Annotated in this window: 55 protein-coding genes and 1 pseudogene (2 of these 56 running past the window's edge); 35 read left to right on the top strand and 21 right to left on the bottom strand. The window is 63.4% G+C overall.

The window, feature by feature from the left end:
* The 17 genes from AC1DLO_RS09845 to AC1DLO_RS09925 form a co-directional block, all read left to right on the top strand.
* A protein-coding gene (locus AC1DLO_RS09845; protein WP_476889844.1) for a trans-aconitate 2-methyltransferase crosses the window boundary here: on the top strand, positions 1-462 show its 3' portion. The gene continues 318 nt to the left of window position 1, outside the view; 462 of the gene's 780 nt are visible here — the last part of the coding sequence; its start codon lies off the left edge, out of view; its stop codon occupies positions 460-462.
* Between the two features lie 139 nt (positions 463-601).
* The gene (locus AC1DLO_RS09850; protein ID WP_476889843.1) at positions 602-2,347 is read left to right on the top strand and encodes an ABC transporter ATP-binding protein; all 1,746 of its coding nucleotides are present in this window, start codon (positions 602-604) and stop codon (positions 2,345-2,347) included.
* Positions 2,344-4,269, top strand: coding sequence for an ABC transporter ATP-binding protein (locus tag AC1DLO_RS09855; protein ID WP_476889842.1), 1,926 nt, complete (start codon positions 2,344-2,346; stop codon positions 4,267-4,269). The genes AC1DLO_RS09850 and AC1DLO_RS09855 overlap by 4 nt, the downstream gene beginning before the upstream one ends.
* The gene (locus tag AC1DLO_RS09860; RefSeq protein WP_184735381.1) at positions 4,266-4,646 is read left to right on the top strand and encodes a GntR family transcriptional regulator; all 381 of its coding nucleotides are present in this window, start codon (positions 4,266-4,268) and stop codon (positions 4,644-4,646) included. Before AC1DLO_RS09855 ends, AC1DLO_RS09860 begins: the two co-directional genes overlap by 4 nt.
* Before the next feature lie 65 nt (positions 4,647-4,711).
* Positions 4,712-7,639: an excinuclease ABC subunit UvrA gene (uvrA, locus tag AC1DLO_RS09865; RefSeq protein ID WP_476889841.1), complete on the top strand. Its 2,928-nt coding sequence runs from the start codon at positions 4,712-4,714 to the stop codon at positions 7,637-7,639.
* Positions 7,640-7,740: 101 nt separating this feature from the next.
* Positions 7,741-8,457: an HAD hydrolase-like protein gene (locus AC1DLO_RS09870; protein WP_311770466.1), complete on the top strand. Its 717-nt coding sequence runs from the start codon at positions 7,741-7,743 to the stop codon at positions 8,455-8,457.
* Positions 8,444-9,112: a lysophospholipid acyltransferase family protein gene (locus AC1DLO_RS09875; protein WP_184735377.1), complete on the top strand. Its 669-nt coding sequence runs from the start codon at positions 8,444-8,446 to the stop codon at positions 9,110-9,112. The genes AC1DLO_RS09870 and AC1DLO_RS09875 overlap by 14 nt, the downstream gene beginning before the upstream one ends.
* A 58-nt stretch (positions 9,113-9,170) precedes the next feature.
* On the top strand, positions 9,171-11,171 hold the full coding sequence (uvrC, locus tag AC1DLO_RS09880) for an excinuclease ABC subunit UvrC (protein WP_476914470.1): 2,001 nt from the start codon (positions 9,171-9,173) through the stop codon (positions 11,169-11,171).
* An 84-nt stretch (positions 11,172-11,255) separates the two neighbouring features.
* The gene (gene rapZ / locus AC1DLO_RS09885; RefSeq protein ID WP_184735373.1) at positions 11,256-12,179 is read left to right on the top strand and encodes an RNase adapter RapZ; all 924 of its coding nucleotides are present in this window, start codon (positions 11,256-11,258) and stop codon (positions 12,177-12,179) included.
* Complete coding sequence (locus AC1DLO_RS09890) at positions 12,179-13,195, top strand: gluconeogenesis factor YvcK family protein (RefSeq protein WP_184735371.1); 1,017 nt, start codon at positions 12,179-12,181, stop codon at positions 13,193-13,195. The genes rapZ and AC1DLO_RS09890 overlap by 1 nt, the downstream gene beginning before the upstream one ends.
* Positions 13,196-13,204: 9 nt before the next feature.
* Positions 13,205-14,185 (top strand): DNA-binding protein WhiA, encoded by a 981-nt coding sequence (gene whiA, locus AC1DLO_RS09895; RefSeq protein WP_133202987.1) that lies wholly within the window; start codon positions 13,205-13,207, stop codon positions 14,183-14,185.
* 122 nt (positions 14,186-14,307) lie between these two features.
* Positions 14,308-14,931 (top strand): superoxide dismutase, encoded by a 624-nt coding sequence (locus AC1DLO_RS09900; RefSeq protein WP_184735369.1) that lies wholly within the window; start codon positions 14,308-14,310, stop codon positions 14,929-14,931.
* 287 nt (positions 14,932-15,218) lie between these two features.
* The gene (gene gap, locus AC1DLO_RS09905; protein ID WP_184735367.1) at positions 15,219-16,229 is read left to right on the top strand and encodes a type I glyceraldehyde-3-phosphate dehydrogenase; all 1,011 of its coding nucleotides are present in this window, start codon (positions 15,219-15,221) and stop codon (positions 16,227-16,229) included.
* A gap of 9 nt (positions 16,230-16,238) precedes the next feature.
* Positions 16,239-17,465 (top strand): phosphoglycerate kinase, encoded by a 1,227-nt coding sequence (locus tag AC1DLO_RS09910; RefSeq protein ID WP_476889839.1) that lies wholly within the window; start codon positions 16,239-16,241, stop codon positions 17,463-17,465.
* 82 nt (positions 17,466-17,547) lie between these two features.
* The gene (gene tpiA / locus AC1DLO_RS09915) at positions 17,548-18,363 is read left to right on the top strand and encodes a triose-phosphate isomerase (protein ID WP_476889838.1); all 816 of its coding nucleotides are present in this window, start codon (positions 17,548-17,550) and stop codon (positions 18,361-18,363) included.
* Positions 18,364-18,411: 48 nt separating this feature from the next.
* Entirely contained in the window at positions 18,412-18,669 is a 258-nt protein-coding gene (secG, locus tag AC1DLO_RS09920) for a preprotein translocase subunit SecG (protein WP_074589634.1), read from the top strand.
* Between the two features lie 130 nt (positions 18,670-18,799).
* Complete coding sequence (locus tag AC1DLO_RS09925) at positions 18,800-19,195, top strand: RNA polymerase-binding protein RbpA (protein WP_184735361.1); 396 nt, start codon at positions 18,800-18,802, stop codon at positions 19,193-19,195.
* Here AC1DLO_RS09925 and pgl read toward each other — a convergent pair.
* Genes pgl through tkt form a run of 6 tightly spaced genes read right to left on the bottom strand, consistent with a single transcriptional unit; the run spans position 19,148 to position 27,405 of the window.
* Positions 19,148-19,966 (bottom strand): 6-phosphogluconolactonase, encoded by an 819-nt coding sequence (pgl, locus tag AC1DLO_RS09930; RefSeq protein ID WP_476889837.1) that lies wholly within the window; start codon positions 19,964-19,966, stop codon positions 19,148-19,150. The genes AC1DLO_RS09925 and pgl overlap by 48 nt on opposite strands.
* Positions 19,967-19,974: 8 nt before the next feature.
* Positions 19,975-20,898, bottom strand: coding sequence for a glucose-6-phosphate dehydrogenase assembly protein OpcA (locus AC1DLO_RS09935; protein ID WP_184735350.1), 924 nt, complete (start codon positions 20,896-20,898; stop codon positions 19,975-19,977).
* Positions 20,895-22,460 (bottom strand): glucose-6-phosphate dehydrogenase, encoded by a 1,566-nt coding sequence (gene zwf / locus AC1DLO_RS09940; RefSeq protein ID WP_476889836.1) that lies wholly within the window; start codon positions 22,458-22,460, stop codon positions 20,895-20,897. The genes AC1DLO_RS09935 and zwf overlap by 4 nt, the downstream gene beginning before the upstream one ends.
* Before the next feature lie 15 nt (positions 22,461-22,475).
* Positions 22,476-24,107 (bottom strand): glucose-6-phosphate isomerase, encoded by a 1,632-nt coding sequence (locus AC1DLO_RS09945; protein ID WP_476889835.1) that lies wholly within the window; start codon positions 24,105-24,107, stop codon positions 22,476-22,478.
* Positions 24,108-24,112: 5 nt separating this feature from the next.
* Complete coding sequence (gene tal, locus AC1DLO_RS09950; protein WP_476889834.1) at positions 24,113-25,231, bottom strand: transaldolase; 1,119 nt, start codon at positions 25,229-25,231, stop codon at positions 24,113-24,115.
* Positions 25,232-25,287: 56 nt separating this feature from the next.
* The gene (tkt, locus tag AC1DLO_RS09955; protein WP_476889975.1) at positions 25,288-27,405 is read right to left on the bottom strand and encodes a transketolase; all 2,118 of its coding nucleotides are present in this window, start codon (positions 27,403-27,405) and stop codon (positions 25,288-25,290) included.
* A 494-nt stretch (positions 27,406-27,899) separates the two neighbouring features.
* Here tkt and AC1DLO_RS09960 point away from each other — a divergent pair, with 494 nt between their 5' ends.
* The gene (locus AC1DLO_RS09960) at positions 27,900-28,862 is read left to right on the top strand and encodes a heme o synthase (protein WP_476889833.1); all 963 of its coding nucleotides are present in this window, start codon (positions 27,900-27,902) and stop codon (positions 28,860-28,862) included.
* 290 nt (positions 28,863-29,152) lie between these two features.
* Here AC1DLO_RS09960 and AC1DLO_RS09965 read toward each other — a convergent pair whose 3' ends face one another.
* The 3 genes from AC1DLO_RS09965 to AC1DLO_RS09975 are packed head-to-tail and all read right to left on the bottom strand — an operon-like array spanning position 29,153 to position 31,889.
* Entirely contained in the window at positions 29,153-30,097 is a 945-nt protein-coding gene (locus AC1DLO_RS09965) for a COX15/CtaA family protein (protein ID WP_476889832.1), read from the bottom strand.
* Between the two features lie 53 nt (positions 30,098-30,150).
* Positions 30,151-30,927 carry an ABC transporter permease gene (locus tag AC1DLO_RS09970; protein WP_476889831.1) on the bottom strand — a complete coding sequence of 259 codons (777 nt, stop codon included), beginning with the start codon at positions 30,925-30,927 and terminating at the stop codon, positions 30,151-30,153.
* Positions 30,924-31,889: an ABC transporter ATP-binding protein gene (locus AC1DLO_RS09975; protein ID WP_476889830.1), complete on the bottom strand. Its 966-nt coding sequence runs from the start codon at positions 31,887-31,889 to the stop codon at positions 30,924-30,926. Before AC1DLO_RS09975 ends, AC1DLO_RS09970 begins: the two co-directional genes overlap by 4 nt.
* 109 nt (positions 31,890-31,998) lie before the next feature.
* Between AC1DLO_RS09975 and AC1DLO_RS09980 the strand changes: the two genes are divergently transcribed.
* Genes AC1DLO_RS09980 through AC1DLO_RS10005 form a run of 6 tightly spaced genes read left to right on the top strand, consistent with a single transcriptional unit; the run spans position 31,999 to position 37,180 of the window.
* On the top strand, positions 31,999-32,811 hold the full coding sequence (locus AC1DLO_RS09980) for a helix-turn-helix transcriptional regulator (RefSeq protein WP_476889829.1): 813 nt from the start codon (positions 31,999-32,001) through the stop codon (positions 32,809-32,811).
* An 11-nt stretch (positions 32,812-32,822) separates the two neighbouring features.
* Positions 32,823-34,298 (top strand): Fe-S cluster assembly protein SufB, encoded by a 1,476-nt coding sequence (gene sufB / locus AC1DLO_RS09985; protein ID WP_476889828.1) that lies wholly within the window; start codon positions 32,823-32,825, stop codon positions 34,296-34,298.
* A gap of 2 nt (positions 34,299-34,300) precedes the next feature.
* Positions 34,301-35,617 carry a Fe-S cluster assembly protein SufD gene (gene sufD, locus AC1DLO_RS09990; RefSeq protein WP_476889827.1) on the top strand — a complete coding sequence of 439 codons (1,317 nt, stop codon included), beginning with the start codon at positions 34,301-34,303 and terminating at the stop codon, positions 35,615-35,617.
* A gap of 26 nt (positions 35,618-35,643) precedes the next feature.
* Positions 35,644-36,000 (top strand): non-heme iron oxygenase ferredoxin subunit, encoded by a 357-nt coding sequence (locus AC1DLO_RS09995; RefSeq protein WP_184735328.1) that lies wholly within the window; start codon positions 35,644-35,646, stop codon positions 35,998-36,000.
* Positions 36,001-36,038: 38 nt separating this feature from the next.
* The gene (gene sufC, locus AC1DLO_RS10000; protein WP_184735326.1) at positions 36,039-36,833 is read left to right on the top strand and encodes a Fe-S cluster assembly ATPase SufC; all 795 of its coding nucleotides are present in this window, start codon (positions 36,039-36,041) and stop codon (positions 36,831-36,833) included.
* 14 nt (positions 36,834-36,847) lie between these two features.
* A complete protein-coding gene (locus tag AC1DLO_RS10005) occupies positions 36,848-37,180 on the top strand; it encodes a metal-sulfur cluster assembly factor (RefSeq protein WP_059389266.1) in 333 nt (110 codons plus the stop codon).
* A gap of 48 nt (positions 37,181-37,228) precedes the next feature.
* Here the strand turns inward: AC1DLO_RS10005 and ypfJ are convergent.
* Positions 37,229-38,053 (bottom strand): annotated as a pseudogene (gene ypfJ, locus AC1DLO_RS10010) (KPN_02809 family neutral zinc metallopeptidase); the annotation flags it as partial.
* A gap of 61 nt (positions 38,054-38,114) precedes the next feature.
* Between ypfJ and AC1DLO_RS10015 the strand changes: the two are divergent.
* A complete protein-coding gene (locus AC1DLO_RS10015; RefSeq protein WP_476889626.1) occupies positions 38,115-39,524 on the top strand; it encodes a class I adenylate-forming enzyme family protein in 1,410 nt (469 codons plus the stop codon).
* Positions 39,517-40,734 (top strand): thiolase family protein, encoded by a 1,218-nt coding sequence (locus tag AC1DLO_RS10020; RefSeq protein ID WP_476889627.1) that lies wholly within the window; start codon positions 39,517-39,519, stop codon positions 40,732-40,734. The genes AC1DLO_RS10015 and AC1DLO_RS10020 overlap by 8 nt, the downstream gene beginning before the upstream one ends.
* Here AC1DLO_RS10020 and AC1DLO_RS10025 read toward each other — a convergent pair.
* The 3 genes from AC1DLO_RS10025 to AC1DLO_RS10035 are packed head-to-tail and all read right to left on the bottom strand — an operon-like array spanning position 40,731 to position 42,761.
* Positions 40,731-41,354: an energy-coupling factor transporter transmembrane component T family protein gene (locus AC1DLO_RS10025; protein ID WP_476889628.1), complete on the bottom strand. Its 624-nt coding sequence runs from the start codon at positions 41,352-41,354 to the stop codon at positions 40,731-40,733. The genes AC1DLO_RS10020 and AC1DLO_RS10025 overlap by 4 nt on opposite strands.
* Positions 41,351-42,118, bottom strand: a complete 768-nt coding sequence (locus AC1DLO_RS10030; protein WP_476889629.1) for an energy-coupling factor ABC transporter ATP-binding protein — start codon at positions 42,116-42,118, stop codon at positions 41,351-41,353. The genes AC1DLO_RS10025 and AC1DLO_RS10030 overlap by 4 nt, the downstream gene beginning before the upstream one ends.
* A gap of 34 nt (positions 42,119-42,152) precedes the next feature.
* Positions 42,153-42,761 (bottom strand): biotin transporter BioY, encoded by a 609-nt coding sequence (locus AC1DLO_RS10035; RefSeq protein WP_476889817.1) that lies wholly within the window; start codon positions 42,759-42,761, stop codon positions 42,153-42,155.
* Between the two features lie 580 nt (positions 42,762-43,341).
* On the opposite strand from AC1DLO_RS10035, the gene AC1DLO_RS10040 reads away from it, so the two are divergent.
* Positions 43,342-44,940, top strand: a complete 1,599-nt coding sequence (locus AC1DLO_RS10040; protein ID WP_184735294.1) for an ABC-F family ATP-binding cassette domain-containing protein — start codon at positions 43,342-43,344, stop codon at positions 44,938-44,940.
* Positions 44,941-44,949: 9 nt separating this feature from the next.
* Here AC1DLO_RS10040 and AC1DLO_RS10045 read toward each other — a convergent pair whose 3' ends face one another.
* The 5 genes from AC1DLO_RS10045 to AC1DLO_RS10065 form a co-directional block, all read right to left on the bottom strand.
* Positions 44,950-45,393 carry an SRPBCC domain-containing protein gene (locus AC1DLO_RS10045; protein WP_184735292.1) on the bottom strand — a complete coding sequence of 148 codons (444 nt, stop codon included), beginning with the start codon at positions 45,391-45,393 and terminating at the stop codon, positions 44,950-44,952.
* A gap of 85 nt (positions 45,394-45,478) precedes the next feature.
* A complete protein-coding gene (locus tag AC1DLO_RS10050; protein WP_476889630.1) occupies positions 45,479-45,964 on the bottom strand; it encodes a YbaK/EbsC family protein in 486 nt (161 codons plus the stop codon).
* Positions 45,948-46,802: an SURF1 family cytochrome oxidase biogenesis protein gene (locus AC1DLO_RS10055; protein ID WP_184735288.1), complete on the bottom strand. Its 855-nt coding sequence runs from the start codon at positions 46,800-46,802 to the stop codon at positions 45,948-45,950. Before AC1DLO_RS10055 ends, AC1DLO_RS10050 begins: the two co-directional genes overlap by 17 nt.
* Positions 46,803-47,081, bottom strand: a complete 279-nt coding sequence (locus tag AC1DLO_RS10060) for a hypothetical protein (protein ID WP_476889631.1) — start codon at positions 47,079-47,081, stop codon at positions 46,803-46,805.
* Positions 47,078-47,590, bottom strand: coding sequence for a DUF3099 domain-containing protein (locus AC1DLO_RS10065; RefSeq protein ID WP_476889632.1), 513 nt, complete (start codon positions 47,588-47,590; stop codon positions 47,078-47,080). Before AC1DLO_RS10065 ends, AC1DLO_RS10060 begins: the two co-directional genes overlap by 4 nt.
* A gap of 153 nt (positions 47,591-47,743) precedes the next feature.
* Here AC1DLO_RS10065 and AC1DLO_RS10070 point away from each other — a divergent pair, with 153 nt between their 5' ends.
* Complete coding sequence (locus AC1DLO_RS10070; protein WP_476889633.1) at positions 47,744-48,469, top strand: beta-ketoacyl-ACP reductase; 726 nt, start codon at positions 47,744-47,746, stop codon at positions 48,467-48,469.
* Positions 48,470-48,639: 170 nt separating this feature from the next.
* On the top strand, positions 48,640-49,389 hold the full coding sequence (locus AC1DLO_RS10075; RefSeq protein WP_476889634.1) for an SDR family oxidoreductase: 750 nt from the start codon (positions 48,640-48,642) through the stop codon (positions 49,387-49,389).
* Positions 49,390-49,479: 90 nt separating this feature from the next.
* Here the strand turns inward: AC1DLO_RS10075 and serB are convergent, their stop codons facing one another.
* The gene (gene serB / locus AC1DLO_RS10080; protein ID WP_476889635.1) at positions 49,480-50,373 is read right to left on the bottom strand and encodes a phosphoserine phosphatase SerB; all 894 of its coding nucleotides are present in this window, start codon (positions 50,371-50,373) and stop codon (positions 49,480-49,482) included.
* Between the two features lie 125 nt (positions 50,374-50,498).
* Between serB and AC1DLO_RS10085 the strand changes: the two genes are divergently transcribed.
* From AC1DLO_RS10085 to AC1DLO_RS10095, 3 genes are read left to right on the top strand one after another with little or no spacing between them, the layout of a single operon-like run.
* A complete protein-coding gene (locus AC1DLO_RS10085) occupies positions 50,499-51,284 on the top strand; it encodes an ABC transporter ATP-binding protein (RefSeq protein ID WP_184735276.1) in 786 nt (261 codons plus the stop codon).
* A 19-nt stretch (positions 51,285-51,303) separates the two neighbouring features.
* On the top strand, positions 51,304-52,089 hold the full coding sequence (locus AC1DLO_RS10090) for a sulfite exporter TauE/SafE family protein (protein WP_476889636.1): 786 nt from the start codon (positions 51,304-51,306) through the stop codon (positions 52,087-52,089).
* A gap of 6 nt (positions 52,090-52,095) precedes the next feature.
* Positions 52,096-52,965: a TrmH family RNA methyltransferase gene (locus tag AC1DLO_RS10095; RefSeq protein WP_476889637.1), complete on the top strand. Its 870-nt coding sequence runs from the start codon at positions 52,096-52,098 to the stop codon at positions 52,963-52,965.
* Positions 52,966-53,344: 379 nt separating this feature from the next.
* On the opposite strand, the gene AC1DLO_RS10100 is transcribed toward AC1DLO_RS10095, so the two are convergent.
* Both AC1DLO_RS10100 and AC1DLO_RS10105 read right to left on the bottom strand, forming a co-directional pair.
* A complete protein-coding gene (locus AC1DLO_RS10100; RefSeq protein WP_476889638.1) occupies positions 53,345-54,214 on the bottom strand; it encodes an MBL fold metallo-hydrolase in 870 nt (289 codons plus the stop codon).
* A gap of 156 nt (positions 54,215-54,370) precedes the next feature.
* The gene (locus AC1DLO_RS10105; protein WP_476889639.1) at positions 54,371-54,709 is read right to left on the bottom strand and encodes a carboxymuconolactone decarboxylase family protein; all 339 of its coding nucleotides are present in this window, start codon (positions 54,707-54,709) and stop codon (positions 54,371-54,373) included.
* Between the two features lie 129 nt (positions 54,710-54,838).
* Between AC1DLO_RS10105 and AC1DLO_RS10110 the strand changes: the two genes are divergently transcribed.
* The 3 genes in view from AC1DLO_RS10110 to AC1DLO_RS10120 are tightly spaced (at most 22 nt apart) and all read left to right on the top strand, a layout consistent with a single transcriptional unit that may run on beyond the window.
* Positions 54,839-55,735: a helix-turn-helix transcriptional regulator gene (locus AC1DLO_RS10110; RefSeq protein ID WP_476889640.1), complete on the top strand. Its 897-nt coding sequence runs from the start codon at positions 54,839-54,841 to the stop codon at positions 55,733-55,735.
* Positions 55,736-55,737: 2 nt separating this feature from the next.
* Positions 55,738-56,724, top strand: a complete 987-nt coding sequence (locus tag AC1DLO_RS10115) for an aldo/keto reductase (RefSeq protein ID WP_476889641.1) — start codon at positions 55,738-55,740, stop codon at positions 56,722-56,724.
* 22 nt (positions 56,725-56,746) lie between these two features.
* A protein-coding gene (locus AC1DLO_RS10120) for a cupin domain-containing protein (RefSeq protein ID WP_476889642.1) crosses the window boundary here: on the top strand, positions 56,747-56,877 show its 5' portion. Its footprint extends 304 nt past the window's final position; the window shows 131 of its 435 coding nt (coding positions 1-131); the start codon lies at positions 56,747-56,749; its stop codon lies beyond the right edge, outside the window.

The raw sequence follows: 56,877 nt of genomic DNA on the forward strand, positions 1-56,877 counted from the left end.
TGGGTGCCCGGGCACCTGGCAATGCTCGCCGGGTGGCTGGAAGCGCTGAAACCCGGCGCATGGTTCGCGCTCCAGGCCCCAGGAAACTTCGCCGCGCCGTCCCACGCGCTCATGCGGGAGCTAGCCGGTTCGCCTGAGTGGTCCGGGAGGTTGTCCGGCGTGCTGCGCCACGACGACGCCGTCGGGGAACCGGCCGACTACCTGCGGGTCATGCTCGACGACGTTTGCGACGCCGACGCCTGGGAAACCACCTACCAGCAACTTCTGCCAGGGCCCGACCCCGTGCTGCACTGGGTACGAGGGACCGGCCTCCGTCCCGTCCTCGCGGCCCTTCCCGACGACGAAGCGGCCGTTTTTGAAAGCCAGTACGCAGCCATGCTGCGCGAGGCCTACCCGACAGACCGGCACGGGACCGTGTTTCCGTTCCGCAGGATTTTCGCGGTGGCCCGAAAACGTGGCTGAGCAGGCCCGATTCCTGCGGACTCCGGAAGTGCTGGAATTGCAACGATTCCCAGTGTGATCTGAACTACAATGGCAAGGCGATCGTGGGGCGGCATCCGGTGGAATCCGCCGCTCTTTGAGACCAACGATTGGAGGGGACGTGCTGGCATCCTTGCTGCTGCAGCGCCTAGCCCCCTACAAGGTCCACGTCGTGGCGATAGTTCTCCTGCAGCTGGTCCAGACCGGAGCCACCCTTCTCCTTCCCACGTTCAACGCCAAGATCGTCGACGACGGCCTTGTCGCCGGGAACAGCGAAGTCATCCTTCGCCTCGGTGCCTGGATGCTGGTGCTCACCGTCGTCCAGGTGCTTGCCGCCGTGCTGGCTGGCTACTTTGGTGCCATCGTCGCCATGAAGATCGGCAGAGGGCTGAGGGAAGACCTTTTCGACAAGATCCATTCCCTGCCCGACCAGGACGTAGCGGCCTTCGGGCCCGCCAGCCTGGTGGTGCGGACTACGAATGATGTCCTGCAACTGCAGAACATCACGGTGCTTGTGTTCAGCATGCTGGTGGCGGCGCCGGTCATGGGCATCGGCGGCGTCATTCTGGCAGTCGAACAGGATGTGGCCTTGTCGTGGATCGTCTTCGCCATCATTCCCGTGCTGTTGATCATCATGCTCTTGATCGTCCGCAAGCTTGTCCCGCTGTACCGCGAGGGCCAGGGTTTGGTGGACCGGATCAACAGCGTGCTCCGCGAACAGATCCTCGGGACCGCAGTCATCCGGGCCTTTGTCCGCCAACCGTTTGAGATGAAGCGGTTCGAGGCCGCAAATGATGCCCTGACGAACAACAATCTCCGTTCCGCCCGAATTGTCGCCGGTATGCTTCCGCTCGTCATGATCGTCGTCAACCTCTCCTCGGCGGGAGTGGTCTGGCTCGGTGGCCACCGCATCATCGCCGGCGACATGCAGCTGGGCGCGCTCACGGCATTCATTGCCTACATCATGCAGATCCTCCTCGCGATCATGATGGCAATGTACGTGTTGAGCACAGCCCCCCGCGCGGCAGTCAGTGCTGAACGCGTCACCGAAGTACTCAACACTGAATCGGAGCTGGTCCTGCCGGGAAGCGTTGCCGGCGGGACGGCCCTGGATATTGCGCCGACGGCGGGCTTGCGCTTCAATAACGTGTCCTTCGCCTATCCGGGAGCCGAGGCGCCAGTGTTGGAAGGGATCACTTTCGAAGCGGCACCAGGGACCACGACGGCGGTGATCGGGTCCACTGGAAGCGGCAAGTCAACCATCGTCAGCCTTGTGCCGAGGCTGCTCGAGGCAAGCGGCGGAAGCATCTCCCTCGATGGCCAGGACATCGCTGCACTTCCCCTCGCCACCTTGCGCAGTCAGCTTGCCGTCGTGCCCCAAGAGACCTGGCTGTTCCGCGGAACCATCGCCGAGAACCTACGGCTTGCGCTGCCTTCCGCGACAGATTCCCAATTGTGGCATGCCCTCGAGACGGCCCAGGCGGCAGATTTCGTGGCCGAACTGCCGCACGGGCTGGACACTACGTTGTCCCAAGGGGGTGCCGGTCTTTCCGGCGGTCAGCGGCAGCGCTTGTGCATTGCCCGCGCAATGCTGCGCCGCGCATCGGTCTATTTATTTGACGACAGCTTTTCCGCCCTGGACACGGTGACCGAGGCGCGGCTCCGGGCCGCGCTTGAACGGGAACTACGGGAGGCAACAGTCATCATCGTCGCCCAAAGGGTCAACACCGTGGTGTCGGCCGACCAGATCCTCCTCATCGACGAGGGCCGCCTGGTGGCAAAAGGAACCCATGACCAACTCCTTGAGTCCTCGGAGACATACCGGGAGATCGTGGCGTCCCAGCTGGAAACGGAAGAAGCCGCGTGAGTAGCGGCAGTGCGCACCTCGCCGCCAAAGGGAGACCACCGCGGTCCCTGGTCCGCCTCGCGGGCTTGTTGAAGCCCGCCAGGGGAGTCATGACCGCAGCGATTCTGTGCATCTGCGGTTTTGCCACACTCAATGTCGCTGCCCCCAAGATACTGGGCGACGCAACCGACGTCATCGCGGCCGCCGTCTTCGGCGCTCAGTTCAACACCGAACGCTTCGTCTTGCTGCTGCTCGTTGCCGCATCCATGTACGCGGTTGCCTCGCTGCTCAACTGGGTTCAAGGCCGGCTCAACGCCCTCGCCGTGCAGCGGCTCGCACACGACCTTCGGGAAGAGGTGGAAGCGAAATTGCATCGGCTCCCCGTGGCCTACTACGACGGCCGGTCCCGGGGCGACGTCCTGAGTCGTGCCACCAACGACCTCGACAATGTGTCACAAACGCTCAACCAGCTTCTTTCCCAGCTCTTGACCTCAACATTGATGGTCATCGGTTCCCTGGGCATGATGCTGCTGCTTTCACCTTTGCTTGCCCTCGTGTCCCTGTTGGCTGTTCCAGTGTCGGCTCTGGCCTCGGTTGTGGTGACCCGACGCTCACAGAAGCACTTTGTCCGGCAGTGGGAGGCTACGGGAGACGTCAACTCCCTGGTGGAGGAGACAGCGACCGGTCACGAGACCATCAAACTCTTCGGCGCGCAGGCAGCGATGGCGGTCCGCTTCGCTGCCCATAACGACGGACTGTATTCCGCGAGTTCCAAGGCGCAGTTCGCATCCGGTCTGCTGATGCCGCTCATGGCCTTCGTCTCCAACGCCAGCTACGTGGGGGTTGCGATTGTGGGTGCACTCCAGTTCCTTGCTGGCGCGATGAGCATCGGCGGCATCCAGGCGTTCATTCAATTCAACCGGCTGTTCAGCCAGCCGTTGGGCCAGATCGGCGGTATGGCCCAGATCCTCCAATCATGCGCAGTTTCCGCCGCCAGGGTCTTCGAGCTGTTGGACGCGCCGGAATTGTCGACGGAGACCGGAACAGGCGCGGGCGCCGACACCGGTTCGCTTGCTGGATCCAACGGGCGGCCCGACGAGCAATTCGCAGCCGGCTTCGATGCGCAGTCTGATCTCCCTGCTGGAAGGGTTTCCTTTGAACACATTGCATTCAGCTATCGTGCCGATGCGCCCCTGATCGAGGATCTGTCATTCCATGTGGAGCCGGGACAAACGGTGGCCATCGTGGGACACACGGGTGCCGGCAAGACCACACTGATCAGCCTCCTCATGCGTTTCCATGAACTCCGATCCGGAAAGATCACCATTGACGGCGTGGACATTGCGGGCATGCGACGCGATGCCCTCCGCCGCAACTTCGGCGTGGTTCTTCAGGATCCATGGATATTCACGGGCACCATCAGGGAGAACATCGAATACGGGCGCCCAGGCGCGAGCGACGCGGACATCGTGGCCGCCGCCGAGGCAAGCTACGTGGACCACTTTGTGCGCTCGCTGCCGAACGGGTACTCCACCATGCTCACCAACGGAGGGGAACCGCTGAGCCAAGGGCAAAGGCAATTGCTGAGCATCGCCCGTGCGCGGCTCTCGGGCCGCTCGATTTTGATCCTGGACGAAGCCACCAGCTCCGTGGATACCCGCACGGAAGTCCTCATCCGCCAGGCGATGCACAGATTGCGGAGCAACAAGACGTCTTTCGTCATCGCGCATCGCTTGTCCACCATCCGCGACGCTGATCTAATTCTCGTCATGGACCACGGACGGATCGTTGAACACGGCACCCATCATTCGCTGCTGGAGCTTGGCGGGCACTACGCCCGCCTGCACGACGCTCAGTTTGCCATCGGAAACGGCGAGTTGGCCGCCGCCCCAGCGCGGACCGCCAAGCACCGCGCCGAGCAAAGGGAGAGGGAAGCCTCGTGAGCGGTTCCATAGAGTTCCCCGGTTCGTGGCGACCCAAGCAGTCGAGCACGGTGGCCTTGTATGAGCAGCTTCGGCTCCGCATCATCGAGTTGGCTGATGCCGGCGCACTCCCTGTCGGGACCAAACTCCCGGCAGTGCGCAGCCTGGCCGGTGAGCTGGATGTCGCCCCCCACACGGTTGCCCGTGCGTATAAGGAACTTGAAGCGGCCGGAGTGGTGGCAACCCGTGGCCGAAACGGAACGGTGGTGTGCGCCCGGGACGACCGCTGGAGCGCCTTGGCAGCCGTCGCGGCGAATTACTCGGCCGCGGCCAAGGCCCAGGGCGCCAGTTTCGCCGAGGCCGTGCAGCTTCTGGCTGCCGCCTACGACGCGGATTGATACCCGTCAGTAGGCTGCGCGGGGCCACATGGAAATTCGAAGAAGTTTTCGATTAGCATTAGTGGGTGCCTAAAGCCTTAGCTGAAGTCCCCGCCGTCGAATCCCTCGCAAGCGTTTCCGCGCAGCAGCCTGCCATGCCCATAAGACATGACCTGTCCCGGCTCGTGGTCAAGGGAGCGCGTGAACACAACCTCCGCAACGTGGACCTCGACCTTCCCCGTGATGCCATGATCGTCTTCACAGGCTTGTCAGGTTCGGGCAAGTCGTCCTTGGCCTTCGACACCATCTTTGCCGAGGGGCAGCGCCGGTACGTGGAATCATTGTCGGCTTATGCCCGCCAGTTCCTGGGCCAGGTGGATAAGCCGGATGTCGACTTCATCGAGGGCCTTTCCCCGGCGGTGTCCATCGATCAGAAGTCCACCAGCAAGAACCCGCGTTCCACCGTGGGCACCATCACCGAGATCTACGACTACATGCGTCTCCTGTGGGCGCGTGTCGGCAGGCCGCATTGCCCCGTGTGCCATGAGCCGATCACGCGCCAGACGCCGCAGCAGATCGTCGACCAGCTGCTGGAACTCGAGTCCGGCACGCGATTCCAGATTCTTGCCCCCGTGGTCCGCGGGCGCAAGGGCGAATTCGTGGAGCTTTTCAAGGAGCTCACCGCCAAGGGCTACTCCCGCGCGCGGGTGGACGGCGAACTCGTCCAGCTGAGCGATCCACCCAAGCTCGGCAAACAATTCAAGCACTCCATCGAAGTAGTGGTGGACCGGTTGGTGGTCAAGGAAGGGATCAGCCAACGGCTGACCGACTCGATCGAAACCGCGCTCCGACTTGCCGAAGGCCGTGTGCTGGTTGAGTTCGTGGAGCTCGACGCCGAAGACCCCGCACGGATCCGGGCGTTTTCGGAGAACCTTGCCTGCCCCAACGAGCACCCACTGGCTATCGACGAAATCGAGCCCCGCTCCTTCTCCTTCAATAACCCCTTCGGCGCATGCGCGGCCTGCAGCGGCATCGGCACCAAGCTGGAAGTCGATGAGGAACTCGTGGTGCCCAACCCTGAGCTTTCCCTGGGCCAGGGAGCCATAGCGCCGTGGTCGTTGGGTACAGCAACCACGGAGTACTGGAACCGGCTCTTGGAGGGCCTCGCCTTGGAGCTCGATTTCTCCATGGACACCCCTTGGGAGAAGCTGTCCCAGGAAGTTCGGCAAACGGTGCTGCACGGTAAGGACCACAAGGTGGTCGTCCAGTACCGCAACAGGTTCGGCCGAGAGCGCAAGTACAGCACCGGCTTCGAAGGTGCCATCCAGTACGTTCACCGCAAGCACGGTGAAACGGATTCCGATTGGGCGCGCGACCGCTACGAAGAGTACATGCGCCAGGTTCCTTGCCCCGCATGCAACGGTGCCCGGCTTAACCCCGCGTCGCTCTCCGTGCTGATCAACGGCAAGTCCATCGCAGAGGTATCGGCCCTTCCGATGCGTGATTGCGCTGACTTCCTCGGTAGCCTCACGCTCACTGACCGCGAGGCACAAATTGCCCATCAGGTTCTCAAGGAGATCCAGGCCCGCCTGACCTTCCTTCTCGACGTCGGGCTTGAGTACCTGAATCTCGAACGGCCGTCCGGAACCCTGTCCGGCGGTGAAGCCCAGCGCATTCGACTCGCCACGCAGATCGGCTCTGGCCTGGTGGGTGTCCTGTATGTCCTGGATGAGCCGTCCATCGGGCTGCACCAGAAGGACAATCGCCGCCTCATCGAGACCTTGACCCGTTTGCGCGACCTCGGCAATACGCTGATTGTTGTAGAGCACGACGAAGACACCATTCACGAGGCCGACTGGGTGGTGGACATCGGACCCGGCGCAGGCGAACACGGTGGCCAGGTGGTGCACTCGGGTTCCTACAAGGAACTCCTTGAAAACACGAACTCGCTCACGGGCGACTACCTGTCCGGGCGACGGAAGATCGACATCCCGCCCAAGCGACGCAAGTATGACAAGAAGCGTGAGCTCAAGGTTGTCGGCGCACGCGAAAACAACCTGAACAACGTTGACGCCACGTTCCCACTGGGTCTTTTCACAGCCGTGACCGGCGTCAGTGGCTCAGGCAAGTCCACCCTGGTGAACGAGATCCTCTACAAGGTTCTTGCCAACAAGCTCAACGGAGCCAAGCAGGTTGCAGGCCGGCATCGCTCGGTAGTGGGCCTGGAGCACCTCGACAAGGTGGTCCACGTCGACCAGAGCCCCATCGGCCGGACGCCGCGTTCCAACCCCGCCACGTACACGGGCGTCTTCGATAACATCCGGAAGCTCTTCGCTGAGACAACCGAAGCCAAAGTGCGCGGTTACCAGCCGGGCCGCTTCTCGTTCAACGTCAAGGGCGGCCGCTGTGAGGCCTGCTCCGGTGACGGCACGCTGAAGATCGAGATGAACTTCCTCCCGGATGTCTACGTCCCGTGCGAAGTGTGCCATGGTGCCCGCTACAACCGGGAGACCCTCGAAGTCCACTACAAGGGCAAAACCATTGCGGACGTCCTCAACATGCCCATCGAGGAAGGCGCCGAGTTCTTTGCGGCGTTCACGCCCATTGCCCGGCACCTGAACACCCTCGTCGACGTCGGTCTCGGCTACGTCCGGCTTGGTCAACCGGCCACCACCCTTTCCGGCGGCGAGGCGCAGCGCGTGAAGCTGGCCTCGGAGCTCCAGAAGCGGTCGAACGGTCGCAGCGTCTACGTCTTGGACGAGCCCACTACCGGCCTGCACTTCGAGGACATCCGCAAATTGCTCATGGTGTTGCAGGGCCTGGTGGACAAGGGCAACACGGTCATCACCATTGAACACAACCTTGACGTCATCAAGTCCGCCGACTGGATCGTGGACCTTGGGCCCAACGGTGGTTCGGGCGGTGGACGCATCGTGGCGACCGGTACGCCCGAACAGGTCGCCAAGTCCACGGAAAGCCACACCGCTACCTTCCTGGCAGAGATTCTGGGTTAGGTGCGGTGGCTCCCGCCAGGGAATATTTCGGCAGCGGCCGGAGTATTCCCTGGCCGGCATGTGAGTTTCAGGCATGCCTCAACTCGTGAGAAACTAACCCGGTGACTCAAACAATGGTGCCCGTAATCTTTGATCTGGACGGCACCCTTGTCGATCCTGCAGGTGGCATAACCGGTGGTATCGCCGCGGCCCTGCGCGAATTTGGCCTCCCCGTCCCGGAGCAGCCCGTTCTTGACTCCATGGTTGGACCCAAGCTCAGCGATTCCCTTGAGCACATTGCCGGGGTTCCCGCGGGGAGAGTGGACGAAGTCATCGGGCGCTACCGCAGCTACTACCGTTCTGTGGGAATCGCTCAAAGCCGGCTCTATCCCGGTATCCGTGAGCTCCTGGAGTTCTTCGCGGAGTCGCGGCGCCCGGTCGCTGTGGCCACGCAGAAACCCCAGGGCCTGGCGCGCGTCGTGTTGGCGCATCACGGTATTGCCGATTTCTTTGCTTCCATCTGCGGAGCCTCGGATGATGAATCAAGGGCCGCCAACATAGCCCCCGGCAAGGTGGAAATCGTTGGTGCGGCGCTGGCCACGTTGCATTCGCAGCCGGCGGTGATGGTGGGGGACCGCCACCAGGATGTTGCCGGTGCCATGGCCAATGGACTCGACTGCATCGGTGTGAGTTGGGGATTTGCGCCCGACGGCGAGCTTCAGGAAGCGGGAGCCGTCGCCGTCGTGGATTCCACTGCGCAGCTGCTGAAGAAGATCGAAGAACTTGACGCCGTCCGCGCGGCGGCCCTGAGCGAGGTGCAGAACGATGGAAGCCTTTGATGTCATCCGGTGGACCACGCGCGGACTGATTTCCAGCACCTGCCGTCCAACGGTCATTGGGCTGGAGAACGTGCCCAAGGAAGGGCCCTTCATTGTGGCCCCGAACCATTTGTCTTTTCTGGACAGCGTGATTGTCCAAGCACTGATGCCCCGCCCGGTGGGCTTCTTTGCCAAAGCCGAGTACTTCACGACCAAAGGCTTCAAAGGCCGGGCCATGAAGGCGTTCTTCCAGGCGGTTGGATCCATTCCGGTAGAGCGCGGAGAGCAGGCCGCCAGCGTGCAGGCGCTCAAGACCCTCTTGGACATTCTGGAGAACGGGAGGGGCATCGGGATCTATCCGGAGGGAACCCGTTCGCGTGACGGCTTGCTCTACCGTGGGCGTACCGGGGTCGGCTGGCTTGCGCTCACCACGGGCGCGCCCGTGGTGCCGGTGGGCCTGATTGGCACGGACAAACTGCAGCCTGTGGACCGTAACACTGTCCGTCCGCAACACTTCACCATGAAGGTGGGCGAGCCGCTGTATTTCGAGAAGACAGGACCGGACCATTCGCTACCTGCCCGCCGTGAAGTGACAGACAAGATCATGGATGCCATTGCGGCATTGAGCGGCCAGGAACGTTCCACCAGCTACAACCAGAGCAAGTCCGCGGAGTAGCTCTGGTGGCTGGTCCGGTGCGTACGGGGTAGCGTCTTTCCCTTACTAGACTGGATCTGTGGCAGATCCAGCGAGTTATCGACCCCAGACGGGAGAAATCCCCACCACCCCCGGCGTCTATCGGTTCCGGGATCCGCACGGCCGTGTCATCTATGTGGGCAAGGCGAAAAACCTGCGTTCGCGGCTGAACTCCTACTTCGCCAACCCTGCAGGCTTGTTGCCGAAAACCCACGCCATGGTGCACACAGCCAGCAGCGTGGAGTGGACCGTGGTGGGCAGCGAGCTTGAGTCGCTTCAGCTCGAATACACGTGGATCAAGGAATTCAAACCGCGTTTCAATGTCGTGTTCCGCGACGACAAGACGTATCCGTACCTTGCCGTGAGCATGGGGGAGAGGCTCCCCCGGGTCCAGGTCATGCGCGGGGAGCGCCGCAAGGGTACCCGCTACTTCGGCCCGTACACGGCGGGCGCCATCCGGGAAACTATGGACACCTTGCTCAGGGTCTTTCCGGTCCGTAGTTGCAGCCCCGGCGTGCTGAAGCGTGCACAGGCCAGTGGGCGGCCGTGCTTGCTTGGCTACATCGATAAATGCTCGGCACCGTGTGTCGGTCGCGTCACCCCCGAGGAGCATCGGGCCATTGCCGAAGACTTCTGCTCCTTCATGGGCGGTGAGGCGAAACGCTTCATCACCCGCCTCGAAAAGGACATGGCGGCTGCCGTGGCCGAACTCGACTACGAACGGGCGGCGCGAATCCGCGATGACATCGCGGCCTTGCGCAAAGTGTTCGAACGCAATGCCGTGGTCCTTTCCGAAGACACGGACGCGGATATCTTCGCCCTGCACGACGACGACCTCGAGGCTTCCGTTCAGGTGTTCCATGTCAGGGGTGGCCGGGTACGCGGCCAGCGGGGCTGGGTGGTGGAAAAGGTCGAAGACGCCACCACCCCCGAGCTCATTGAGCACCTGCTGCAGCAGGTCTACGGGGAGGACAGCGACAACAAAGGACGTATTCCCCGCGAAGTCCTGGTCCCGGAGATTCCGTCCAACCATCATGAGTTGCTTGAATGGCTAGGTGGCCTCAGGGGTGCCAAGGTGGATATCCGAGTGCCGCAGCGTGGCGACAAGGCAGCCCTCATGTCCACCGTCCGGGAAAACGCTGAGCAGGCACTGAAGCTGCACAAAGTCCGGAGGGCAGGCGACATCACCGTCCGTTCGCAGGCGCTCCAGGAGCTGCAGGAGGCCCTCGAGCTTCCCGTGCCGCTGCTCCGGATCGAGTGCTACGACATTTCCCACGTGCAAGGCACCAACGTGGTTGCGTCCATGGTCGTGGTGGAAGACGGCCTACCCAAGAAATCCGACTATAGGAAGTTCGCCATCACGGGGGCGGCCGCAACGGACGACACTGCCGCGATGCACGACGTCCTCACGCGACGCTTCAGGCACTACCTGCAAGATAAGTCCGCGCAGCTTCCCAAGAGCGGGGAAATTCCCAACGCCAGTTCCGGAGAGGGGCCGACGCCCTCCGATGACGCTCCCGGCACCGCGACAAAGGCGAGGTTCGCCTATCCGCCCAACCTCGTCGTCGTCGACGGCGGGCAGCCCCAGGTGAACGCGGCCGCGCGGGCACTTGCGGAACTGGGGATCGACGACGTCTACGTCGTCGGCTTGGCCAAACGGCTCGAAGAAGTCTGGTTGCCGGAGAGCGATTTCCCCGTGATCCTGCCACGGACTTCGCAAGGGCTCTACCTGCTGCAGCGCATACGCGACGAAGCCCACCGTTTCGCCATCACTTTCCACCGGCAGAAGCGGGGAAAGGCCATGACGGTGTCCGCGCTCGACGGCGTTCCCGGCCTCGGGGAAGCCAAAAGGAAGGCGCTCGTGGCGCATTTCGGTTCGCTCAAGAAGATCAAGGCTGCCACGGTAAGTGAGCTCACAGCCGCCAAGGGAATCGGTCCGGCTTTGGCAGAAGCCGTCGTCAGCCACCTGGCGGCAGCCGGCGCCTCGGAAGAGACCGCTCCGGCAGTGAACATGACCACCGGCGAAATCCTTGAATATTAGCTAGGGTAATAATCGGACCGCTCCTCCAGGCGGTCCAGCCTGGACCAACAGAAACTTGGACCATATCAGAAACGGGGACACTTGATGTCAGAGTCAACAGCAGAATCCGGCGCGGAGCAGGACGGTCTCATTCCCGTCAAGCCTGTCGAAGCGGAACTGCTGGTGGTGACTGGCATGTCCGGAGCAGGCCGTAGCACCGCCTCGGACGCACTAGAGGACCACGGCTGGTACGTCGTCGAAAACCTCCCTCCGCAGATGTTGGGGACGCTCGCCGAAATCGTTTCGCACGCACCCCAATCGATCCCCAAGCTGGCCGTCGTGGTGGACGTCCGCAGCAAGGGCCTCTTCACAGATATCAGGACCGCCCTCGGCGCACTCAGCGCCAGCGGAATCACGTTCCGCGTGCTCTTCCTCGACGCCAGCGACAACGTCCTGGTCCGGCGCTTTGAACAAGGGCGCCGCCCGCATCCGCTCCAGGGCGGAGGCCGGATCCTGGACGGTATAGCCGCAGAGCGCGACGTCCTGAAGGAACTCCGGGAGTCGGCAGACGTGGTCCTGGACACGAGTACGTACAACGTGCATGGCCTGGCGACTGCCATCACTGAACTCTTCACCGACACAGGCCCCGTGGCGCTGCGCCTGAACGTCATGAGCTTCGGCTTCAAATATGGCCTGCCAGTGGACGCCAACTTTGTGGCCGACGCGCGCTTCATCCCCAACCCGCACTGGGTCCCGAAGTTGCGCCCGCACACTGGACTCGACGCCGATGTCAGCGACTATGTGCTGGGAGCCGCCGGTGTCAAAGACTTCGTTGACCGCTACGTCCTTGCCTTGGAGCCCGTCCTCGACGGCTATCGGTCGGAAAACAAACACTACGCGACCATTGCCGTCGGTTGCACAGGCGGCAAACACCGTTCGGTTGCGGTCGCCGTCGAACTCTCCAAACGGCTGGCGCAATACCCTCGGGTCACCGTCACCACGAGCCACCGCGATCTGGGTCGCGAATAATGGGGGTTCTGACAGGACCCCTGCCGCTTGTCCCGCCGAAGGGGACTCCAGGCAGCCAGCCTGCCAAAGGCCCCACGGTTGTTGCGCTCGGCGGCGGACACGGGCTGTCCGCGTCACTGTCTGCGTTGAGGCTGCTGACCTCCGAGCTCACCGCGATTGTGACCGTCGCCGACGACGGCGGATCTTCCGGGCGGCTGAGGGAAGAGTACGGTGTCCTTCCGCCCGGCGATCTTCGGATGGCGCTGAGCGCCCTCTGCGATGACACGGATTGGGGGCGTACGTGGCGGGACGTCATGCAGCACCGCTTCAAGACTCCGAGCGGCCGGCAAGGTTCCTTGGACCACCACGCCATGGGAAACCTGCTCATTGTTACCCTCTGGGAGCTGCTAGGCGATGCCGTGGCTGGACTGAAATGGGCGGGTGCCCTCTTGGGTGCCCGCGGTCAGGTCCTGCCGATGTCCACGCAGCCGCTGAACATCGAGGGTGACGTACGGGTGTCCTTGCCCGGGGGCGGGTTCGAGTTCCAGACCGTCAAGGGCCAGGCCAAGTGCGCTGTTGCCGGGTCCCTCGAAAACGTGCGGCTCTTCCCGGAGGACGCGCGTGCATGCATCGAGGCGCTGACGGCCATCGAGCTCGCGGACTGGATCATTCTCGGCCCTGGCTCCTGGTACACCTCAGTGTTGCCCCACTTGTTGTTGCCCGAGATGCGCCAGGCCTTGTGCGATACCCCGGCCAAGCGATGCCTCACCATGAACCTCGCCATGGACACCAAGGAAACGTCCGGGATGTCCGCAGCGGACCACCTGGACGCCCTGCGCCGCTATGCGCCTGAGTTCAGTGTGGACGTAGTGCTCGCCGATCCTTCCTCGATTTCCGACCTCACGGAATTCGAGCGCGCTGCCGGAATGATCGGTGCAGAGGTGGTCTTGGGTAAAGTGGGGGCGTCGAGCCGCCGTCCAGTCCACGACCCGCTGCGTCTGGCATCGGCGTATCACGATATCTTCGGGAATAGTTAGGAACATGCGATGGCACTGACCGCATCGGTCAAGGAAGAACTTTCCCGGCTGGACATCAAGAAGTCTTCCGTCCGCAAGGCCGAGGTCTCGGCCATGCTGCGTTTTGCCGGGGGATTGCACATCATCTCGGGCCGCATCGTGATCGAGGCTGAGGTGGACCTCGCCTCCACGGCACGCCGGCTCCGCGCCGCGATCGCCGAAGTCTATGGGCACCAGAGCGAGATCATCGTCGTCTCGGGTGGCGGCCTCCGTCGCGGCAGCCGCTATGTTGTTCGTGTAGTGCGCGACGGCGAGGCCCTGGCGCGCCAGACGGGCCTTCTGGACGGCCGTGGGCGGCCTGTTCGCGGGTTGCCGTCCGCCGTCGTCAATGGTTCGGCGTCCGACGCCGAAGCGGTATGGCGCGGAGCCTTCCTGGCGCACGGTTCCCTCACCGAACCCGGCCGCTCCTCCTCGCTCGAAGTCACGTGCCCCGGGCCGGAATCCGCGCTTGCCTTGGTCGGAGCCGCCCGTCGCCTCGGCATCCAGGCCAAGGCGCGGGAAGTGCGCGGTGTGGATCGCGTCGTCATTCGTGACGGCGACACCATTGCCGCGCTGCTCACGCGGATGGGTGCCCATGACGCCCTCATGGTGTGGGAGGAACGCCGCATGCGCAAGGAGGTCCGGGCCACCGCCAACCGCCTGGCGAACTTCGACGACGCCAACCTGCGCCGCTCGGCCCAGGCTGCCGTCGCCGCCGGTGCTCGGGTGGACAGGGCCTTGGAAATCCTGGGCGACGACGTTCCGGACCACCTCAAATACGCCGGCGAGCTCCGGGTGGCGCACAAACAGGCCAGCCTGGATGAACTGGGCCGGCTTGCTGATCCGCCCATGACCAAGGACGCCATCGCGGGACGGATTCGCCGGCTGTTGGCCATGGCGGACAAACGGGCCGGAGATCTGGGCATCCCCGGGACCGAGGCAAATGTGACCCCCGAGATGATGGACGAATAGAGCACCCGCCCTAGAATCGTGATGGTGCGGAGTAGCACCCAAGATTTCCGGCCGGTTCGCCGATCGGATGAACAATACGAGAGTTACCAACCGGACCCCGGTCCACTACATTGGAGGATTTCGTGACAGAGTACGTACTGCCCGAGCTCGGCTACGACTACGCAGCACTTGAGCCGCACATTTCGGCGAAGATCATGGAGCTGCACCACAGCAAGCACCACGCTGCCTATGTAGCCGGCGCCAACAACGCCCTGGCCCAGTTGGCCGAAGCCCGTGAAAAGGGCGATTTCGCCAACATCAACCGCCTGTCCAAGGACCTCGCGTTCCACACCGGCGGACACATCAACCACTCGGTGTTCTGGAACAACATCTCCCCGGACGGCGGCGACAAGCCCGAGGGCGAGCTCGCAGCAGCCATCGATGATGCGTTCGGTTCCTTCGATGCCTTCCGTGCACAGTTCTCGGCGGCCGCACTTGGCCTGCAGGGATCCGGCTGGGGCTTCCTCGCCTACGAGCCCATCGGTGGCAACCTCCTCATCGAGCAGCTCTACGACCAGCAGGGCAACGTCGCCGTCGGCACCACGCCCCTGCTCATGCTGGACATGTGGGAGCACGCTTTTTACCTGGACTACGTCAACGTCAAGGCTGACTACGTCAAGGCATTCTGGAACATCGTCAACTGGGCCGACGTCGCCAAGCGCTTCGAAGCAGCCCGCGCAAACGCGACCGGATTGATCGTTCTCTAGGAATTTTTCCTGCCATTTTCGGCGAGTGATGCGGAATATACGAGGATGTAACAAACTTCACATTCAGGTGAATTTCGCCCAAAAACCGGATTGCCTGCCCCCGCAGTTGCGGGGGCAGGCGTAGTTAAACGTAAGATAGGTCACGGAAGGCGGTTAGCCTTCAGCAACGTGGCTGGTCGCCCTCCGATCTGATAATCACTTCTGCCCAAAGACGCGCGGGAATTGTTAGTTGGAATCAAGATCCGACTCACTAGGTGTGCTTGCAAGAGCACCAAGGAGACTGAATAGTGACCACCCGTATTGGAATCAACGGCTTTGGCCGCATCGGCCGCAACTACTTCCGGGCAGCACTCGCCCAGGGCGCCGATCTCGAAATTGTCGCGGTCAATGACCTCACCAGCCCCGAGGCACTTGCCCACCTGTTGAAGTACGACTCCGTCGGCGGTCGCCTGACCCAGTCCGTTGAAGTCAAAGAGGGCAACCTCATTGTTGAGGGCAACATCATCAAGGTCCTTGCAGAGCGCGATCCCGCAAACCTCCCTTGGGGCGAGCTGGGCGTGGACATCGTCATCGAGTCCACCGGCTTCTTCACCAAGGCTGCCGCCGCGCAGAAGCACATCGATGCTGGTGCCAAGAAGGTCCTGATCTCCGCTCCGGCTTCGGACGAAGACATCACCATCGTCATGGGCGTCAACCACGAGCTCTACGACCCCGCAACACACCACATCATCTCCAACGCTTCCTGCACCACCAACTGCCTCGGCCCGCTGGCCAAGGTTGTCAACGACGCCTTTGGCATCGAGCGCGGCCTCATGACCACGGTGCACGCCTACACGGCAGACCAGAACCTGCAGGACGGTCCCCACAGCGACCTTCGCCGTGCCCGCGCCGCAGCCATCAACATGGTTCCCACCTCCACGGGTGCTGCCAAGGCGATCGGCCTGGTCCTTCCTGAGCTCAAGGGAAAGCTCGACGGCTACGCCATCCGCGTACCGGTCCCCACCGGATCCGCCACGGACCTCACCGTCACGGTTTCCCGTGAAGTCACCGTCGAGGAAGTCAACGCAGCCTTGAAAGCGGCTTCGGAGACCGAGCAGTTCAAGGGCATCCTCAGCTACACGGCAGATCCGATCGTCTCCTCGGACATCGTTGGCGATCCTGCATCCTCGATCTTCGACTCCGGCCTGACCAAGGTCATCGGCAACCAGGTCAAGGTTGTTTCCTGGTATGACAACGAATGGGGCTACTCCAACCGCCTCGTTGACCTCACGGAGCTTGTCGCATCCAAGCTGGGCTAGGGTAGACACATGACATCTCACACCCTCAACGAACTGATCGCTGAAGGTGTCCGCGGGCGGTACATTCTCGTCAGAAGTGACCTGAATGTGCCGCTCGACGGCTCTACAGTGACCGACGACGGCCGCATTAAGGCCTCACTCCCGGTCATCGAAAAGCTTTCGGACGCCGGTGCCCGCGTGCTCGTCACGGCCCACCTCGGTCGCCCCAAAGGTGCCCCAGAGGCCAAATATTCGCTCAAGCCCGCTGTAGCGCGGCTCGCGGAGCTCGCGCCCTTCAAGGTCCAGCTCGCGGAAGACACCGTTGGTGATTCCGCGAAGGAGCTGGCCGGGTCCCTCGACGACGGAGACGTCCTGGTCCTCGAGAATGTCCGCTTCGACGCCCGCGAAACCAGCAAGGACGACGCCGAGCGCGGAGCCTTCGCGGATGAACTCGTAGCTCTGACCGGTGACAACGGCGCCTTTGTGGATGACGCCTTTGGAGCTGTTCACCGCAAGCACGCGAGCGTCTACGACGTCGCCACCCGGCTTCCTTCCTACCAGGGTGACCTCGTGCACACCGAGGTCGAGGTCCTGCGCAAGCTCACCACGGATACTCAGCGCCCGTACGTTGTGGTTCTCGGCGGCTCCAAGGTATCGGACAAGCTCGCCGTGATCGATAACCTCTTGGGCAAGGCAGACACCATCCTGGTCGGTGGCGGGATGCTCTTCACCTTCTTGGCAGCTTCCGGCTACAAAGTTGCAGGCAGCTTGCTTGAAGCAGACCAGATCCCCGTGGTCCAGGACTACCTCAAGCGCGCTTCCGACGCCGGTACCGCTTTCGTCGTCCCAACCGACGTCGTGGTCGCGAGCCGCTTCGCCGCGGACGCCGAACACGAAGTGGTCGCCGCCGATGCGATCGAGGACAGCTCATTCGGTGCCGCCGGCATCGGCCTGGACATCGGGCCCGTATCGGCAGCGGCCTTCGCCGAGCAGATCAAGGCCGCGAAGACTGTGTTCTGGAACGGCCCCATGGGCGTCTTTGAATTCGAGGCTTTCTCGGCCGGTACCCGTGCCATCGCCCAAGCTTTGACCGAGACGCCTGCATTCACCGTGGTCGGCGGTGGCGACTCCGCTGCGGCTGTCCGGACCCTCGGCTTTGAGGACTCCCAGTTCGGCCACATTTCCACTGGCGGCGGCGCCAGCCTGGAATACCTTGAAGGCAAGGATCTTCCCGGCCTGAGCGTGCTGGACCGCTAAGGCTACCCAGCCGGCGGGGCGCCCTTCCTAGAAGGCAAGCGTCCTGCCGGCTTCCCTATCTCAACGCATTTTTGGAGCACACGTGACAACTTCTGCCAACGGAAACTTCGTCCGCAGGCCCTTCATTGCCGGCAACTGGAAGATGAACATGGACCACGTCCAGGGCATCACCCTGCTGCAGAAGCTGGCATGGACCCTGTCCGACGCCAAGCACGACTACAGCCGGGTCGAGGTTGCGGTGTTCCCGCCGTTCACGGACCTCCGCGGTGTGCAGACCCTCGTTCAGGGCGATGAGTTGGACGTTGTTTACGGCGGCCAGGACCTCTCGCAGTTCGACTCCGGGGCATACACCGGTGACATCTCCGGCCAGTTCCTCAACAAACTGGGTTGCGCATACGTCCTCGTGGGCCACAGTGAACGGCGCACCATCCACAACGAGGGTGACCAGGTCCTGAACGCGAAGGTCAAGGCTGGTTTCCGCCACGGCGTGACCCCCGTCCTGTGCGTCGGTGAGGGGCTTGAGATCCGTCAGGCTGGCACTCACGTCGAGCACACGCTTGCCCAGTTGCGTGCCGGCGTCGAGGGGCTCTCGGCGGAGCAAGCAGGTGACTTGGTCGTCGCCTACGAACCGGTCTGGGCCATTGGCACGGGCGAAGTCGCTGGTCCGGAAGACGCACAGGAGATGTGCGCGGCGATCCGTGCCGAGCTCGCTTCCTTGTTCGATGATTCCGTCGCTGCCAAGTCCCGGCTCCTCTACGGCGGCTCAGTGAAGGCCAACAATGCGGCCGCGATCATGGCCGGCGCCGACGTCGACGGCCTGCTGGTGGGTGGGGCGAGCCTTGACCCGGCCGAGTTTGCTAACATTGTCAGGTTCGAGAGCCACCTCAGCGCGGCCTAGTCCGTTTCAAGGTTCCGCTCCCGTTTTCCGTTCTTCTGAAAGGCCGTCGTGGACGTTCTTCAAGTCATTCTGCAGATCCTGCTGGGAATCACCAGTCTTCTGCTGACGCTGCTTATCCTCCTGCACAAGGGACGTGGCGGTGGATTGTCCGATATGTTTGGCGGCGGCATGAGCTCGGGATTGAGTTCCTCGGGTGTCGCCGAACGGAACCTCAACCGTTTCACCATCGTCTTGGGCTGCACTTGGGGCGTCGTGATCATTGGTCTTGGCCTCATCATGCGCTTCACCTCAGGGGGAGACTCCTAGAGTCTCCCTGGTTTGAGCTCCGGGTGGATCAAACTACCCGGAAGCAACCCTGCCGTCGCCGGGATCCCCGCACTAGACTAGGCTGCATGGCCCTCACCGCCATGCAGCCGAACTCTCAAGGGGATCGACGATGGTTCATGGTTCTTCAGGATTCCGAGGCACACGGGCCGGCGTAACAGCTGGATCAGCCCCGAGAAACCAATCCGACTCCATAGTTGGCGAAAGTTTGCCGCGTATTCGTGTTCCCTATTGGTGCGCCAAGGGACACGAGACGCGGCTCGTTTTCGTTAAGCTCCCGGAGGATCAAATTCCTGTTCGGTGGGACTGTCCGAAGTGTGGTTTGGTTGCCGTCCGCGAACAGGGCGAGGCGACGACGGAGCGGGCGGACGAAGAAATCTTCAAGAGCCACCTGGATTACGTTAAAGAAAGGCGCTCCAGCCAAGAAGCGGAAATTGTCTTGGCTGGAGCGCTCAAGCGGCTACGCGCCCGCAGGATCCTTCCGGATGAGCTGCTGGGGGACACGTGAGGCTGCATTTTCGTCAATAAGCCACAGGGTCCTCGAACGGCCAAGAGGGCCGGAGGCGGGAACCTGGACGGGGTTGGCGCCGGCGAGGGCCAAGCCCACGGCCCCGGCCTTGTCCTCGCCTGCCACTACCATCCAGATTTCCTGGGCTGAATTGATGGCGGGCAAGGTCAGCGAAATCCTCGACGGCGGCGGCTTGGGGGAGTTCTCTACCCCCACCACTGTGCGGTCCTGGACACGGATACCCGCCTGCTCAGGGAAGAGCGAGGCAACATGCGCATCCGGGCCTACGCCCAGCAGCAGGATGTCGAAACGCGGCAGCTCGCCGGCTTCTTCCGGACGATTGTCCGAAGTATCTGCGGCGTGCTCAGCCTCCCCGGCTGCCTTGAGGCGTGCTGCGTAGTCCGCTGCGGCGTCGTCCGCGGTTGCGAACTCGTCCGACGAACCTGGTTCGTGCACGCGGTCCGGATCCAGCGGCAGGCTGGAGAGCAAAGCCTCACGGGCCTGTACGGTGTTGCGGTCCGTGCTGTCCTTGCCAACGAAACGCTCGTCACCCCACCAGAAGTTCACCCGGGACCAGTCGACGGCGGGCGCCGCAGGTGAGTCGGCAACCGCTTTCAGGGTGCCGATGCCCACGGTTCCGCCGGTGAGGACCACAGTGGCTTCGCCGTGCTTGTCCTGCACGTCCACCAGCTTGGTGATCAGCCGTGCTGCGATCGCGGCCATGAGGACGGCGGAGTTGGGATGGATGCTTACTCTGGGGTCAGCGCTCACTGGGACGGTCACTCCTTGCTATTGGTTCGGGGCAGTCCCATAGTAATCACTTCTCCGAAGACATCGTCTGGATCAAGGCGACGCAGTTCTTCGGCTAGGCAGTCCCGCAGGCTGCGGCGTGGCAGCGAAATCCGCTGGGCGGGCTGGCCCGGCTGGGTCAGTTCCGCCACGGTGAGGCCCGGGCGGACCAGCTGGACGTCGCCCGTCGCGCGGCTAAGGTGTACCCTCCGGATGCCGGTTCCCGCCGGATCGGCGACGATCTGGACCGGCGCGTCGAGGAACAGCGTGAGCCACGCCGCCAGCAGCAGTGTGCTGGGGGAGTCCGAAGCGCCTTCGACGGCGATCGCCGTAACGGGGGATTCGTCCACCTGGTCCAGGGCGGCCGCAAGCTGGAGGCGCCAGTTGGTCAGGCGTGTCCAGGCGAGGTCGGTGTCACCCGCGCGGTACGTGTTTCGGATCCTGTTGAGTGCCGCGGTGGGGTCGGGCTCGTTGGCGGAGTCCGTGATGCGGCGGTGCGCAATACGCCCGATGGAAGTCTCGCAGGCGTTCTCCGGTGCCCCGTGCGGCCACCAGGCCACGATCGGGGCGTCGGGCAGGAGCAGCGCGGCCACCAGCGATTCACTCTCCTTGGCGAGCGAACCGTAGCCGCGCAGCACGATCACCTCGGAGGCTCCGGCGTCGCCCCCCACCCGGATCTGGGCGTCGAGGCGGTTGGGCGCTTCGCTGCCGGCATCGGCAAGGACGATGATGCGGCAGGGGTGTTCGCGGCTGGCCTCGTTGGCTGCCTCGATGGCTTCTTCCTCAAGGCCCGACTTGGTGACGACCACGAGGGTCAGGACACGTCCGAGGGCGATCACGCCTCCCTGCTCGCGCAGGGAGGTGATCTTCTTGGAGATCTTGGAGGTGGTGGTGTCGGGAAGATCTACGATCATGGCCTTCTCCAGGTTCGTCCGTCGCGGGCAAGCAGTTCGTCGGCCGAGGCTGGACCCCAGCTGCCGGGAGCATATGGTTCGGGCTGTTCGTCGAGTCCGGCCCAGTAATCTTCGAAGGGATCCAGGATCTTCCAGGACTCCTCGACTTCCTGGTGCCGGGGGAAGAGCGGCGGCTCGCCCAGCAGCACGTCCAGGATGAGGCGTTCGTAGGCTTCCGGGCTGGACTCGGTGAACGAGTGGCCATATCCGAAGTCCATGGTGACGTCGCGGACTTCCATCTGCGTGCCGGGAACCTTGGATCCGAAGCGGATCGTAGCGCCCTCGTCGGGCTGGACGCGGATGACCACGGCGTTCTGGCCGAAGTCGTCCTCACCGTGACCACGGAAAAGGAGGTTCGGTGCCCGTTTGAACACGACCGCGATTTCCGTGACGCGCCGTCCAAGACGCTTGCCGGCCCTCAGATAGAACGGCACGCCGGACCAGCGCCGGGTGTGGATGTCCAGACGGATCGCCGCATAGGTCTCCGTCTTGGAATCGGCCGGAATGCCGTCTTCCTCAAGGTAGCCCTGCACCAGCTCGCCGCCTTGCCAACCGCCGGTGAATTGGCCCCTTGCCGAGTGGGTGGACAAGTCGTCGGGCAGCTTGACTGCTGCCAGCACCTTTTCCTTCTCGGCACGCAGGTCATCGGCGTTGAAGGAAATGGGCTCCTCCATGGCCGTCAGGGCCAGCAGCTGCAGCAGGTGGTTCTGGATGACATCGCGAGCCGCCCCGACGCCGTCGTAATACCCGGCGCGGCCACCGGTGCCGATGTCCTCTGCCATGGTGATCTGGACGTGGTCAACGTAGTTGGCGTTCCACAAAGGCTCGAACAGCTGGTTGGCGAAGCGCAGCGCCAGAATGTTCTGCACCGTCTCCTTGCCCAGGTAGTGGTCGATGCGGAAGACCGCGTCCGGGGGGAAGACGGACTCCACGATGTCGTTGAGCTTGCGCGCGGACTCCAGGTCGTGGCCGAACGGCTTCTCGATGACCACACGACGCCATTGGCCGTCGCCGGCCTGCGCCAGCCCGTGCTTGGACAGCTGGCGGCAGACCTGTTCGAAGGCCTTGGGCGGAATGGACAGGTAGAAACCGTGATTGCCGCGCGTGCCGCGGGTCTCGTCCAGTTCGTCAAGGGTGGCGCTGAGGCGCTTGAACGCCTGGTCGTCGTCGAACTCTCCCTGGACGAAGCGGATGCCCTCGGAGAGCTGGTTCCAGACGGCGTCGTCGAACGGGGTACGGGAGTGCGCTTTGACGTTCTCTTTGACCTCGTTCGCGAAGTCCTCGTTGCTCCAGTCGCGTCGGCCGAAGCCGACGAGCGCGAAGCTCGGCGGCAACAGCCCGCGGTTGGCGAGGTCGTAGACCGCCGGCATGAGTTTCTTGCGGGCGAGGTCGCCGGTGACTCCGAAGAACACCAGTGACGAAGGCCCTGCGATGCGGTTCAGGCGCCGGTCGCGCGGATCCCGGAGGGGATTGCGGTGGCTTGCCTTTCCGGTGGACCTGTAACCGATTTCAGTTTCTGGCATGTTTGGGTTTGTGCCTTAGCTTTCGAGCGCGCTGGCCTGGCCGGCCAGCGCGGCGACGATTTCCTGGAGCTGGGCAACGCCGGCTCCACGATCCGTGAGGTGCAGCCGCAGGACCGGGCGGCCGTGGTTCTCCAGAACCTGGGCATCGCCGGCCGCCTGGGCCGCGATCAGCTGACCGAAAGTAAACGGCCGCTCCGGAATGGCGATGTCGCCGGTCGCAGAAGCCGTCACCTGTAGGAATGAACCGATGGCCGGTCCGCCTTTGTGGAACTGTCCGGTGGAGTGCAGGAAGCGCGGACCCCAGCCAAAAGTGACCGGACGGCCGCTCACACCGGCGAGCTCATCGCGGATGCCTTCGAGCTGCGCGAAAGCGATCCGGTCGAAGTATGCCTGGACGCTCAGGTAGCCGTCCGTGCCGAGTTCGGCAAGCAGGGCCTTGACGGCGTCCGCAGCTGTTGCCGCGTCGCCGAGCCAGGCACCCCCGCGAACCTCGATGGCGCCGTCGACGAAGCTTGCCGGCGTCGGTTCGGGACGCGCGTCTAAGAGGCCCCGCGCGGCAATCTTGGCTGCCTCGACGTCGGGCTGGTCAAAGGGGTTGATGCCCAGCAGGCGCCCGGCGACGGCGGTGGCAAACTCCCAGACGAACATCTGGGTGGCTAGGCCACCGGCGATAGCCGCTTCGTTGTCACCGAGTTCGACGTCGGAGTCCGCACCCACGAGGCGGATCACCAGAACGTCCTCCGCGCCGCTGCTGACCTCGGGAGCGGAAGGCCCGGCGACAACCGGCAGGACGCCCGTGCCGAGCTTACCGGTGGACTCGGCGATGAGCTGCTCGGCCCAATCGGCGAAGCCAACGATTCCCGAACCGTCTTCGACAATGACGATCTTGTTGCGCAACGGAGTGGTTCCGCCAAGCGCAACACCAAGCCTGAGCCCGATGTTTTCCGGGGAGTCCTCGTTCAAGATCTCTGCCGCTTCCTCGGCCTCGTCCAGGAATGCCTGGATGTCGACTCCGGCGAGTCCGCTGGGCACGAGGCCGAAAGCCGTCAGCGCCGAAAAGCGGCCGCCCACGTTCGGGTCGGCGTTGAAGACTGCTCGGTAGCCGGCTTCACGGGAGGCCTTGTCCAGCGGAGAACCAGGATCGGTCACGATGATGATGCGGCTCTTGGCATCGATGCCGGCCTCGGTGAAGGCCTGCTCGAATACCCGTCGCTGGGAGTCGGTTTCCACAGTGGAACCGGACTTGGAAGAGACCACGATGGCGGTCTCGGCGAGGCGGTCTGCGAGGGCAGCACCGACCTGTTCGGGGTCGGTGCTGTCCAGTACAGTCAGCTCGACGCCAGCGGTGCCGGCAATGACCTCGGGGGCAAGCGAGGAGCCGCCCATGCCACACAGGACAATGCGGGAGACGCCTTCGGCCTTGAGGGCATCCCGGAGTTCCAGGATTCCTTCGACCAAGGGCTGGGAAACGGTTGCCGCCTCCACCCATCCGAGACGGATGGCGGACTCGGATTCGGCATCCGGGCCCCACAAGGTGTGGTCCTTCGCGAAAATCCTGGTGGCAATCCGGTCTTCAACAAGTGCCGGGATGTGCTGCTCGATGGCCTGCTGCGCAGCACCGCTGGCGTCGTAGCTGAGAGTGCTCATGTGGGTTAGGAAGCCTTCCGTGCAGAGGCGAGGGCACCTTCGACGTCGGCCAGAAGTTCCTTCCAGCTGGCCACGAACTTGTCCAGGCCCTCGGATTCGAGGATTGCGACGACGTCGTTGTAGGAGATGCCCAGGCCCTCGAGTGCGTTGAGGACGTTGTTTGCTTCCTCGTAGGTGCCGGAGACGGTGTCACCCGTGACCACGCCGTGGTCGAACGTGGCGTCGAGGGTCTTTTCCGGCATGGTGTTGACGACGCCTGCGGCGACCAGTTCGGTCACGTAGAGCGTGTCGGGGTAGGCCGGGTCCTTGACGCCGGTGGAGGCCCACAGCGGACGCTGCGGTAGCGCGCCGGCCTCCGCCAAGACGGCCCAGCGTTCGGTGGAGAATAGCTCCTCGTAGACCTGGTAGGCGAGGCGGGCGTTGGCAACGCCTGCCTTGCCTTTGAGGGCCTTGGCTTCATCGGTGCCCAGGGCATCGAGGCGCTTGTCGATCTCAGTGTCGACGCGGGAGACGAAGAAGGAAGCCACCGAGTGGATCTTGGAGAGGTCGTGGCCGTTCTCCTTGGCCAGTTCAAGGCCGGACTGGAAGGCGTTGATGACGGCGCGGTAGCGCTCCAAGGAGAAGATCAGGGTCACGTTGACGCTGATGCCCTCGGCCAGGGTTGCCGTGATGGCCCCGAGGCCTTCAAGAGTTGCCGGGATCTTGATGTGGACGTTGTCCTTGTTGACCTTCTTGTAGAGGTGCTTTGCCTCGGCAATGGTGCCTTCGGTGTCCCAAGCCAGGCGGGGGTCCACCTCGATGGAGACACGGCCGTCAACGCCCTTGCTGGCTGCGGCGACCGGGGCGAAAAGGTCGCAAGCATCGGCGACGTCGCGGGTGGTGATCTCGAAGACCGTCTCTTCGACGGTGGCGCCCTTGGCGGCCTCTTCGGCAATCACGGCGTCGTAGTCGCTACCGGAGGTGATGGCGGCGTGGAAGATCGACGGGTTGGTGGTGACACCAACGACGTTCTTCTCTTCGATGAGCTTCTGCAGGCTGCCGCTGGACAGGCGTTCCCGGGAAAGGTCGTCAAGCCAGATGGACACGCCGGCGTCGGAGAGCTGCTGGGTGGGAGTCGTAGTCATTTCTTTAATCTCCTTGGAAATCTGTTCGTTGCAGTCGGATTCGTCTCAGGTGGGTTTCAGCTACCGAGACCCGCTAGGGAGTCCTTGGCGGCGGCGGCGACTGCTTCTGCCGTGATGCCGAACTCCTTGAAGAGGCGCTTGTAGTCTGCCGAGGCGCCGAAGTGCTCGAGGCTAATGGAACGGCCGGCATCGCCGACGAATTCCTTCCAACCCAGGGCCAGGCCTGCTTCGACCGAGACACGGGCCTTGACGGCGGCCGGAAGCACGGACTCACGGTATGCGGCGTCCTGCTTGTTGAACCACTCGATGCACGGCATGGAGACAACGCGCGTGGCGATGCCTTCGGCTTGGAGCGCTTCGCGGGCGTTCACTGCGAGCTGGACCTCGGAACCGGTGCCGATCAGGATGACGTCGGCCGGGGCCGTGGCACCGTCCTTCGAAGCCTCTGCCAGGACGTAGCCGCCCTTCGCGACGCCAGCGGTGGAGCCGAAGGTGTCACCCTCGGCAGCGCCTTCGCCGCGTGCGTAGGTCGGGATGTTCTGGCGGGTAAGCACGATGCCTGCCGGGTTCTCGTGGTTTTCGAGCATGGCCTTCCATGCTGCGGCAACCTCGTTGGCATCGCCGGGACGGACCACGTCCAAGCCCGGAATGGCGCGAAGGGTGGACAGCTGTTCCACCGGCTGGTGGGTGGGGCCGTCTTCCCCGAGACCGATGGAGTCGTGGGTCCAGACGTACAGCGACGGAACGCCCATGAGGGCGCCAAGGCGGATCGCGGGGCGCTGGTAGTCACTGAAGATCAGGAAGGTACCGGAGAACGCCCGGGTCCGGCCGTGCAGCGAGATGCCGTTCACGATCGATGCGGCGGCGTGCTCGCGGATGCCGAAGTGCAGGACCCGGCCGTACGGGTTGCCCTTCCAAGCGCCAGTGGAGCGCGAGGCCGGAATGAACGACGGCGAACCCTCGATGGTGGTGTTGTTGGACTCGGCAAGGTCGGCCGAGCCGCCCCACAGTTCCGGAAGGACCGGGCCGATCGCGTTCAGGACCTTGCCGGAGGCGGCACGGGTGGAAACTTCCTTGCCTGCTTCGAACACCGGCAGCGCGGCGTCGAGCTCGACCGGAAGCTTCTTGGCCTCGATGCGCTCAAGTAACGCAGCGCCCTCCGGGTTGGCGGTCTGCCACGCCTCGAAGGATGCCTGCCAGTCGCTGCGCTCGGCTGCGCCGCGTTCGACGACGGCCCGGGCATGTGCCAGGACGTCCTCGTCAACCTGGAAGGAACGCTCGGGGTCGAAGCCCAGGACCCCCTTGAGTGCTGCGACTTCTTCGGCGCCGAGTGCGGAACCGTGGATCTTGCCGGTGTTCTGTTTCTTGGGAGCCGGGTAGCCGATGATGGTGCGCAGGGAGATGATGGACGGCTTGGAGGTCTCGGCCTTCGCGGCCAGCAGTGCCGAATACAGCTCCTGGACGTCTTCGACGTATTCGCCGGTCTTGGTCCAGTCCACGCGCTGGGTGTGCCAGCCGTAGGCCTCGTAGCGCTTGAGCACGTCTTCGGTGAACGCGACGTCGGTGTCGTCCTCGATGGAGATGTGGTTCTCGTCGTAGATCACCACGAGGTTGCCCAGTTCCTGGTGCCCGGCCAGGGAAGAAGCTTCCGAGGTGACGCCTTCCTGGAGGTCGCCGTCGGAGGCAATGACCCAGATGGTGTGGTCGAACGGGCTCTCGCCGGCGGGAGCATCGGCGTCGAACAGGCCGCGCTGGCGGCGCTGCGAGTACGCGAACCCGACCGAGGAGGCCAGGCCCTGGCCCAGCGGACCCGTGGTGATTTCGACACCGGCAGTGTGCTTGTATTCGGGGTGGCCTGGGGTCAGCGATCCCCAGGTGCGCAGGGCCTCAAGGTCCTTCAGCTCCAGGCCGTACCCGGAAAGGAACAACTGGATGTACAGGGTCAGCGATGTGTGCCCGGGAGACAGGATGAAACGGTCGCGGCCGATCCAGTCCGGGTGCTTCGGGTCGTGGCGCATCAGCTTCTGGAAGAGAAGGTATGCGGCGGGTGCAAGGCTCATGGCCGTGCCGGGGTGACCGTTGCCGACCTTCTCGACGGCGTCAGCGGCCAAAACGCGGATGGTGTCCACGGCGCGCTGGTCCAGGCTGGTCCAAGTCAGTTCTTGCTCTTCCAAATGTGGCACGTAAACCGAGCCCCTCTCTGTGCTGACGGCGGGTGACGGCACATGGCAAGCCTCGGGCACAGGATGGCGCCCGCTGCGAAGTGTCTACCAGCCGTTCACCATTGAAACGTTGATCTATCATCCAGACATGCAAATCTGAGAATACGCTTTCTCGGAAACCTGCGTGAGCTGATCTGCAGACAGCTTAGCCCGGTTCCGGGCCCCAAACGGTGGGAATCTCAAAAAATGGACGCAAATTCCGTTTTATGAATCACCGCGACGTCAAAGTGCCGGTGAACTTTCGGAAACAAGCGAAAGTTCCGGGTGCCGTGGCGTCGGACGGGCCACGGTATGATATTTGGAGGCCACCAGCGGTGAGTGCGCCTTTCATCCAAAGCGCGGATCCAAAGCACGGACTGAATCCACGCTTCACCCTGCGCCCCTGATTTTGAGGTGCCGGATGAACCGGGCGCCGCCGCTGCGAGAACACCAGAGCAAAGAACAGAGTGACTGCCAACGTGAGCACAACAGATACGCCCGTCAACGCCTCCCCGGCTGTGGGGAAGAGCGGAATGTCCCGTAAGTTCAAGGCGTATCTGGCACTGACCAAACCCCGCGTGATCGAGTTGCTGCTGGTCAGCACCCTGCCCACCATGATCTTCGCGCAGCGGGGCTTTCCCTCCGTCGGCTTGATTCTGGCCACGTTGGTGGGCGGCGCCTTCGCAGCCGGCAGCGCAGGGGTCTTCAACTGTTACATCGACCGTGACATCGACAAGCTGATGCACCGGACCGAAAAGCGGCCCCTCGTGACAGGCGAAGTCACCCCCCGCGAAGCACTCGTCTTCGCTTGGATCCTTGGGGCTGCCTCCATCGCCATTCTGTGGCTTGGGGCAAATCCGCTTTCGGCATGGCTTGGCCTCGGTGCGATTGTTTTCTACGTTGTCATCTACACCATGATCCTCAAACGCCGTACGGCTCAGAACATCGTGTGGGGCGGTGCGGCCGGCTGCTTCCCGGTGCTGATCGCCTGGGCGGCGGTGACAAACACTGTTGAGTGGCCCGCCGTCGTGCTCTTCATGGTGATCTTCCTGTGGACTCCTCCGCACTACTGGCCGCTGTCCATGCGCTACGGCGAGGACTACCGCAACGCCAACGTCCCCATGCTGGGTGCCATTGCCGGTGCCAAGGTGGTTTCTGTCCAAGTGGTGCTGTACGCCTGGGCCATGGTTGTGTGCTCGCTGCTTTTGGTGCCGGTGGGCGGAGCAGGTTGGGTGTACACCGTCGCCGCCGTCCTCGCGGGCGCCTGGTTCCTGTATGAATCCCACGCCCTCTACAACCGGGCACAGGGCGGCGACGTCTCGAACAAGGGAGCCATGAAGGTCTTCCACGGCTCCATCAGCTACCTGACGCTTCTCTTCATTGCCCTCGCGGTGGATCCGTTCATCGGTTCCCCGATCATCGGCGGCTAGATCGTCGGCGACTGACGCCCCCGTCACCGTGGGACGCTCGCTCGCGTATGTGGCCCATATGACAAACCCTCCCTCACGTATGTACCAGTCCGACTTCCGGGGACCAGTTCAGTGCGTAGGGGAGGGTTTTCGTCTTGTCGGATCTGATCGAGCGTTTTGGTTTGCGGCGTGATATCCGCGCGAGCGTTTGGGTTTGGGGACCTATACCTGATGGAGGGTCGGGGGTAAACGCTTGATATGTGAGCGAGCGTGGGGCTGGGGACTGGGGCCGGGGCTTGGGAACGGACGCGCTAGGCTTTCGGGCTGAAGCGCGCCACATCTGCCGCGTTGGTCGCGGCACTCATAAGTAAGGCCGCTCCCAGCATGTGCGCTCCGACCAGGAGGGCGGGAATGCCGTTGTAGTACTGCGTGAAGCCAATGATGGCCTGGAGGACCGTCACGGCGAGCAGCAACAGCGCCGCGGCGCGGAAGGGGCCAATGATTCCCTTCCGCAGGACGAAGTAGACGGCGAACAGGGCACCCGCCGTGATGAGGTACGCCGGCACTGCGTGGATGTGGGAGAAAAGGTCCCAGTCGAGGTCGTTACGGGGGGCGTTGGCGTCTCCGGCGTGCGGTCCGGCGCCAGTCACCACGACGCCCAAGCACACGGCAACCGCCGAGAAGAACGCGACGGCGGTCATGACGGGGCCCATGGCGCCCGGGATCGGTGCCAACGGCCGTTTCATGAAGCGGCCGGTCCGGCCATAGGCGCGGTTGACCAGGAGCGTGGAGAAGACGACCAAGGCCATAGAAACCAGGAAGTGCAGTCCGACAACCCAGGGGTTCAGGTTGGACAGTACGGTGATGCCGCCGATGATGGCCTGTGCCGGGATGCTGGCGAGCAGACCCACTGCCAAGAGGAAAAGGTCGCGACGTTCCTTACGGAGGTTCCACAAATACACCAGCATCAGGACGGCGATGGCCGCCAAGGCGAATGTCAGCATGCGGTTGCCGAATTCGATGAAGCCGTGGATGCCCATCTCCGGAGTGTTCACGAGGGAACCGCTGGTGCAGCGCGGCCATGTCGGGCAGCCGAGCCCTGAGGATGTCAGCCGTACCGCGCCGCCGGTAACCACCAGGACCGTCTGGCCGATCAGGGACAGCATTGCCAGCCTGCGGATGGTGCTGTTCACTTCCGTAGGCAGCTTGGCTGCTATCTGCTGGATGGACTTCGGGAGGCGGGAAGCCGTGCTCACAGTGTTCTCAATTCTCGGTTCTCAATTTGGGCTGACGGTTCGGTGCCGGACGCTTAGTTCCACTTGAACCAGCGAACCGCGGCGGCGCCGGGAACAACCGTCCACAGCAGCAGCACAAGAACGTAGGGCAAGGAAACATTTCCATGGAGGAAAGCATCCCTGAGTGACTGCCCCAGGGCTCCCGAGGGCAGGAAGTGCACGATGTTCTGTGCCAGGTCCGGCAAGCGCTCGGCGGGAACCACGATTCCGCCGAGGGCGCCCAGCAGAATCCAGAGCAGGTTGGTGATGGCGAGTGTTGCCTCCGGCCGCACGGTACCGGCAACCAGGAGCCCGAGCGCAGTGAAGGCTGCAGCGCCGAGGACCAGCAGCCCCAGGCCGGGAAGCCAACCTTCGGGACGTGGCTGCCAGCCCAGCAAAGCCGCCACGGCGCCGATCACCAGGACCTGGAGAACCAGGACGGCCAAGACGGCGATGATCTTGCCGGCGATGAGGCCGGTCCGGCCCAGGGGAGTGGTCGAGAGGAAGCGGAGCACGCCGTAGCGGCGGTCGAAGCCTGTGGCGATGCCCTGGCCGGTGAATGCCGTGGACATGGCACACAGTGCGAGAACGCCCGGGGTTGCGATGTCCACCCGATTGGCGCCCAGGCCATCGAGCAGCGGTGTGACGGTGAGTCCCACCAAGGCCAGCAAGGGCATGATCACCGCGAGGATCAGCTGCTCGCCGTTCCGGATCATGGTTAAGGTCTCGTAGCGGCCCTGCAACAGGATCCTGCGCATCAAGGGCGCGGGTCCGGCGTGGGGTGTGCTGAGGGCGGGGGCTGCGTTGGTCATCGGATGTCCCTTCCGGAAATGTCCAGGAAAACGTCTTCCAAGCTGCGCGCCTCCAAGCGGAGGGACGCCGGCATGATGCCCTTCTCGGCCCACCAGGCCGTGAGTTTCGCCAAGTGTTGAGGTGTGAGGGTTCCCGCAACGGAGTAACTGCCTGCCCGCGTCTCGGTGATGGTCAGTTCGTCACCGATGGCCGCAGCGATGTCGAGACCGGCGGGAGCATCAAAGAAAAGGGTGCGTTCGGTAACCCCGTCCATGGTCTCGTGGCCGTGGCTCAGCAAGTCGGCGACCGTTCCCTCTGCGACGTTGCGTCCGGCGTCGATGATGTACACGTAGTCTGCAAGCCTCTGGGCATCGTCCATGAGGTGCGTGGTCAGGATGATGCCCATGCCTGCATCCCGCAGTTCGGCGATCAGCTCGAAGACGATCTGGCGGGACTGGGGATCCAAGCCCGCGCTGGGCTCGTCGAGGAAAAGGACTTCGGGATTACCGATCAGGGCCGCGGCAAGCGACAGCCGTTGCTTCTGCCCTCCGGACAACCGGCGGACGCCGGTGCGGCTGAAGGTATCGATGCCCAGCCGTTCCACGAGGCCGTCCAAGGGCAAGGGGCTTTGGTACATGCCCGCAATGTGCCGAAGCAAGGGGATCGGGCGGGCCGACGGCGGCAGGCCCCCATCCTGTAACATCACACCGACGCGCGAGCGAAGGTTCGCTCCGGCCGTGTCAGGGTCCTCGCCAAGCAGCTCGATACGGCCGCCGGTACGCTTTTGAAGGCCCTGCGCGCATTCGAGGGTGGTTGTTTTGCCTGCGCCATTGGCACCCAACAACGCAGTGATCTGGCCACGTTCTGCAAACATTGACAGTCCGCTGACCACCCGGAGCATCTTGCCGTCAAGGGAAGCCAGCGGGCCGACGTCCTTGATGAGTCCATCGATGGTGAGGACAGGGGATTCGGGTGATCGCACCAAAGTATTCTACGTGAAGTAGTAAGGGTGCCGTGGGCGGGCGCCGCAGGCCAGCCTTGCCTTACTGGATGCATGGACTAAATTACGACATGATTGTGTTGTGTATTCCATGAGGAGTTCTGTTTCTGCGCCCGCAACGCGGCACCGCGCAGTCATGCCTGTGCCCGGCGGCCCCGCCGTGGGCGCGGCTGATGCGGAAGACCGCACCAGAGACCGTGTTCTCAACGCCGTGTTGGAGCACGGCCCCGTCAGCGCGGCCGAACTCGGTGACATGCTCGGCTTCACCCCTGCGGCCGTCCGCCGGCATCTCGACCACCTTCAGCGTGCCGGGGTCATCGAGGTGAAGCGCGTCGCGAAGGCAGGGGCCGGTGCGGGCCGTCCTGCCCGTCGCTACGTCCTCAGCTCCCAAGGCCAGTCGAAGCTCGGAGATGACTACCTCAACATTGCAAGTTCCGCGCTGCGGCGGCTGCGGGACCTTGCGGGCGAACAAGCAGTCAGGGACTATGCAGTAGAGCGCTTTGCCGAAATGGAGCAGCGCTACGCGCCGGAAGTGGACCTCGCTGGCTCGGACATCACTGCCCGGGCGATGGCACTGTCAAAGGCGCTGAGCCGCGATGGATATGTTGCTTCCGCAGCCTCCATCGAGACCAAAGCTCCGTTGCCGGCTTCCCTCTCCAGTGTCCAGTTGTGCCAGGGACACTGCCCCATCCAGCAACTTGCCGCCGAATTTCCCGTTTTTTGCGACACAGAGACCGAACTGTTTTCCCGTTTGGTCGGCGTCGATGTCCGCAGGCTCTCAACCCTCGCGCAGGGCGGCCACGTCTGCACCACCCACATTCCTACCGGCAGGCCAGCCGCCAAGGAAGCCCTCGGGTTTCCGAAGTTGCCAGCCTCGCCCCATGTCGAATCTAACAATCAGTAAGAAAGGCCGTGATGACGGGTCAATTAGCTGAAGGAACAGCAGAGAAAGCGCTAGCTGACGGTGCTGTGATCTCGGAGATTCTGGAGAAGAATCCCGAGCTGCACGGTATTGGCAACTATGAGTACGGATGGGCTGACAAGAACGACGTCGGCGCCAATGCGCGCCGTGGTCTCAACGAAGAGGTAGTCCGCGACATTTCGGCCAAGAAGAGCGAGCCGGAATGGATGCTGGACCTCCGCTTGAAGGGCTTGAAGTACTTCGACCGCAAGCCCATGCCCACATGGGGTGCGGACCTCTCGGGCATCGACTTCGACAACATCAAGTACTTCGTGCGCTCCACGGAGAAGCAGGCTGCCACGTGGGAAGACCTCCCCGAGGACATCCGCAACACCTATGAGAAGCTGGGCATCCCGGAAGCTGAGCGCAGCCGGCTCGTGTCCGGTGTGGCGGCGCAGTACGAATCCGAGGTGGTGTACCACCAGATTCGTGAGGACCTTGAGAAGCAGGGTGTCATCTTCCTGGACACCGATACTGCGCTTCGCGAGCACCCGGAGATCTTCCAGGAGTACTTCGGCACCATTATTCCGGTGGGCGACAACAAGTTCGCTTCCCTGAACACGGCCGTGTGGTCCGGCGGTTCCTTCGTGTACGTCCCCAAGGGCGTCCACGTGGACATTCCGTTGCAGGCCTACTTCCGCATCAACACGGAAAACATGGGCCAGTTCGAGCGCACCCTGATCATTGCGGACGAGGATTCCTATGTCCACTACATCGAAGGCTGCACCGCGCCGATCTACACCTCGGACTCGCTACACTCCGCCGTGGTGGAAATCATCGTGAAGAAGGGCGCCCGCGTCCGCTACACGACCATCCAGAACTGGTCCACCAACGTGTACAACCTGGTCACCAAGCGCGCCATCTGCGAAGAAGGCGCCACCATGGAATGGATCGATGGCAACATCGGCTCCAAGGTGACCATGAAGTACCCGGCTGTCTACCTGGTTGGCGAGCACGCCAAGGGTGAGACCCTGTCCATCGCCTTCGCAGGCGAAGGCCAGCACCAGGACACCGGTTCCAAGATGGTCCACATTGCTCCGAACACCAAGAGCTCCATCATCTCCAAGTCCGTGGCGCGCGGCGGCGGTCGTGCAGCCTACCGGGGCCTGGTCCAGGTCCGTGAAGGCGCCAAGCACTCCGCCAACACCGTGCGTTGTGACGCCTTGTTGGTAGACACCATTTCCCGTTCCGACACCTATCCCTACATCGACATCCGCGAGGATGACGTGGTGATGGGTCACGAGGCCACCGTTTCCCGAGTCAGTGAGGAGCAGCTCTTCTATCTGATGTCCCGCGGTATGCCCGAGGACGAGGCCATGGCCATGATCGTGCGCGGCTTCATTGAGCCGATTGCCCGTGAGTTGCCGATGGAATACGCCCTTGAACTCAACCGCCTGATTGAACTGCAGATGGAAGGATCCGTCGGTTAGCAATGACTGAAATCACTACTGAAAAGGCCCGCATTGGCGCGCCATCGGCACAGCCATTTATTGACGGCTTCACCGAAGAGGGCGAGAACCTCTCGCCGGTCAACACCGGAACCAACACTTCTACGACGTCGGAGCTGGCGCCGTCGGCAGGTCCGCTTGCCGGCGCCTCGGCCAAGAGCCACTCCCACGGTGGCGGGGTTGGAATTCCGGACAGCTCGCGCGCAGGTCGACTGACCTCGTACAAGCTGGCCGACTTCAAGCCCCTCACGGGGCTGGAAGAAGACTGGCGCTTCACCCCGCTCAAGCGGCTTCGCGGCCTTCACAACGAGGTCCTCTCCGGTTCGGCACCGTCCGTCGCCGTTACCGCCCCGGAGGGCGTCGTCGTCGAGACCGTGGGACGGGGCGACGTCCGCATCGGCTCCGCGGCCATCCCGGAGGACCGTGTGTCCGCCAACGCTTGGGAGAACTTTACTGAGGCCACCGTCATCACGGTGCCCGCCGAGCTCCAGCTCGACGGCGAAGTGTCCGTCCTGCTGACCGGCACCTCCACTGAAGCTTCCGCCCAGCACATCGTGATCGTGGCGGGCCGCTTCTCCAAGTCCCGGATCGTCCTGGATCACCAGGGCAGCGCGATCGTTTCGGAGAACGTCGAAATCCTCGTCGAAGACGGTGCCGAGCTGACGGTCATCTCGCTCCAGGAATGGAACGACGACGCCGTTCACGCCTCGTCGCAGCAGGCCAAGCTGGGCCGTGACGCCAAGTTCAAGCACATCGTGGTCAGCCTCGGTGGCGACGTCGTGCGCATGACTCCGTCCACCCGCTTCACGGCTCCCGGCGCGGAAGCCGAGATGTTCGGCCTGTACTTCGCCGACGCAGGCCAGCACCTTGAGCAGCGTTTGTTCGTTGACCACGCCGTAGCCAACTGCAAGTCCCGCGTGCTTTACAAGGGTGCCCTGCAGGGCCGCAACGCACACACCGTGTGGGTGGGCGACGTCCTGATCCGTAAGGAAGCAGAAGGCACCGATTCTTACGAGGCGAACCGTAACCTGGTCCTCACGGATGGTGCACGCGCGGACTCCGTCCCGAACTTGGAAATCGAAACCGGGCTGATCGAGGGTGCCGGCCACGCCAGCGCCACCGGCCGTTTCGACGACGAACACCTGTTCTACCTCATGGCGCGCGGCATCCCGGAAGACGTCGCCCGTCGTCTGGTGGTCCGCGGCTTCCTCAACGAGATCATCCAGCAGATTAAGGTGCCGGCCCTCGAAGAGCGCCTCACCGAAGCTGTTGAGCGCGAGCTCGCCGCGAGCGACAACTAATACAAGCCAAGCAGGGAAAACAGACTATGAGCGAACAGCCACAAGGCGAGCTGGTATGCAACGCCAACGAGATCCAGGTCAAGCAGGCGCTGCGCATCCTGATCGATGACTACCCCGTAGCCATCGTCAAGGACTCGATGGGACAGATCCACGCCATCGGCGACACCTGCTCGCATGCCGACATTTCGCTCGCCGAGGGTGAAATCGAAGGCTGCGCGATCGAATGCTGGGGCCACGGTTCCCAGTTCGATCTCCGCACCGGACAGCCCTTGCAGCTCCCTGCCTATGACCCCGTCCCCGTCTTCGCCGTCACCCTCGACGGTGACGACGTCTACGTGGACGTGACCAACGTTGTGAACGGCGCCTCAGTACAGAACTACTGAGCACCAAGTGCCTAAAGACTTACGAAAGAAAGAAGAGCATGTCTACTCTTGAGATCAAGGACCTGCACGTCAGCATCGAGACGGAGCAGGGCACCAAGGAGATCCTGAAGGGCGTCAGCCTGACCATCAAGACCGGCGAGACCCACGCAATCATGGGCCCCAACGGTTCGGGCAAGTCCACACTGGCGTCCACCATTGCCGGCCACCCGCGCTACAACGTCACGAGGGGTACCATCACGCTCGACGGCGAAGACGTCCTGGCCATGAGCGTTGACCAGCGCGCCCGTGCAGGCGTCTTCCTGGCCATGCAGTACCCCGTAGAGGTTCCGGGCGTCACCATGACCAACTTCCTGCGCACCGCCAAGACGGCAATCGACGGCGAAGCTCCCGCCCTCCGCACCTGGACCAAGGACGTCAAGGCGGCCATGCAGCAGCTGCGCATCGACGCCGACTTCGCGCAGCGCAACGTCAACGAGGGCTTCTCCGGCGGCGAGAAGAAGCGCGTGGAGATTCTCCAGCTCGAACTCTTCAAGCCCAAGTTCGCCGTGCTTGACGAGACCGATTCCGGCCTGGACGTCGATGCGCTCAAGGTCGTCTCCGAGGGCGTCAACCGCGCCCACGCTACGGGCAACATGGGTACCTTGCTCATCACCCATTACACCCGCATTCTGCGCTACATCAAGCCGGACTTCGTCCACGTGTTTGTTGATGGCCAGGTTGTCGAAGAGGGCGGCCCTGAACTGGCCGACCGCCTCGAAGAAGAAGGCTACGACCGTTACGCCACGGGCGCCGGCGCAGCAACCATTGCTGCTGCCGCAGCAGCACAGGCCTAGTTAGGACTCCCGCCATGACCGAAATCAACGCGGCTCGCACCAGCCTCGAGGACGTCGAGGAGGCGCTCAAGGATGTCATTGACCCGGAACTCGGTGTCAACGTGGTGGACCTTGGGCTGCTCTACGGTCTGAAGTACTCCGAAGAGGACGGCGCTCTGCTCATCGACATGACGTTGACGACGGCGGCCTGCCCGCTGACGGACGTCCTTGAAGAGCAGGTCGGCCAGTCGCTCGACGGCATCGTGGACGACTGGCGTCTCAACTGGGTATGGATGCCGCCATGGGGTCCCGAGCGGATCACCGACGACGGCAAAGACCAGATGCGGGCCCTCGGCTTCAACATCTAGCAACAACGACTGCTTAGAGCACGACGGCGGCCGGCCACCTTCGCTGTTTTGCCGCTGGGCGCTTGAACCGTGTGTCCAGGACTCCGGCGAAACCTTCCCGGTGGCGGCCTTCTGGATGCGGTCGTCGCCCACCGACGAGGCAGCGGACAGGGCATCCTGGATATCTTGCTTGGTCAGCGGATCGAGGAAAGGTTGACCGGTTTTCGGGTCCCTTGTAGTGCTGGCATATTTGACCCAGAGGCCCGCATAGCAATCGGCCTGAAGCTCCACGCGCACGCCACCGGATTTCGGACCTTGAGGATCTTCTTGGGCCTTGTCCAGATTCCCCAGGATGTTCTGGATGTGATGGCCGAACTCGTGGGCAACCACATACTCCTGCGCGAGCGGGCCGCCGGAAGAGCCAAAGCGGTCCACGAGCTCCTGGAAGAATCCGGGATCGAAGTAGGCCGTGGTGTCTGCTGGGCAGTAGAACGGACCAACGTCGGTGGAGGCAGGGCCGCAACCGGTGCTGGTGGCACCGCTGAAGATCACGGTTTTCGGCTGCGGGTACTTCACCTTGTAGTCGGCAAGATAGGCGGGCCAGAAGGCGTTGAGGCTATTGACGGTACCGGTGATGCGGCAGTCGAGTCTCTTGTCGGCGTCCGCGCCTGTCCGGCATTGCTGGGTTCCGCCGGACGCTGTGCCGACGGCCGGTGGTTGCTGCTGGCCAGTGAGACCTTCAAGCAGGCTCGGATTGATTCCGAAAAGAGCGGCCAGGAGAAGGATAATTCCCCCTCCAATACCGCCGCCGATCATCGTTCCACGGCCCATCCCGCCGCCGCGCCGGTCCTGCACTTGGCTCGGGTCGAGGTCCGCGCCGTCATTGAAACTCATAGTCCCAACAATAGACGTCACACACAGGCCCGAAGTTCGCCGCAGAGGCTAAAATTCGATGATGCCTTTTTTGGACCGACTACAGCGCTGGGCCGATGACCGCCCCGACGACACCGCCGTCGTCGTGGGCGACAAACGGCTCACTTGGGCTGACCTTCGAGACGCTGCGACCCTGCGCCTGGAGGAGACAGCCGCGACGACGATACTTGCTGAGCCCAATTCCCTGGACTTCGTGGTGGCATACGCTGCCGCAGTGGCGGGCGAGCGCTGCTGCGCCGTACTCGACCCGCTGTGGCCGCAGCCGGTTCTGGATGAGGTCGCCGAGCGGATAGGACAGGACGGGCCCGCCACCGCAGAAGCTTCCCCTACTGACCGGGAGCTTGCCGACGGCCTTCCGGACACCACGTTCCTGATCGGCTTGACCTCTGGAACCACATCCGTCCCCAAAGCCTTTACCCGTTCACGGCGCTCGTGGCAGGTCTCGTTTGATGCCTCCATCGAATTCTTCGGACTGACCCGCGAGGACAAAACGCTGGCCCCAGGGCCACTCGCCGCGAGCTTGAACCTGTACGCCCTCTCCGAGTGCCTCTACGCGGGGGCGGCCTTCCATACATTGGAGACCTTCGACGTCGGCGACGCCCATGCGGCCATCAGCCACGACGGCGTTACTCGCCTGGTCCTCGTGCCGACCATGCTGCGCTTGTTGAGCGAGCGCGGACTGGTTGGCGGTGTCGATGCCTCCGGGGTGCGCAGCATTATCTGCGCGGGTTCAAAGCTGGATGCCCGTACTTTGGAGGCCGCCAGGCGTTGGGCGCCCAATGCGGCGATCTTCGAGTACTACGGCGCTTCCGAGCTTAGTTTTGTCTCGGGAACACGCCTTGCGGCGGGCGAACCGCTCGATGCCGGCGGCACCGGCATCGGCGGGCCGTTTCCCGGCGTCGAACTCAAGATCCTGGATGATACCGGCGCGGAGCAGCCAGAGGGGGCGCAAGGCAATATCTGTGTCCGCAGCGGCATGGTCAGCAACGGATATCTGTGGGGCGACGACGGGCAGGCGCTGCGCTGCTTTGAGGGCTGGTACACGGTGGGGGACCAAGGCTATGTGGACGCCGGTATCTTGCATATCCTGGGCCGTCGATCGGACATGATCATCACCTCCGGCAAGAACGTCTACCCGCATGAGGTGGAACTCGCGTTGGCGTGCGTCCCCGGAGTCTCAGCGGCCGTCGCCGCGGGAATGGTCGACGACATCCGCGGACAAAGAGTCGTGGCAGGAATCCTCCCCGCCTACGGCTCGGTGACCGCAACCCAAGTGAAGACGGGCTTGGACGGTTTACTTGCCCGGGACAAGCGGCCGCTGCAGTACTTCTCCCTGTCCGAACTGCCGGTGACGGACCGTGGAAAAGTCAGCCGCCAGATCCTGCTGGACTGGATCAAGAACCACGATCCTCGGGCGAAACCCCTTGCTTAGCCGCGAGCCGGGCACAAGGCTGGATCCCTCCCGCCAGCCCGTGATCATTGCCGCCTTGCGGACACCCATTTGCCGCGTCAACGGACAACTGAAGTCGCTCCGTGCCGAAGATCTCCTGGCTCCGGTCCTACGCTCACTTCTGGCGGAAACGGGTGTTGGCGACTCTGATGTCAGCGACGTCGTGATCGGCAATGCCGTGGGTGGCGGCGGCAACCTGGCTCGCTACGCCGCACTGCGGGCAGGACTCCCGGTGGAGGTTCCCGGGCTGACTGTGGACAGGCAGTGTGGTTCCGGGCTCGATGCCATAGCCCTGGCGTCGCGGCTGGTGGCCGCCGGCGGCAATGGCGTCTTCCTGGCCGGGGGAGTGGAGAGTATCAGCACAGCTCCACTGCGTGCCAGGCGAAATCAGGACCCCGACGGCGATCCGGACTTCTACGCCCGCGCCACCTTCGTGCCGCCCGAATTCGGGGACCCGGACATGGGCGTGGCCGCTGAAAATGTGGCGCGGGAATTCGCCATCAGCCGCGAGCGGCAGGACGATTTCGCCTTGCGGAGCCATCGGCGCGCCGTCGCGGCGGCGGCCGCCGGCACCTTCGTCCCGGAAATCGTTCCCTTGGAAACAGGGGGTGCCCTGGTCCAAACCGATGATGGTCCCCGCGCGTCACTCAAGGCCGGACTCATGGCGCGCTTTCCCGCCGCCTTCGTTCCGGGCGGCACTGTGACGGCCGGAAACTCGTGCTTCGACGCGGACGCGGCCGCCGCCGTCGTGATCACTTCACTGCAACGGGCCCGGCAACTTGGTGCCGCCGACGGACTGCTCGTACTGGGCTGCGACACGGCAGGAGTGGACCCGGAGCTACTGGGTATCGGAGCTTCGGTGGCGGCTCAGCGGTTGCTGGCGGGGCTAGGCCTGGAGCCGGAGGAACTGGACTTGGTGGAATTCAACGAGGCATTTGCCTCGCAGGCTCTCGCCTGCCTTGATGCGCTGGGAGTGGATCCAGAGCAGGTCAACCTCGACGGCGGGGCCCTGGCTTTGGGGCACGGCTACGGTGCGTCCGGGGCTGTTTTGGTCACGCGGCTACTGGCCCAAGCCCGCACGATCGCCAAGGACAAGCCTGGCCGGGAGAGCCTGGCGCTGGCGATGATCAGCATCGCGGGTGGAATGGGCACGGCGGCAATGTTCCGGTACGCCCTTCTCCAGGACGACTAGTCTTCCGAGTCGCCCAGGCCGCGTGCTGCCAAGGCGTCGCCGGTCTGCCGCGCATAAGCCACAGTGGTGATGAACACCGGAAGGACCAGGGCGCGGGGATTGCGTTCCAACCCCCGCGCGCGGGCAGAGTCGCGGACATCGGAGAAAGCGCCGGCGATGAACGGAAGGCTGCGCAGCATGATGGCGATGGTCAGCGCGAAGCGCTCCGGGTCTGCCCCGAAACGCTCGAACGGCCTAGACAGCGAGACCACCCCGTCCAGCAACGCCTGCACCGGCGTCGTGACCGTTAGTACCGACGCCGCGACGACGCAGACGAGCACATTGAGGACGATCCGGGCGGCGACAGGGCCGCCCAGCTGCCACCATTGGAAGGCGCCGATGACGAGAAGGATGGGCGTCACCAGCCACACGGAATGCACGAGCCGTTTGAACCCTGCACCGCTCAGCATGAAGAGCCCGCACATCACGGCCAAGACCACCGCCGAGACGAGCCAGTCGACAATCAGGAACGAGGCCAGGCCGCAGCCCGCGACCAACACGAATTTCAGCCACAAGGGCGTGCGGTGCACGATCGAGTCGCCACGCACATAGTTGGGGATCAGGACCCCACGGCCCCTCACGTCGCCTGCACCTTGCCTTGGGAGGGTCCAGCGGCGACCCCGCGGACTTCGCCAGGTGCCGCTGCCTCAGAGCAAAGCGCACGGTAGTGTTCGACGGCGTCGGCTGCTCCGCCGTCGAACACTATCCGTCCGCCATCCACCACCAGGGCGCGTTCCGCTTCCAGCGCGAGCTCGAGATCGTGGGTGGACATGATGATTTGTTGCTCAAGACCGGCAAGCGTGCGTCGGAGCAGCTCCCGATTGCGCAGGTCCAGCAGCGTTGAAGGCTCATCGAGCACCAGTACAGCAGGATTCACCGCGAGGACGGCCGCGAGGGCGAGCAACTGCCGTTCCCCGCCGGAGAGCTCGTAAATGCTTTGATCAGCGAGCTTGAGGAGGCCGAACCGTTCCAGGACGGCTTCTGCCCGGGCCGCACGCTCTTTGGAATTCTTGATGGAACGCCGCAGTGAGAGTTCAACATCTTCCCGGCCGGTCGGCATGACCAACTGCGACAGGGGATCGGTGAAGACGAAACCTACCTGGCTACGGACCTGACGAACGTCTCCCATGCTGTCCGCGCCGTTGACGGTGACGGCACCTTCGCTCGGAGCGACCAAACCGTTGAGCAAACGCAGCAGGGTGGATTTTCCCGAGCCGTTTGCGCCTATGACGGCGATGCGCTCCTCGGTCAGTTCCAATGACACGTCCTGCAGCAAGGTCTTGGGCGCGGGGCTGCCATCGACGGCCACGCGCACCGAGACTTCGCTGAGAATGATGGTGTTCATGTGCTGATTGTTCCCGCTCTATTTGGCGCGGCGTCTATTTGACGCGGCGGACCAGGATGTCCGGGAATGCTTTGTGGAGGGCGACGGCGATGATCGCGGCCAGGACATTCTTGATGGTATCGCCGGGGTAGTAGGGCAGGTCGGCCAGGAATGCCTTGGCGAAGTCGAACTTGCCATTGACCATGAAGCCAAGCACGCCGAGGCCGTGGATGAGGACGATCGTGCTGACCATCGCTGCTGCAAACAAGAACACAGTACGGTACTTGACGGTCCTGCGGATCACGCGGGCCGCGAGCCATCCGGCGGCCGCGGCGGCGAGCGGGAACGCGATGATGTAGCCGGCTGATGGTGTGGCCAGGATGCCAAGCCCGCTGCGGCCACCGCTAAAGATCGGCAGCCCGGCAAAACCGAGCAGGGTGTACAGCCCGACGGCGGCAAAGGCCCGGCCACCGCCAAGCACAAGGCCGGTCAACAAAACGGCAAGTGTCTGTAGCGTGATCGGGACACCAAGGGCGCCTACCGGAATCCCTGGAATCATCGTTGAAGCGGCCACCAAAGCCGCGAACACCGCGATAAGGCCGATGTCAGTGGACGTCCAGCGGGTGCGGGTGCGCCCAGTAGCTGCGGTCTTGATGCTGCTCATGTTGTTTCCTGTCTGATGCCGGGGGCGGAATGAATCCCCTGAAACCGAGACTACAGAGCAGCCAAGCGCAGTATTTTGTAGGGTGTCCACGAGCAGTCCGGCAAGGCCTTGGAGCGAAGGGACAAAGAGCAGCGGACCTTTCGGGATCGGACTTGTCCTTCCGTCAGTCCACGCCGTCGTCGTCCACTGGAGGAAGCCCACCCGGTCCACCTTGCGGTGGTAGTGCATGCCGGCCAGGCCGCCCAGCACCGCTGCGACGAGGGTCACCACCGCCACGACGACGGCCGCGATGATGCCAGCCGTGCTCAGCTGTCCCTCGTTCATGGGAAGACGGTCTCCCTTGTGGCGGCACGTGGCTCGTATGCGGCCGGAACGACGCCATAGCCGCGTGTGTCGTCAACGTAGCCGGGGTGCGTACTATTTCGGGATCGTGGACGATGGATGCTCAACTTGTGCTCTGGCAAGCGTGGGACTCGGCGGGCGGTAGAATCGTATAGGCCGTTTGTTCGGCCCCCTCCACCCCAGCTGCGCCGATGACTTCCGTGCCGCGGGTGTTCCCCGTTGAAAGGCATCCCCCGAATTGATTACCGTCCAGGAACTCGAACTGCGCGCCGGCGCCCGCCTGCTCATGGATCAGGTCAGCTTCCGCGTGGACAAGGGGGACAAGATCGGCCTGGTTGGCCGGAACGGTGCAGGCAAAACGACCCTCACCCGCGTCCTGGCCGGCGAGGGGCTGCCCGCGGCAGGCAAGGTCGCCCGGAGCGGCGAGATTGGCTACTTGCCACAGGATCCGCGGACCCCGGACATGGAACAGCTGGCGCGCGACCGCATCCTCTCCGCCCGCGGCCTCGACGTGGTGGTGGGCAAGTTGAAGCAGGCTCAAACGGACATGTCCAGCGAAGACGCCACCGTACAGCGCAAAGCGATGAACCGCTACGACCGCCTGGAAGCTGAGTTCCTCGCCGGAGGCGGTTATGCGGCCGAGGCCGAAGCCGCAGCTATTTCCTCCAACCTGGCCCTTCCCGAGCGGCTCCTGAACCAACCGCTCAAGACACTCTCGGGTGGCCAGCGCCGCCGCGTCGAGCTCGCCCGGATTCTCTACTCCGACGCCGAAACCCTGCTCCTGGACGAACCCACCAACCACCTCGATGCCGACTCCATCACGTGGCTCCGCGACTTCCTCAAGGGACACCAGGGCGGGCTGATAGTGATCAGCCACGACGTGGAGCTCCTTGAAGCCACAGTCAACAAGGTCTACCACCTGGACGCCAACCGGGCTCAGATCGACTTCTACAACATGGGGTGGAAGCGCTACCTGCAACAGCGCGAAACGGACGAACGTGCCCGCAAGCGTGAGCGCGCGAATGCCGAGAAGAAGGCCCAGGTCCTCATGGACCAGGCCAACAAAATGCGGGCCAAGGCCACCAAGGCTGTGGCAGCGCAGAACATGGCAAAGCGTGCCGAGCGGCTGCTTGGCGGCCTCGAAGCAGTCCGCGAGCATGACCGCGTGGCAGCACTGCGATTCCCGGATCCCGCACCTTGTGGCAAGACTCCGCTTACGGCGGAAGGCTTGAGCAAGTCCTACGGCTCCCTGGAGATCTTCACGGATGTGGACTTGGCAATCGACCGCGGTTCCAAGGTGGTGATCCTGGGCCTTAACGGTGCAGGCAAGACCACCCTCTTGCGCATGCTTGCTGGAGTGGACAAGCCGGACACCGGCGAAATTGTCCCTGGCCATGGACTCAAGGTGGGCTACTACGCCCAGGAGCACGAAACCCTTGACCACGATCGCACTGTCTTGGAGAACATGCGCTCATCCGCCCCTGACATGAAGGACGCTGAAGTCCGCGGAATCCTCGGCTCGTTCCTGTTCTCGGGAGATGACGTCGACAAGCCAGCGGGTGTCCTTTCCGGTGGGGAGAAGACGCGACTGGCCCTCGCCACGATCGTGGCCTCGAGCGCGAACGTACTGCTCCTGGACGAGCCCACCAACAACCTTGACCCTGCCAGCCGCGCCGAGATCCTGGGCGCGTTGCGAAACTATTCGGGCGCCGTCGTGCTTGTCAGCCACGATGAAGGCGCCGTGGAGGCGCTCAATCCGGAACGCGTGGTGCTGCTCCCGGACGGCGTCGAGGACCACTGGAACGAAGATTACCTGGACCTCATCACCCTCGCTTAGAGGGCAGTCTTAGGGCATTTCCCACGGCACAGAGGCAAGGGGCCGGCCCAGTTCGATGTAGCTTTTCAGGTTGGAGAGGACGGCCGACCAGCCTCGGCTTGCAATGGCTAGCTGCTCCTCGTCGGCGATGTTCCTGTGGTGGACGGTGAGCCTGGCAATGCCGTCGTGTGACTCGATGGTGAAGGTGACCACGTCGGGCTTCACCACCTCTGGGACAGTGGGATCCTCCCACGTGTTGACGAGGCGCATCGGCGGCGTTGCTTCCAGGATGGTTCCCACGACGTCGGCCGTCCCGGAGCCATCTGTGCGCTGGTGCTCCCAGCGTGAACCTGCTTTCCAGTCCGAGACATTGGCGTGGCCCCAGTACTCGGCGGTCTGAGCGGCATCCGTCAGCGCCGTCCAAATCCGGTCCGGGGTTCCTTCGATGTACGTGACGTAGGTGTATTCAGCCATGCTCACCAGCCTAGCCCCGGACGGCGTCGGATCAACCGCCCGGCGGACCTGTAGCTCAGGACCTGCCGCTCAGCGGACCTGCCGCTTAGCGGACCCGCAAGGGCTGTGCGGCCGTAATCCGTTGCAGTTCGCTGTAGCTGATGGAGAACATCGAGTGATGGTCGCCCGCGCCTGCCCAAAGAAGCGGATGCTCCTGGAGGGATATGTCGAGGATGGTGCGTATGGGCTGTGGGTGGCCAACGGGAGCCACGCCTCCCACGGCCTGGCCCGTGTGTTCCAGGACGAAGTCCGGGGTGGCCCGGCGGATCCTGGCGGCGCCCAAAGCCGCTGCCACCAGGGCCGTGTCCACCTTCGCGGCTCCGCTCGCGAGAATCAGCAGGGGTGCGCCGTCGAGCTCGAAGACCAGGCTGTTGGCTATCGCTGCGACGTCGCAGCCCAAGAGGGAAGCTGCGGCGATCGCCGTCGGGACGTCATCGTCAAAAGTGAGCACCGTGTCCAGGGCGCCTGCCGCAGTCAGCGCCGACTTCACGTTCAGGACGGGGGCCGGGACCACCTCAGTAGCCTTGCGCATCCAGGATTGCGTCTTCCTCTTCTTCGGCCGTCGGCCGCTTTGACTTCCGCGGCGCGGGAGCCTTGCGACGAGGCGTCGCACTGATTTCTTCGTCCTCGTCCTCGGCATCAATCCGGGCATTGCGGGCCTGCTGCCTCGCCGCATAGCCGAACCCGACGAACATCAGCACGCCGAAGGCAAACCACTGCAAGGAATAGGACAGGTGGGTGCCTTCGTCCGTGGCGGGCTTGGGGAACGGTGCGGGCATCGGCTGGACAGCAGGCGATTCCGTGGCCAGCTGTCCATACGCCCCGGTCATGATGGGGTAGCCGAGTTCTACGGCGTAGGAGGGCAGGTCGATGGACGCGAGTTGGCCGTCGACGGCGCCGCGGTCCAGTTTCTGTTCCGAGGCCTTCAATCGCGCGACGACGGTGACCTCGCCGGCCGGCGGGGCCGGGATGCTGTCAGGGTGACCGGGAGTCTTGTTTCCGATGGGGAGCCACCCGCGGTCAACCACCACGGCTTCGCCGCTCGTCAAGCGGAAGGGGACCACTACCTCGTATCCGGGCTGGCCGTTGAGGGGGCGGTTACGGACGACGCGTTGGCCGGCCACGTCATAGCTTCCGCGCAGTTCCACCTGTGTCCATTCCCGCTCCGGGTCCAACGCCTGGAACTCCGCCTTGGCGGCGGAGAACGGAAGGGGAGTGGCCGAATAGTTACTGACGACACGGTTGATCTCCGCCAGCGTTTCGGCCCGGCGGTCCATTTGCCAGCGGCCCAGGAAAACGCAGCCCGCCGCGAAGATCACGGCCAGGACGAAGTAGCCCAGCCACTTGCTGGAAAAAAGAAAGCGGTACATTCAGCGGACCTCGCCTGGGTCTGTGGTCTTCGCGAAAGGTATTGTCTCTTTCCACAGGCCGCGGGTCTGCAGGTAGTCCTCGAGCCATTCCCGGTGTTCCTGGCAGGAAAGCCATACCTTGCGGCGATCGGGGGTATGGATCCGTGGGTTGTTCCACAAGAGCTGCCACGTGGCCTCTGCGCGGCAGGCCTTGCGCGAGCACACAGCCGCGGGTGACTCGCGATGACCAGCTTGCTGCTCATTCTCCAGGGCAAGGCCGCTCATTGAGAAGATGTTCATGATGCCGCCTGTTCTTCCCCGCTGTGCGGGTATTTGAGCTTGGCGCCGCCTGCGATGTCTTCAGTTTCCGGGTGGGAGTCCCGGTGCGCGGCGTCGTCGTCGATGAGTTCGCCCTCCAGGACCGTCACGGGCGCCGCGGGCTCCGGGCCTTCTTCAGCCGACGCTTCCAGCTCGATTGCCGGGACGTAGTCCAGCAAGGCATCGCTGTGGACTTCGGCTTTGTCGCTGCCATTGGCGATCACCACGGCAATCCAAGGCAGGAACACGGCTCCCGCTACGGCGATGATCTTGAACCAGCCGTCAACTACGAAAATGAGGATGATGCATACCATGCGGATGCCCATGGCCACGGCATACTTGATCATTCGTTCGCGCATGTCGTCCGAATGGGCGGCAGCGGCATCGGTAATGCTGTGCACTACGGGGTCACCTGAAACGGCGTCCGGGTCCCCGGGCGCCTGCTGCAGGGGACTGCTATCTCTTGTCACGGCTGATTCATCACGCTCCAACGGCTTCTCTCAATTCTCTCACCAAGGAACGGGCCACCCAAACCGCGCCGAGGGCAACAACCCGCGGCTACCGGCTGCCGGCGGCTAAGATCGATCCAGGAAATCACCCTTTTTCAAGCGGCACCGTGCTGCCGCGGAACTCTGGAGAACAGCATGTCTGAAGCAGTATCAACCGCCCGCAGTGTCCTCATCACGGGCGGAAACCGCGGCATCGGCCTAGCTATCGCAGAGTCATTCCTGGCCAACGGCGACAAGGTTGCGGTGACATACCGCAGTGAAACGCCCCTTCCCGAAGGGATCCTTGGCGTCAAAGCCGATGTGACGGACGAGGCTTCACTTGACGCGGCATTCAAGGAAGTTGAGGCTGCCCACGGTCCGGTTGAAGTCTTGGTGGCCAACGCCGGGATCACCAAGGACACGCTTCTCTTGCGCATGAGCGAAGACGACTTCACCTCGGTCATCGACACCAACCTGACTGGTGCCTTCCGCGTCATCAAACGGGCTTCCAAAGGCATGATCCGCCTTCGCAAGGGACGCGTTGTGTTGATCTCCTCCGTCTCGGGTCTTTACGGCGCCCCGGGCCAGATCAACTACTCGGCTTCGAAGGCGGGCATGGTGGGCATCGCCCGTTCCCTGACCCGCGAACTTGGCAGTCGCGGCATCACGGCAAACGTGGTGGCCCCCGGCTTCATCAACACTGACATGACCGCCGAGCTTCCCGAAGATACCCAGAAGGCGTACTTGGCCAGTGTTCCGGCCGGACGCTTCGCCGAAGCGTCCGAGGTGGCCAACGTGGTCCGGTGGCTTGCAAGTGACGAGGCTGCTTACATTTCCGGTGCTGTCATCCCGGTCGATGGCGGCCTGGGGATGGGCCACTAGGCGCTTCCCTTCGCGGAGCGAGGCGCGTGGGCGAAACCGAAAAAATCGCCCATCCGTTCTTTGTGGGGAATCCACAGATGGAACGATGAAGCCCGCTGGCATGATTGACTCGGGACTATGAGAACTTGGATGTTTTGAACAAGTTGGACGTTTTAAATAAAGGAGCACGAATGGGACTGCTGGACAACAAGACGGCAATCGTCACCGGTTCTTCACGCGGCATCGGCGCTGAAGTAGCCAAGATCCTGGCCGGCGAGGGCGCTGCGGTCGTCGTCAACTACCGGCAGAAGGCCCCGCGGGCCAACAAGGTAGTGGGCGATATCCAAGCGGCCGGCGGCCGTGCTGTCGCCGTTGGGGCGGACCTGACCACGCAGGAAGGCGTCCAGTCTCTGGCCAGCGCCGCCATGGAGGAATTCGGTTCGCTGAACATCTTGGTGCTCAACGCCTCCGGTGGCATGGAATCCGGCATGGAAGAGGACTACGCCCTCAAGTTGAACCGCGATGCCCAGATCAACATGCTCAACGCGGCAATTCCGCTGATGCCGGAAGGTTCCCGCGTGGTCTTCGTCACGAGCCATCAGGCACATTTCGTCGAGACCGTGCCCACAATGCCCGAGTACGAACCGGTCGCCCGTAGCAAGCGCGCCGGTGAGGACGCGTTGCGCGGACTTCTCCCGAACCTCGCCGAGAAAGGCATCTCCCTCGTGGTGGTTTCCGGCGACATGATCGAGGGCACCGTCACGGCCACTTTGCTGGACCGCTCCAACCCGGGCGCCATTGAGGCCCGCCGCGCCGAGGCCGGCAAGCTGTACTCCGTGGAGGAATTCGCCGCCGAGGTTGCCAAGATGGTGACTGCCGACGTCGAGAGCGGCCACACCGAATACGTGGGCGGCGCCGACTACTTCGGCAAGAGCGCCTAGCCTTTTCCGCATGAAGAAGCGGCCCGGGACTGGCTGAATTGCTCAGTCCCGGGCCACTTCAGTGTTGCTTCTGAGTTGCGTGAATTCCAGCTAGACGCCGGCGATATGCCGGACCGCGTCCAGATATGGCATGTTGATGGCGGCATCGGCTACCGCCCGAACGGCAGGCTTGGCGTTGAACGCGACGCCGATCCCAGCTGCCTCCAACATGTCGAGGTCGTTCGCGCCGTCGCCCACGGCGATGGTGTGCTCCAGATCGATCCCCTCGGCAGCTGCCCACTCGCGGAGGTATTTCTCCTTGGCTGCGCGGTCGATGACGTCGCCGAGCACCTTGCCCGTGAGGACGCCATCAACGATTTCGAGTTCATTTGCGATCCAGTAGTCCAGCCCAAGTTCCTCCGCGATCGGCTTCAGGATCTGGTTGAAGCCACCTGACACCACCGCCACCGCGTGGCCCGCGGCTTTGAAAGCAGCAACGAGTTCCGCCGCACCCTCGCTCAGGCGCACCTCGGCACGGACGGCGTCGACGACGGCGGCCGGCAGGCCTGCGAGCACTGCCACGCGGGCGTGGAGGCTCTGCGCGAAGTCCAGTTCGCCTCGCATTGCGGCCTCGGTAACGGCTGTTACTTCCTCGCGCTTGCCGGCGTGTGCAGCAAGCAGTTCGATGACTTCCTGCTGGATCAGCGTGGAGTCGACATCCATGATCAGGAACTTGCGTGAAGCGTCGCGCAGGGCATCGGCGACGATCGCAGTGTCCATGCCGGGAGCCGCGGCGTCGGCGATCCGGCGCCGGAGGCCGGACAAGTCGGCGGCAGTTGCCCCGTCAACGGCCAGGCCGAGGGTGTAGACCCCAAAGCGATCGTCCCCCGAACGTGACTCGGACGTGAAGGAAGCCCCGGAACCCGACAGCACCTTGCGCAGGTGCTCAAGCTCCGAAGGGGACAAATTCACGCCATAGCTGACCGCGGTCAAGTTCGAACTCATGGCTGCAATCTTAGCCAGCGCAGAACCCCCACCCGAATTCCTGTTTCTTCCAGTGCGGCGCGCAAACAGTGCGACCGAAGTTTCGGTTATCTATCGCCCCCATTTTTGTCCTAGTGTCTACTCCTATGAGTGATGTTCTTGAATTGGCTTCCGTCAGCGTTGTCCGAGGTACCAAGACCCTGCTGGACAAGGTTGACTGGCAGGTCAATGAAGGCGAACGCTGGGTCATCCTCGGCCCCAACGGTGCCGGCAAGACCACTCTGCTGCAGATAGCCGCCGCGCGGATGCATCCCACCAGCGGAAAAGCGGGGATCCTTGACGAGACGCTGGGCCGGGTGGACGTCTTTGAGCTCCGCCCGCGCATTGGCCTTTCCTCCGCGGCACTCGCCACCCAGATCCCGGAACATGAAAACGTACTCAACGTTGTGGTCACTGCCGCCTATGGGGTGACCGGCCGCTGGCGCGAGGGATACGAGCGCGACGACGAGCGCCGCGCCTTTGGCCTCCTCAACGAATGGGGCATGGGACCGCTCCTGAACCGTCCGTTCGCCTCGCTTTCCGAGGGCGAACGTAAGCGCGTGCAAATCGCCCGGGCCCTCATGACCGATCCTGAGCTTCTTCTGCTCGACGAGCCTGCCGCCGGCCTGGACCTTGGCGGACGCGAAGAGCTCGTCCACAAACTCGGCGAACTCGCCCTCGATGAAGACGCCCCCGCAATGGTTCTCGTGACGCATCACTTGGAAGAGGTTCCTCCGGGATTCACCCACGCCATGCTGCTTCGCGACGGCGGAGTGGTCGCCGCGGGCCCCATCGAAGAAGTCTTGACCGCAGAGCACCTCAGCAACACCTTCGGCCTGCCGCTGGACGTAACCGAGAACTCGGGCCGCTACACGGCCACCGCCCGCCGCTAGGCCCGGGCACCGAGAAACAGTGGAGATCCTTAGCGGCATCCTGATCTTTTTCGCGGGGCTCTGGGCCGGAACCATCAACAGCGTGGTCGGCTCGGGCACGCTGGTGACGTTCCCGGTCCTCATCGCCCTGGGCTACGCGCCCGTCACCGCAACCATCAGCAACGCCATGGGGCTTGTGGCGGGCAACGTCACCGGGTCCTGGGGCTACAGGCATGAGCTCAGGGGCAGGGGCCGGCAACTTCTGCGGCTCCTGCCTGCGTCGCTTCTTGGCGGCATCACGGGTGCCTGGCTGTTGCTTCACCTCCCAGAGAAGGTTTTCTACTACGCCGCTCCCATCTTGATCGTCGTCGCGCTGCTTATGGTGCTCTTCCAACCCAAACTCCAGCGGTGGGTCCAGGACCGGGCTGGCAACCCGGAGCATGCCATCCACGACAAGCGGCACACCGTGATCCTCGTGGTCCTGGTGTTCCTGGCCGGAATCTACGGTGGCTACTTCGTGGCTGCCCAAGGAATCCTGCTGGTCGGCATTCTGGGTGTTTTCATGACGGGCACCATCCAGAACGCCAACGCGATGAAGAACATCCTGGTGTTGGCCGTCAACGTGGTAGCAGCATGCTCCTACCTCCTGTTTGCCTTTGGCCGGATCGAATGGCCGGTCGTGGCAGTCATTGCGGTCAGTTCCTTGATCGGCGGCCTCGTGGGCTCCAAAGTGGGACGACGCCTGAAGCCCCTCGCGCTGCGCATCGTGATCTTCGCGCTTGGCATCGTGGCGCTCGGCTTCATGATCGCCAACCTGCTGAAATAGGACCCTGTGACTTTCCACTATCTCGAAACCGCTGACGACCCGCGGGTTGCCGACTACACACAACTGACGGACGTTCATCTCCGCAGGCTCCGCGAGCCCGCGGAGGGCATGTACATTGCCGAGTCGTCGCGGGTGCTTCGACGGGCCCTCGCGGCCGGACACAAGCCACGTTCCTTCTTCCTCGCGGATAAGTGGTTGAAAGATCTCGACGACATATTCCAACAGTTTCCGGAAGTCCCGGTCTACATCGGCAAGGCTTCCCTGCTTGAGGAAATCACGGGATTCCACTTGCACCGCGGCGCCATGGCAGCCATGCATCGCCCGGCTCCGATGCCCCTCGAAGAACTCCTGGCCGGCGCCCACCGCGTGGCGGTATTGGAGGGCGTCGTCGACCACACGAATGTGAGGTGTTCCAAAAAACCGCATCGGTCGAGGATCGCGGTCTTGGAGAATCTGACGGACCATACGAACGTTGGTGCCATTTTTAGGTCAGCGGCGGCGATTGGTGTCGATGCTGTGCTGGTGACGCCGCAGTGTGCCGATCCGTTGTACCGGCGCTCGATCAGAGTCAGTATGGGCACCGTTTTCCAGGTTCCGTGGACGAGGATCGACCCGTGGCCGGCCAGTATCGAACAGCTGAAAGAGGCGGGCTACTTTGTAGCGGGCATGTCTCTGGGGGAGGGAGCCATCACTCTTGATGAGCTGGTGGATCAGGATCATCAAAATCTGGTGTTGGTCTTCGGTACCGAAGGTGATGGGCTGAGGCCTGAGACCGAGCAATTGCTCGATGCGCGCGTGACGATTCCGATGATGAACGGCGTCGACTCCCTCAACGTCGCCGCCTCGTCAGCGGTTGCGTTCTATGCGACGAGATAGCGTGGCGCGAATGTCTGATTCGACCCGAGCCAGAACGTCCCGGCGGTTGGACTCATCTGGCCGCGGTATCTGGTTAGTAATGTGCATAGGTCGATATGGGTCAAAATCGACCGATTTCGCGCATTTCTGCAGTTCAAAGCCATTTCCATTACCCATCTGCGGCCAATAGTTTGTGACCACCAATGTTCACATTCACGGATCTGGATGCGCGCCCCCTGAGACTTCGCCTTGCGCGAACTACCGCTCCATGGGCTGGGCAGTGGTTGCCGGTTGCGCCAGGCTTCAACGAGGCTGGCGATCGTCGGAATGAGGCCTGGATCCTGAATCCGCTGACGAGCACAGAAATGGCAGCGGCAACCGTCACGGCCGCCCACCTCGATTACGTCAACCGCTGATTGCGTCGTGTCCGGGCGGGCGCCCCGCCAAGCCGGAAAGGCTCGCCCGGTGCGAGTACACGGATGCGCTTGGGGTTGACCACGGCGTCCCGGAGTGTGTCTGGGTCGGCGTTGAACGGGGGGAAATCGGGGGAGTCCACCGAGCCCCAGTGGTGCAGGAGAAGGTCCGTGTCCGGGTAGGCATTGGCCATCTCGACCGCGCCGTCGAAGGTGAAGTGCCACTCGCTGTCGGAGAAGTCGAACAACAGCGCGTCGGGTGGCGGCATGGTCAGGTGGTGTTCGCGGATCAGCCGTGAATCCCCTGGTGCCCAGATCGCGCCGTCGAGGGTCTCGATCCAGAAGCCGCAGGAGTCCTCATCTCGGAAGGTCCGCTGCCCGGGCTGGGGAGCGGCATTCTGCCAGGCGTGGTCGGCAGGTGTGACCGTGACCCGGACCCCACCAACGGAGAAGGCATCGCCGACGCCGTGGCCGTCGGCGGACATGCCCAGTTCCTGCATCAGCTCGGAGACGAAACGGGTTGAGTGGAACCGTTGCGTGACTTCTTTCAGGGCCGTACATGTCGGCACGCTGAAGTGATCATTGTCCGCGTGAGTGACCAGTATCCCGTCGAGTCGGGGGACGTCTACTGCCTGGAGCGGGAAGTCGATGAGCACGGGCATGTCGAAGTCCTGGAGCAGTGGGTCGACGGCCAGCAAGGTCCCTCGGGAGTTGATCAGAAATCCCGCCATGCCGAGCCAGTGCAGGACGGTGGCGTGTGGGTCGTCGAAGGCCTCGGCCCGAATCGGCATCATTGGCGGGGCCATGGCCTGCCCACGGGGGCTGCGCCGTATTGGTGTGTGCGGATCATTCATCATGTCTCCTTGGGACAATTCTGGGGTGCAGCAGGTTCTTCTCCGATCGAGTCGGAACGGGCACCTGTCGGTTTGTCATCAGGCGCGCGTCTGCGGGCCTGTCCGCCCAGATCGCCACTCAACGGGTCCAGTCTGGTCGTACAAAGAAGCTGTAAACGCTCAGCTCTCTTCCTCGATGATGCCCTTCAATACACTCATCGCGCCCATACCGTTGGGCCAACCGGAGTAGAACGCCAAGTGCAGGAGGGCCTCCTTCAGCTCGTCCGCGGTGACTCCGTTCTGGCGGGCGAAGCCGAGGTGGAATTTCAGCTGGTCCATCTTGCCCAGGGCGGTCAGCGCCGCGACGGTGATCAGGCTGCGATCGCGCTTGTGCAGGTCCGTACGTTCCCAGACCTCGTCGAAGAGGACTTTGTCGGTGTAGTGGACCATTCCGGGCGCGAAGTCGCCGAAGGCGTTCTTCCCACCGCTCCAGCCAGTGTTCCGCTCTTTGGCGCTCATGGTCTTACTCCTTCGTCGTTGATTTAACGAGTCCAGTCCATCGCAAAGGCGGCAGGGGAGGGAGTCTCCAGTGAAGGGTGTACCAGTGGGGACTCCCTCCGAAGCGGTCGCCGAAATAACGTTGTCTGCATGGATACCAGAGACGAAGCACGGGAGTTCCTCATGTCCCGTCGGGCGAATCTCAGCCCCGAGCAGGCTGGACTGGCGGTCTCGGGGCACCGTCGCGTGGCGGGCTTGAGGCGGGGCGAGGTCGCGATGCTCGCGGACGTGAGCCCGGAGTATTACGCCAAGATCGAGCGGGGGAACCTCATAGGAGTGTCAGACTCTGTGCTGGAGTCGGTTGCACGAGCTCTGCAGCTCGACGATGCCGAGCGCGAGCACCTTTTTGATCTCGCGCGAGCGGCAAACGGGGGCGCGCAGCCCGTGCGCCGGCGCAAGCCGAAGACGTGGGTGGCCCGGGATAGCCTGACCCGTGCGCTGGACGTCATCGTGAACGGCCCGGCATTCGTACGCAACGGGCGGATGGACATCTTGGCGGCCAATGCCCTGGGCCGCGCATTCTACGATGAAGTCTTCGACGGACCCGGGCAGGGGAACCTCGCCCGGTACTGCTTCCTCGACGAGCGCGCCAAGTCCTTCTACCCGGACTGGGAGGCGGCCGCAGACGTCACCGTGGCGATCTTGCGCACGGAGGCCGGTCATGATCCTCGTGACAAGCAGTTGCATGACCTGGTCGGTGAACTCTCCACCTGCAGCGATGCGTTCCGTATGCGGTGGGGTACGCACAACGTCCGCCGCCACGGCTCGGGTACAAAGGATTTTCACCATCACGAGGTCGGCGACCTCACCCTGACGTATGAGGGTTTGGAGCTGACCGCCGAGCCGGGGCTTTCGTTCCTCATCTACACCGCCGAGTCCGGTTCGCCGAGCGAGCAACGGCTCCAGCTGTTGGCGAGCCTCGCCGCCACTGTGACCGCGTCGCTGTCGCGCCACCTGCTCGATGACCCCACTACTACGAAGGACTGATCATGCACATCAGAACACTTGGCCAGGGCCTCGAGGTCTCCGCGATCGGGCTCGGCGCAATGGGTATGTCCCAGAGCTACGGACCCAATCCCGGCGATCGCGACGAGATGATCTCTGTGCTGCGCTCGGCCGTCGACGAGGGCGTGACGTTTTTCGACACGGCAGAGGTCTACGGGCCGTACGCAAACGAGGAGCTCGTCGGTGAGGCGCTTGAGCCGATCCGCGATCGGGTCGTGATTGCCACCAAGTTCGGCTGGGACATTCGGGACGGCAGGATGGTCGGCTTGGACAGCCGGCCCGAGCAGATCCGCCGCGTCGCCGACGCGTCGCTAAAACGGCTGCGCACGGACGTGATCGACCTGTTCTACCAACACCGCGTCGACCCCCACGTGCCCATCGAAGACGTCGCCGGTGCTGTCGGCGAGCTCATCGCCGAGGGCAAGGTCAAGCACTTCGGCCTCTCCGAGGCCTCCGCCGCCACAGTCCGCCGCGCTCATGCCGTGCACCCGGTCACCGCGGTCCAGAGTGAGTACTCGCTCTGGACACGGGATCCCGAGGCGGAGGTGCTGCCGACCCTGGCGGAGCTCGGCATTGGCTTCGTACCGTTCAGCCCGCTCGGCAAGGGCTTCCTCACTGGCACCGTCGACGCATCCACAGCGTTCACCGAGGGCGACATCCGTCGGCGTGTTCCGCGGTTCGAGGCTGAGAATCTCGCCGCGAACCAGAAGCTCGTTGACCACGTCAAGAGCCTGGCCGAGTCAAAGGGCTCGACGCCGAGCCAGATCGCCTTGGCCTGGTTGCTGGCGCAGCAGCCGTGGATCGTACCGATTCCCGGCACTCGACGTATCGAGCGCATCCGAGAGAATGCAACGGCCACCCAGCTCGCCCTCTCCGCGGACGAGCGCTCCGACCTCGACAGCCTCGCCCAGCGCATCGGAGTACGCGGCGACCGCTACAACGCCGAGCACATGGCGTACGTCAACCACTGATCACGACAAAAGGAAAAGCAGAATGACTGACAACAACTTCAAGCAGATCTTCCCGCTCGGAGCTCCCAACGACGCCTTCGCGCAGTACTTCATCGGCCAGAGCTACCTGGCCCCGCTCGCCGGCGGGGATGTTCCCGTCAGCAACGTCTCCTT

The organism is Arthrobacter sp. 01T419 (assembly GCF_056398865.1).

Excerpts from the sequence above, each read along its gene's own strand:
- AC1DLO_RS09945 (WP_476889835.1), bottom strand. The coding sequence starts at position 24,107 with ATGAGCACTCTCAGCTACGACGCCAGCGGTGCTGCGCAGCAGGCCATC.
- serB (WP_476889635.1), bottom strand. The coding sequence starts at position 50,373 with ATGAGTTCGAACTTGACCGCGGTCAGCTATGGCGTGAATTTGTCCCCT.
- AC1DLO_RS09910 (WP_476889839.1), top strand. The coding sequence starts at position 16,239 with ATGACATCTCACACCCTCAACGAACTGATCGCTGAAGGTGTCCGCGGG.
- tal (WP_476889834.1), bottom strand. The coding sequence starts at position 25,231 with ATGACTACGACTCCCACCCAGCAGCTCTCCGACGCCGGCGTGTCCATC.
- AC1DLO_RS09875 (WP_184735377.1), top strand. The coding sequence starts at position 8,444 with ATGGAAGCCTTTGATGTCATCCGGTGGACCACGCGCGGACTGATTTCC.
- sufC (WP_184735326.1), top strand. The coding sequence starts at position 36,039 with ATGTCTACTCTTGAGATCAAGGACCTGCACGTCAGCATCGAGACGGAG.
- AC1DLO_RS10035 (WP_476889817.1), bottom strand. The coding sequence starts at position 42,761 with ATGAGCAGCATCAAGACCGCAGCTACTGGGCGCACCCGCACCCGCTGG.
- AC1DLO_RS10050 (WP_476889630.1), bottom strand. The coding sequence starts at position 45,964 with ATGCGCAAGGCTACTGAGGTGGTCCCGGCCCCCGTCCTGAACGTGAAG.
- whiA (WP_133202987.1), top strand. The coding sequence starts at position 13,205 with ATGGCACTGACCGCATCGGTCAAGGAAGAACTTTCCCGGCTGGACATC.
- AC1DLO_RS09995 (WP_184735328.1), top strand. The coding sequence starts at position 35,644 with ATGAGCGAACAGCCACAAGGCGAGCTGGTATGCAACGCCAACGAGATC.
- AC1DLO_RS09925 (WP_184735361.1), top strand. The coding sequence starts at position 18,800 with ATGGTTCATGGTTCTTCAGGATTCCGAGGCACACGGGCCGGCGTAACA.
- AC1DLO_RS10030 (WP_476889629.1), bottom strand. The coding sequence starts at position 42,118 with ATGAACACCATCATTCTCAGCGAAGTCTCGGTGCGCGTGGCCGTCGAT.
- AC1DLO_RS10100 (WP_476889638.1), bottom strand. The coding sequence starts at position 54,214 with ATGATGAATGATCCGCACACACCAATACGGCGCAGCCCCCGTGGGCAG.
- AC1DLO_RS10105 (WP_476889639.1), bottom strand. The coding sequence starts at position 54,709 with ATGAGCGCCAAAGAGCGGAACACTGGCTGGAGCGGTGGGAAGAACGCC.
- zwf (WP_476889836.1), bottom strand. The coding sequence starts at position 22,460 with ATGCCAGAAACTGAAATCGGTTACAGGTCCACCGGAAAGGCAAGCCAC.
- AC1DLO_RS09935 (WP_184735350.1), bottom strand. The coding sequence starts at position 20,898 with ATGATCGTAGATCTTCCCGACACCACCACCTCCAAGATCTCCAAGAAG.
- AC1DLO_RS10060 (WP_476889631.1), bottom strand. The coding sequence starts at position 47,081 with ATGAACATCTTCTCAATGAGCGGCCTTGCCCTGGAGAATGAGCAGCAA.
- AC1DLO_RS10055 (WP_184735288.1), bottom strand. The coding sequence starts at position 46,802 with ATGTACCGCTTTCTTTTTTCCAGCAAGTGGCTGGGCTACTTCGTCCTG.
- AC1DLO_RS10015 (WP_476889626.1), top strand. The coding sequence starts at position 38,115 with ATGCCTTTTTTGGACCGACTACAGCGCTGGGCCGATGACCGCCCCGAC.
- AC1DLO_RS10075 (WP_476889634.1), top strand. The coding sequence starts at position 48,640 with ATGGGACTGCTGGACAACAAGACGGCAATCGTCACCGGTTCTTCACGC.
- AC1DLO_RS10005 (WP_059389266.1), top strand. The coding sequence starts at position 36,848 with ATGACCGAAATCAACGCGGCTCGCACCAGCCTCGAGGACGTCGAGGAG.
- AC1DLO_RS10110 (WP_476889640.1), top strand. The coding sequence starts at position 54,839 with ATGGATACCAGAGACGAAGCACGGGAGTTCCTCATGTCCCGTCGGGCG.
- AC1DLO_RS09980 (WP_476889829.1), top strand. The coding sequence starts at position 31,999 with ATGAGGAGTTCTGTTTCTGCGCCCGCAACGCGGCACCGCGCAGTCATG.
- sufB (WP_476889828.1), top strand. The coding sequence starts at position 32,823 with ATGACGGGTCAATTAGCTGAAGGAACAGCAGAGAAAGCGCTAGCTGAC.
- AC1DLO_RS09970 (WP_476889831.1), bottom strand. The coding sequence starts at position 30,927 with ATGACCAACGCAGCCCCCGCCCTCAGCACACCCCACGCCGGACCCGCG.
- AC1DLO_RS10070 (WP_476889633.1), top strand. The coding sequence starts at position 47,744 with ATGTCTGAAGCAGTATCAACCGCCCGCAGTGTCCTCATCACGGGCGGA.
- sufD (WP_476889827.1), top strand. The coding sequence starts at position 34,301 with ATGACTGAAATCACTACTGAAAAGGCCCGCATTGGCGCGCCATCGGCA.
- AC1DLO_RS10045 (WP_184735292.1), bottom strand. The coding sequence starts at position 45,393 with ATGGCTGAATACACCTACGTCACGTACATCGAAGGAACCCCGGACCGG.
- AC1DLO_RS09890 (WP_184735371.1), top strand. The coding sequence starts at position 12,179 with ATGGGGGTTCTGACAGGACCCCTGCCGCTTGTCCCGCCGAAGGGGACT.
- rapZ (WP_184735373.1), top strand. The coding sequence starts at position 11,256 with ATGTCAGAGTCAACAGCAGAATCCGGCGCGGAGCAGGACGGTCTCATT.
- AC1DLO_RS10115 (WP_476889641.1), top strand. The coding sequence starts at position 55,738 with ATGCACATCAGAACACTTGGCCAGGGCCTCGAGGTCTCCGCGATCGGG.
- AC1DLO_RS10085 (WP_184735276.1), top strand. The coding sequence starts at position 50,499 with ATGAGTGATGTTCTTGAATTGGCTTCCGTCAGCGTTGTCCGAGGTACC.